At 66.5% G+C, this 46,308-nt stretch carries 29 protein-coding genes, 2 tRNA genes and 1 pseudogene; 18 read left to right on the forward strand and 14 right to left on the reverse strand.

The genetic code is table 11. From position 1 onward, the window contains the following. Positions 1-110 precede the first annotated feature (110 nt). The 3 genes from NDW01_RS41055 (at position 111) to NDW01_RS41065 (ending at position 2,227) form a co-directional block, all read left to right on the forward strand. Complete coding sequence (locus tag NDW01_RS41055; RefSeq protein WP_252829947.1) at positions 111-986, forward strand: HEAT repeat domain-containing protein; 876 nt, start codon at positions 111-113, stop codon at positions 984-986. Positions 987-1,076: 90 nt separating this feature from the next. Next, the gene (locus NDW01_RS41060; RefSeq protein WP_252829948.1) at positions 1,077-1,409 is read left to right on the forward strand and encodes a hypothetical protein; all 333 of its coding nucleotides are present in this window, start codon (positions 1,077-1,079) and stop codon (positions 1,407-1,409) included. Between the two features lie 206 nt (positions 1,410-1,615). After that, complete coding sequence (locus tag NDW01_RS41065) at positions 1,616-2,227, forward strand: integrase core domain-containing protein (RefSeq protein ID WP_252829949.1); 612 nt, start codon at positions 1,616-1,618, stop codon at positions 2,225-2,227. A 171-nt stretch (positions 2,228-2,398) separates the two neighbouring features. Here NDW01_RS41065 and NDW01_RS41070 read toward each other — a convergent pair whose 3' ends face one another. Next, positions 2,399-3,775 (reverse strand): ricin-type beta-trefoil lectin domain protein, encoded by a 1,377-nt coding sequence (locus NDW01_RS41070; protein WP_252829950.1) that lies wholly within the window; start codon positions 3,773-3,775, stop codon positions 2,399-2,401. Between the two features lie 1,332 nt (positions 3,776-5,107). Between NDW01_RS41070 and NDW01_RS41075 the strand changes: the two genes are divergently transcribed. Together NDW01_RS41075 and NDW01_RS41080 are read left to right on the forward strand one after the other, a co-directional pair. Beyond that, a complete protein-coding gene (locus tag NDW01_RS41075) occupies positions 5,108-5,665 on the forward strand; it encodes a hypothetical protein (protein WP_252829951.1) in 558 nt (185 codons plus the stop codon). Between the two features lie 322 nt (positions 5,666-5,987). After that, the gene (locus NDW01_RS41080; protein ID WP_252829952.1) at positions 5,988-9,602 is read left to right on the forward strand and encodes an ATP-binding protein; all 3,615 of its coding nucleotides are present in this window, start codon (positions 5,988-5,990) and stop codon (positions 9,600-9,602) included. Positions 9,603-10,074: 472 nt separating this feature from the next. On the opposite strand, the gene NDW01_RS41085 is transcribed toward NDW01_RS41080, so the two are convergent. The 3 genes from NDW01_RS41085 to NDW01_RS41095 all read right to left on the reverse strand — a co-directional run bounded on the left by NDW01_RS41085 (position 10,075) and on the right by NDW01_RS41095 (position 15,143). Continuing rightward, positions 10,075-11,376 carry an IS256 family transposase gene (locus NDW01_RS41085; protein WP_252829953.1) on the reverse strand — a complete coding sequence of 434 codons (1,302 nt, stop codon included), beginning with the start codon at positions 11,374-11,376 and terminating at the stop codon, positions 10,075-10,077. A 453-nt stretch (positions 11,377-11,829) separates the two neighbouring features. Further along, a complete protein-coding gene (locus NDW01_RS41090; protein WP_252829954.1) occupies positions 11,830-12,756 on the reverse strand; it encodes a hypothetical protein in 927 nt (308 codons plus the stop codon). After that, positions 12,753-15,143, reverse strand: coding sequence for a tetratricopeptide repeat protein (locus tag NDW01_RS41095; protein WP_252829955.1), 2,391 nt, complete (start codon positions 15,141-15,143; stop codon positions 12,753-12,755). The genes NDW01_RS41090 and NDW01_RS41095 overlap by 4 nt, the downstream gene beginning before the upstream one ends. A gap of 313 nt (positions 15,144-15,456) precedes the next feature. On the opposite strand from NDW01_RS41095, the gene NDW01_RS41100 reads away from it, so the two are divergent. Further along, a complete protein-coding gene (locus NDW01_RS41100) occupies positions 15,457-15,588 on the forward strand; it encodes a P-loop NTPase fold protein (RefSeq protein ID WP_252829956.1) in 132 nt (43 codons plus the stop codon). A 90-nt stretch (positions 15,589-15,678) separates the two neighbouring features. Here NDW01_RS41100 and NDW01_RS41105 read toward each other — a convergent pair whose 3' ends face one another. Continuing rightward, complete coding sequence (locus NDW01_RS41105; protein WP_252829957.1) at positions 15,679-16,566, reverse strand: LysR family transcriptional regulator; 888 nt, start codon at positions 16,564-16,566, stop codon at positions 15,679-15,681. A gap of 119 nt (positions 16,567-16,685) precedes the next feature. Between NDW01_RS41105 and NDW01_RS41110 the strand changes: the two genes are divergently transcribed. The 6 genes from NDW01_RS41110 (at position 16,686) to NDW01_RS44590 (ending at position 22,621) form a co-directional block, all read left to right on the forward strand. Further along, positions 16,686-17,222 carry a MaoC family dehydratase gene (locus NDW01_RS41110; RefSeq protein ID WP_252829958.1) on the forward strand — a complete coding sequence of 179 codons (537 nt, stop codon included), beginning with the start codon at positions 16,686-16,688 and terminating at the stop codon, positions 17,220-17,222. Next, positions 17,219-18,025, forward strand: a complete 807-nt coding sequence (locus tag NDW01_RS41115; RefSeq protein ID WP_252829960.1) for an HpcH/HpaI aldolase/citrate lyase family protein — start codon at positions 17,219-17,221, stop codon at positions 18,023-18,025. Before NDW01_RS41110 ends, NDW01_RS41115 begins: the two co-directional genes overlap by 4 nt. Positions 18,026-18,027: 2 nt before the next feature. Further along, positions 18,028-19,320: an acetyl-CoA hydrolase/transferase family protein gene (locus NDW01_RS41120; RefSeq protein WP_252829965.1), complete on the forward strand. Its 1,293-nt coding sequence runs from the start codon at positions 18,028-18,030 to the stop codon at positions 19,318-19,320. 14 nt (positions 19,321-19,334) lie between these two features. After that, on the forward strand, positions 19,335-21,071 hold the full coding sequence (locus NDW01_RS41125) for a pyruvate dehydrogenase (protein ID WP_252829967.1): 1,737 nt from the start codon (positions 19,335-19,337) through the stop codon (positions 21,069-21,071). A 462-nt stretch (positions 21,072-21,533) separates the two neighbouring features. Then, positions 21,534-21,677: a hypothetical protein gene (locus NDW01_RS41130; protein WP_252829968.1), complete on the forward strand. Its 144-nt coding sequence runs from the start codon at positions 21,534-21,536 to the stop codon at positions 21,675-21,677. A gap of 719 nt (positions 21,678-22,396) precedes the next feature. Then, entirely contained in the window at positions 22,397-22,621 is a 225-nt protein-coding gene (locus tag NDW01_RS44590; RefSeq protein ID WP_406567809.1) for a hypothetical protein, read from the forward strand. 71 nt (positions 22,622-22,692) lie between these two features. Here NDW01_RS44590 and NDW01_RS41140 read toward each other — a convergent pair whose 3' ends face one another. Further along, a complete protein-coding gene (locus tag NDW01_RS41140) occupies positions 22,693-23,577 on the reverse strand; it encodes a TetR/AcrR family transcriptional regulator (RefSeq protein ID WP_252829975.1) in 885 nt (294 codons plus the stop codon). 124 nt (positions 23,578-23,701) lie between these two features. Here NDW01_RS41140 and NDW01_RS41145 point away from each other — a divergent pair, with 124 nt between their 5' ends. Further along, positions 23,702-25,186 (forward strand): aldehyde dehydrogenase family protein, encoded by a 1,485-nt coding sequence (locus tag NDW01_RS41145; RefSeq protein ID WP_406567810.1) that lies wholly within the window; start codon positions 23,702-23,704, stop codon positions 25,184-25,186. 101 nt (positions 25,187-25,287) lie between these two features. Here NDW01_RS41145 and NDW01_RS41150 read toward each other — a convergent pair. The 5 genes and pseudogenes from NDW01_RS41150 to NDW01_RS41170 all read right to left on the reverse strand — a co-directional run. Next, a pseudogene (locus tag NDW01_RS41150) lies at positions 25,288-25,821 on the reverse strand (Tn3 family transposase); the annotation flags it as partial. A gap of 283 nt (positions 25,822-26,104) precedes the next feature. Next, entirely contained in the window at positions 26,105-27,301 is a 1,197-nt protein-coding gene (locus tag NDW01_RS41155) for an SGNH/GDSL hydrolase family protein (RefSeq protein ID WP_252829978.1), read from the reverse strand. A 1,052-nt stretch (positions 27,302-28,353) separates the two neighbouring features. Continuing rightward, on the reverse strand, positions 28,354-28,806 hold the full coding sequence (locus NDW01_RS41160; RefSeq protein ID WP_252829980.1) for a DUF6527 family protein: 453 nt from the start codon (positions 28,804-28,806) through the stop codon (positions 28,354-28,356). Further along, the gene (locus NDW01_RS41165; protein WP_252829981.1) at positions 28,803-29,972 is read right to left on the reverse strand and encodes a ThiF family adenylyltransferase; all 1,170 of its coding nucleotides are present in this window, start codon (positions 29,970-29,972) and stop codon (positions 28,803-28,805) included. Before NDW01_RS41165 ends, NDW01_RS41160 begins: the two co-directional genes overlap by 4 nt. Then, complete coding sequence (locus NDW01_RS41170) at positions 29,947-30,207, reverse strand: multiubiquitin domain-containing protein (protein WP_252829983.1); 261 nt, start codon at positions 30,205-30,207, stop codon at positions 29,947-29,949. Before NDW01_RS41170 ends, NDW01_RS41165 begins: the two co-directional genes overlap by 26 nt. Before the next feature lie 137 nt (positions 30,208-30,344). Between NDW01_RS41170 and NDW01_RS41175 the strand changes: the two genes are divergently transcribed. Continuing rightward, the gene (locus tag NDW01_RS41175) at positions 30,345-30,722 is read left to right on the forward strand and encodes a helix-turn-helix domain-containing protein (RefSeq protein ID WP_252829984.1); all 378 of its coding nucleotides are present in this window, start codon (positions 30,345-30,347) and stop codon (positions 30,720-30,722) included. A 22-nt stretch (positions 30,723-30,744) separates the two neighbouring features. Further along, positions 30,745-31,314 carry an ImmA/IrrE family metallo-endopeptidase gene (locus tag NDW01_RS41180; RefSeq protein ID WP_252829985.1) on the forward strand — a complete coding sequence of 190 codons (570 nt, stop codon included), beginning with the start codon at positions 30,745-30,747 and terminating at the stop codon, positions 31,312-31,314. A 586-nt stretch (positions 31,315-31,900) separates the two neighbouring features. Here NDW01_RS41180 and NDW01_RS41185 read toward each other — a convergent pair. Beyond that, positions 31,901-31,969, reverse strand: a tRNA-Lys gene (locus tag NDW01_RS41185). A 786-nt stretch (positions 31,970-32,755) separates the two neighbouring features. Further along, a complete protein-coding gene (locus NDW01_RS43410) occupies positions 32,756-37,033 on the reverse strand; it encodes a ricin-type beta-trefoil lectin domain protein (protein WP_256514422.1) in 4,278 nt (1,425 codons plus the stop codon). Positions 37,034-37,420: 387 nt separating this feature from the next. Between NDW01_RS43410 and NDW01_RS44165 the strand changes: the two genes are divergently transcribed. After that, positions 37,421-44,092: an RHS repeat domain-containing protein gene (locus NDW01_RS44165; RefSeq protein WP_252829986.1), complete on the forward strand. Its 6,672-nt coding sequence runs from the start codon at positions 37,421-37,423 to the stop codon at positions 44,090-44,092. Positions 44,093-44,312: 220 nt separating this feature from the next. Then, positions 44,313-44,675 carry a hypothetical protein gene (locus NDW01_RS41210; RefSeq protein ID WP_252829987.1) on the forward strand — a complete coding sequence of 121 codons (363 nt, stop codon included), beginning with the start codon at positions 44,313-44,315 and terminating at the stop codon, positions 44,673-44,675. A 561-nt stretch (positions 44,676-45,236) separates the two neighbouring features. Here NDW01_RS41210 and NDW01_RS41215 read toward each other — a convergent pair. After that, positions 45,237-45,309, reverse strand: a tRNA-Leu gene (locus tag NDW01_RS41215). 391 nt (positions 45,310-45,700) lie between these two features. Here NDW01_RS41215 and NDW01_RS44170 point away from each other — a divergent pair. Further along, the gene (locus tag NDW01_RS44170; protein ID WP_252829988.1) at positions 45,701-45,916 is read left to right on the forward strand and encodes a helix-turn-helix domain-containing protein; all 216 of its coding nucleotides are present in this window, start codon (positions 45,701-45,703) and stop codon (positions 45,914-45,916) included. Positions 45,917-46,308 lie beyond the last annotated feature (392 nt).

The raw sequence follows: 46,308 nt of genomic DNA on the forward strand, positions 1-46,308 counted from the left end.
GGCTCACCTTCATCGGAAGGTGAGCCACCGCAGCCGATGCGTTAGCATAATCTGGCCCAGTAACATGGATAGTTTTGTTGATATTTTCAGTGCCCTATCGAGGGGATTTCATGGCGAATGGCGAAGAATATTTGGGGCAGGTCGACTGGAATTCTCTACTAGATGCCCATGATGATTCTGCGAGTCTTCCGAACGTGCTTCTCAAGCTAGCATCGAACAATTACGAGGAACGTAAGGATGCATTTAATGAAGTAATTAGTCGCCTGGTACATCAAGGCTCGCGTTTTAGTGCGAGCTCACATGCCGTTCCTTTTCTGCTTTTTCTGGCGGAGGCCGGTATGGAAACCGTAAGCATTCTTGAGCTGTTGTCGCTAATTGCACTCGGGGATGATTATGAATATCTGAGCGGCACAATCAACCCCTATTTGATGCGCCGAAACGCTGCGCGCCTGCTGCGTTCGTCTGTTGGGGCGCTAGGATCCGAGATAATGCCAGATTCATATGAACTGGATCCAGATGAAGTGGCGGCTTATGATGCGGTAAAGGAAGGTGTCCCGCTCTTTATTGATCTGCTGAAGGGTAATGATCGCCAAGCCCGAATCTGGGCGGCATATATATTGGGATTCTTTCCGGAGAGGCGTGAGGAGATAGTCCCTATTCTCGCGGACGTACTGGCGAGCGAGACCGACTCGCAAGTGGCGGCGACTGTCGCAATTAGTAGCGGCCTGGTTGCCCTACCAAATGATCCTCGTCTCTCAATTGCTCTTGAACGACGTTTGCATGGACGTCATCGGGCGGAAAGATGGGGGGCGGCCATTGGGCTTGAGTGGTGGTCTCACCGCAGCGATCCACTCGTAAGAGAAATTCTTCAAGACTGTATTTCATCAGGGGGCCGACCTGCTACAGAGGTCCCCTTCTGTTGTCGGAACATAGATACTGTGGCGAGTTTGGCCAATGAGGCCTACCGGCGTCGGAAATGGGACTGATCCTGGGGCCCTGTACCGCTCCAGAACTAGTCGCAGCGGTGCTGGCCTGCGGTTTGGGTGAACGGCCGGGTTGGGGCAAGATCCCGGTCTGTGGCACTTCGTCTCCTGTATCTGATCATGGTTCGGGTCTTCGGATGGCTGGTGCTGCTGGCGCGTAGCCAGGCGTCCAAGGACGCGGAGATCATGATTTTCCGTCATGAGGCCGCCGTGCTGCGGCGTCAGGTCGCCCGCCCGAAGGTGGACTGGGCCGACCGGGCCGTCCCGCAGGGCTGGCCCGGTTGCTGCCTGCGGTGCTGCGTTCGCATCGGCTGGTCACGCCGGGCACGCCGCTGGACTGGCACCGCCGCCTGGTCAAACGCACGTGGACATACCCGAATCGGCCTGGCCGTCGTGGGATCGGCCGAAAGATTCAGAACTTGGTGACTCCGGCTGGCACGGGAGAACCCGAGTTGGGAGTACCGAAGAGTCCACGGCGAGTTGGTCAGACTCGGGTACCAAGTCGGTGAATCAACCATACGGCGGATCTTGCGGGCCCGAGGGCATGGTCCGGCGCCGCGTAACCTCGACACCTCCTGGCGGGCGTTCCTCCGCACCCAGGCCGAGGAGATGCTAACCTGCGACTTTTTCACGTGGACACGATCGTGCTGAAACGGTTGTACGTCTTGTTCGTCATGGAGGTGAGAAACCGGCGCGTGCACATCCTGGGGGTGACCGCCAACCCGACCGGAGGTCGGACCGTCCAGCAGGCCCGGAACCTTGCCACGGATCTTGGGCACCGGATCGGCTCATTCTGTTTCCTCATCCGGGACCGAGACAGCAAGTTCACCGGCGCGTTCGATGAGGTCTTCGCCGTTGAGGGTGTGACGGTTGTGAAGACGCCGCCGCGGACGCCACGGGCGAACTGCTTTGCCGAGCGGTGGGTACGCGCCGTACGGGCCGAGTGCACCGATCGGATGCTGATCTACAACGATCGGCACCTACGGTCCGTGCTCGGCGAGTGCACCGACCATTACAACCGCCACAGGCCCCGCCAGTCCCGCCGGCAGCAACCGCCCGACTCCGACGAGCCAGTGGTCGCGCTGTCGGACACACCGATCCGCCGACGGAAAATCCTCGGCGGTGTGACCAACGAGTATCACAAGGACCGTGACGAGTTTTGGAGCAGTACAAGCCTGACAGCCCTGCGAACGCCCGGCTCGGCCACGGTGTTCGTCATTTTGGCACAGCACAGGTGCGGGTGACGGGGCTCCGTGCCGGGCAGCGCCGGACGGGTCTATCGCCTTCCGCCGGGGCGTGTTCGACAATCCCGGAGCAATGTTCGGGGGCCGGTGGGACGCCCTGACCCGGAATTAGGCCCGGGCCAGGGCGTTCGACCAAGCCCCTCTGGTGACAGTGGCCACCGGACGGGACCGTCAGGAGGGCAGGTGCCACTGCTGGTTGGAGCCTCCGGTGCAGTCCCAGATCTCCACCTGGGTGCCGGGGGTCGCGGACCAGCCGGTGTCGTCGAGGCACTTGTTGGACTGCGGGTTGTACAGCGACCCGTTGGACTGCGGGATCCATACCTGGGCGGCGGTGTTGTTGCAGTCGTACAGGTCGACCTTGGTGCCGTTGGCGGTACCGCCGCCGTTGATGTCCAGGCACTTACCCAGGACGTGCAGTGTGCTGCCGGCCTCGACCACGGTCCACTGCTGGGCCGGGGTGCCGTTGCACGTGTACACCTGGACGGGGTTGAAGTTCGTGGTGTCCGCGGCGCGGTCGTCCAGGCACAGCCCGGCGTACCCGGTGATCGCCCCTCCGCCCGACGGGGGCGGCGGGTTGCCGCCACCCCCACCACTGGTCAGCACCCGCACGTAGTCCACCAGCATCGGTACGCCCGACTGGGTCGAGCCGGTCGGGCCGCCGCCGAACGCGGCCGGGAACCCGCCGCCCATCGCCACGTTGAGGATGATGAAGAAGCCGTGCTGGACGGCGTTGCTCCAGGTGTTGGCGTCGACCTGGTTGGCGTTGATGGTGAAGAAGTTGTTGCCGTCGAGGTAGTAGCGCAGATGCTCCGGCGAGACGCTGCGGTCGTACTCCACGGCGTACTGGTGGAAGCCGGTCTGGCAGCCCCCGCAGGCGCGTTCGCCACTGCCGATGCCGGTGGTCTCGTTGCACGGGCCGCCCGGGTTCGATCCACAGTGCAGGGTGGCGAACTCCGAGCTGCGCCCGTTGATGTCCTCCATCATGTCGATCTCACCGATGCTCGGCCAGTTCGTGGCGCCGACCGGCCGGGCCCCCGCGCCGAGCGCCCAGAACGCTGGCCAGTAGCCGGCCGCGGCCGCTCCGGAGACGTTCGGTTGCTGGAGCGATGCCTCCATGCGCAGCTTCCCGCCGGCGGGAGCAGCGAAATCGGTGCGCTGGGTCTCCACCCGGCCGGAGGTCCAGTTGCCGTTGCCGTCGCGGAGCGGCTTGATCACCAGGTTGCCGTTGCCGTCCTGGTAGACGTTCTGCGTGCTGCTGGTCATGGTCTCGACCTCGCCGGTACCCCAGTTCGCGGCACCGCCGGGGTAACCCGTACCGGTGTCGTACCGCCAGTCACCGGTGTTGAGACCCGAGCCGGCAGGACCGGTGAAGTCGTCGCTGAAGACGGTGTTCCAGCCCGACGGGGCGGGCGGGATGGACGCTCCGGCGCTCGGGACCGCGACTGCGGTGGCGGCCACTGTGGCCGACACCGCGACAGCGGCCATGATCAGGCGGCCGAAGGGCCGGCGACGTCTCCGCGCGGACGCGGCGGGGGAATCCGCGATCATCACACGTACCTCTTCCAGGGTTCGGTTGCGAGGCGCAACCGGAGTCGGCCCCAGGCCGACAGGCGGGGGAGTGACACAACGAGCGCCCGGTCGATGGGAGGGTGCGGGTCAGGGGCGGAGAGCGCTCTCACGGAATGGTCTTCCACTGTTAACAATCCTGTCAATACCGCCGAGTAGCCGTCGCACAATCGGAGACCGCGTGCTCCCCACGCACGTGGGGGTGATCCGTCGAGCGCGGGCTTGACCTCGCGGCAGCGGCGCACCAGATCCGGCTCACACGCCCCGATCTCCTCGGCGATCCAGCCTGCGGGGTCCACACTGTCACTGACGGCCATCGCGATGTCTCCCTTTCGATCTCGAACTGGCTAATCGAAAGGATCACGCGATGGCCGTCTCAGTTCACGACGCTATGCCCCTGATCAGCGGAAACTCGTACACCACCTGCGTGGACGCAACCTCCGGCCTCGTCGACGACCGCGAGTCCTTGGTCGACCGTACGGAGGAACGCCGAGGCCTCATCCGGGTGCAGACCGCGGCGTGGTGGCACGACTGCGGAGGGGATTACTCCGGGTGCAAGCTGCGTGAACCTTGTAGCACATCGGTCGAGCAGCGCGCGAAGGCGACCGACAGACGCGTCCTGTTGCGCCGATGGCGGCACGGCAGCTTCGCCGACGCGGGCTGCGACCCACTCTTTATCGATCAACGCCATGTTCACTCCCTGCCGTCGGCTTACGGTCACATGATGAACGACGCCATCGACAGCGTCCTGCGAATCGGGGCCTCTCCCGGCGGGATTCGCGCATCGCAGCGCCAGCAACCCACATCGAGTCCGAGTGATCCTCGACTGGAGGGAATGGCCGTTCTCGCAAGAGCACCGGTGCACGGGAGGCGGTCACTGACCGCGCCACCTGCGGGGACCCCCATTCTCTAAGTCACTCCGGCCGCCGCTTCTTACCGGGATTGGACGCGCGCATGGCGACGTTTGGCCTGGTCGTCAGATAGATCATCCGCGCCCCCATCCGGGGAGGAGCGTGCAATGGCAGGCAGGCGCCCGCTGACCGATCCCAGGGATCCACTCATGGCCAGGCTCTAAGCCCGGCCGAGGTCGGCGACGACCGCCCCCACCCTCGGCAAGATCCCACAGCTCAGGGCTGGATCGGCCGCGGGCTGGTGGAGATCCTGAGGGACACCGTGTCCGAGCGCCCGCTGGCCACAGCGTCGAGACGAGGCTCACCGAGCTGTCCCGTCAGCCCACCGGCTTCACGAGCGATCAGCGTCGACAATCCAGCTGAACTGACAACTTCAGCTGTCGATGACAACTAGGATTGTCCTATGACTGCTGAGAGGGTTCGGCCTGCCGGTCCCCCGTACACCGAACCGAGCGAGGAACTGATCGAGGAATTCACCGACGCCATCGGGACCCTGGTGTGGGAGTTCGCTAACGACCTGGTTACCCCGATCGAGGGACTGCCGGAGCCTGGACGTGTCCGTACCGCCGAGCAAGTCGCGATGGCAGGGCGGCCGACCAACCTGGCGAGACTGCGGCTACTACGGGAGGTCGGCCCGGCCGCCGAGCGGATCGCCAGCCTGGCGGCGAAGAATGCCGGGCAGCATGGCGCCACATACCCGCAACTGGGCCAGGCATGGGGGATCACCCGCCAGGCCGCCCGCAGCCGGTGGCCCGGAGTCGTCAACGCCAGCGACCAACGGCCCCCGGTCTCGGTGGAGCTGGCCGGCGGTACTGCGAACATCTACTGGGATCCGGAGGACGACGGTTGGTGCTGGAGCGCCAACGCGGCGAACGGCGAGCACCAGACAGAGGGGGAGTGCGCAAGCTCGGAGGAGGCGGCCGCCCACGCTGGCGCCTTCTTGGTCGCCAACTCGCTGTAGCGTGACCGAGCGCGACAGCCGACTGGTACTGGTCGGCTGTCGCTTCGTTGACCAGAACGAGTCCTTCGACCGGAGCCCCGCTGCCTACGACCTCGACGCCGCGCTATCGGAGGGCATCGCCCGGCACGGCGCGGACTACGCGCCTCATGCCCAGTCTGCAACGCCGCCTTGGACGTCCCGATCCTGAGTACCGAGTCCGCCCGGCATTCCCGCGCCGTCGCCCCTGCCGAGACGCCCGAGGAGTAGCGCGAGAGATTGATTCGGTTGTTGTCGGTCGGCCGTCGTAGAGTGCTGTTCGAAGCGGAGCGGTGAAGACTGCGAGATGCGCCTGCTGAAAGATGCGATGAACAGTTCGAGCGAGACTCCCAGCGCCACCAACACGGTGGCGACGGCATCGAGCGGGTCGAACGCGTACTCGACTGGCGGAGGCGGGGTCACCTTTGCCCACCGCGTCGCTGTCATCTACCTCGCGAGCATGCTCACCGGCAGCCGTCGCACCGAAACGAACGAGCTTGCGGTCCGGTCGCTCGCGTTCCAAACCGGGCCTGCGCACCCAGTTGATGACCTCCTCGTCGTGGCGGGGGACCGCGAAGTTGAGCTCGCCATCGCATGCCGAGCAACACCACACTTTGTTCCGAGTCACACGACGACGGTCAAATTGGTGAAGTCACTGCTTGACGAAGTAGCCGCACACCCCAACGGACAGGTTGCCGTAGCGGTCGCAGGATGGAAGACGGAATGGGAACAGGTTGCCAAGCTGTGCGATATCGCTCGAACGAACGCTAACGCCAACGCTTTCCATACCGCCCTGGAGACCGAAGGCCGCTGGTCGCAAGGCGTCCGCGGCCGCTACACGCAGCTGCGGCAGATGGTTTCGGACGCACTGGATGGAACAGCCACTCACGCCGAGGTGTTAGAGGTGACCTGGGCGCTCCTTACCCGGCTTCGCATACTCGGGTTCAAACTGCAAAGTCCAGACGAAACCGACTGGACAGGCGTCGCCACATCCCTGGATGGCATCGCAGCCGCCCCCACAGACGGCGTGGGACTTCGTGACCGTCTTGCAGTGAACGCTGGCCGCTACGACGCGATGGGGGCCGTAGTCGACCTGAACCTGTTGCGGAAGGACACCCACCCGCTTCTCAACGCCTCCTCGACCCGGGCCAAGCAGGCATGGGACATCCTTAACCTGAAGCCGCGGCAAAGGTCAGTGCTGACGCATGAGGAGATACTCCAAGGGCTGCGCAGTAGGCACACGTTTCTGCTCGACAACGAACTGCCGTTCGCGGGGCCGGGGGCGGATCACGAGGCCGACCCTGCGCGACTACTCGCCCGTCTGTCGGCCGCGGATCCTCCCGGTGTGCTCATCATCGGCCCCGCGGGGGCGGGGAAGACTCGTACCTGCTTGGAAGTCGCGGCAATAGCTCATGCCCAGGGGTGGCGGGTGCTGCACGTGCTGGCGAGCCCGGAGGTGACCGTCGAGCATCTCAGCGCCGACCTGCTTGAATCTGGCCATGGCCGCATCCTGCTGATCTTCGATCACCTCGACGGGTACTCGCAGCTTGACCTGCGGGCGTTGGCCGACGAGTTCCTGGCGGACGCCAAGCGGTCGGAGATCGACGTTGCGTTGCTGGCCTCAACGCGTCCCGGCTCGGAGAATGAGCTCATGCACCGGGGAGGAGCTGAGTTCCTCTTCGAACCGGTGCACCTCCGCAACGATCAGGCGTACCGCTCGCAGGTCGCCGGGCACATCATCCACACGGTCGCACCTGCCTCCGTCCAGAACCTGGGCGAGACCGCCATGGCGGAGGCATGCGGTCAACGCCCGATCATCGCGTTGCTCATCGCGCAGGCGATTGAGAGGTGCCTTACGGACGGGCATCCGGTGCCGGAAGTAGTGAACTCACATGCCGGCAAGCTGCGCCCATGGCTACGGGACGCGCTCCAACACGATCAGCTCACCGGTACCGTCAGGACACCCCCGGGGCCTCTGAGCATGGCAGCGCCCTCCGCGCAGGAATTGGCATGTGCGGTGGCGGTAGCCGCCTGCCCGCAACCGCGCGAAGACATAGAAGCCGTCGTCGATAATCTTCCGGGGGACAACTTCGGCGTGCTGGCGGTTGAGCATCTCCTGCGGCTGGGCTGGCTGGAGGAGGTCAACGGTCAGCTCGTCACCGTCCACGACATCGTTACCGACGAGCTCGTCCTGCACTCGATGCTTCCGCCACCGAGCTATGGCATCCACGAACCTTCGGCGGAGGCGGTCTTTGCGGCCTTGAGCCGGGACATAAGATCACTCGCGCTGCTGGCCGCGCATCTTCGCCGAATCATGGCGGATCTCTCGGCGCAGACAAAGCGACATCAGGCTGCCGTCCTAAAACGCTTCTGCGAGCAGTGGCTCGTTCAGCACCGGGCGCGGCTGGGGGAGCTACTGGCCACCGCGGGCAAGGATGGCGAGCACGTGCTGTTGACCATGCTGCTCGACCGCCCGTGGTGCTGGACCGTCGCCGAGTGGTGGGAGGAACTTGGTGCTCGGTGGCTAGCCTGGGCGGAGTCAAGAAAAGAAGCCACCTCATTCCTGGCGGCCGTTATTCGGGCCAAGCATGCTCCAGCTGTGATCGTCAACGCAGCCCTGTCCTGGCTGTCACGAAATTACCTTCAGACAGATGCCCACCGAGTGATCTTGGCTCTGCTCGGTCGAACAAAACTCACCGCGGTGCAGCGTCGCTTCGTCCTGAATCGCGCGATGGCCTGGGTCGAAAAGCAACCTCGTTGGGCCGCAACACCTGAGGTCCTCTACCGGTTGCTCGCTGACGCGGCTACTCGTACCGAACGGATAGAGGCAGCCCGTTGTGCCTTGACCTGGCTTCGGCGGGACCTGCACCCCCAGGCCCAGATTTTTAGGGTGGTACGCCTCCTTCTGACGCTCGAGGATGTTCCTGGCGAGTTCCGTAACTCGACTGTGATCACGGCCTTGTCCTGGGTGGAAACCCACGAACAAGATGGCGCACCTGTTCTGAGTGCCTTGCTTCGGGCCAGAACGCTCACCGAATCGCAACGACACCAGGTCGGTGAAATCAGCCTGCGCTGGCTGCGGGAGCATCCGCCCGAGCCCAGCCGGCGTCCACTCATCCACGCGCTGCTCGACAGTGATCAGGACCGAGAGAAGTGTTTGTCGATTCTATGGTCGCAGATACGCGAGAACGAGGCGGATCCGGTAGTAATCTATAGGATGCTCGAGGACGGTCGGATCAATGCCGAACAGGCCCGGTTTGTCATCGATCAGGCCTTCGGCTGGCTTCAAAGCGCGAATCATCTTGCCGATATACGCTTGGTCATCACCGCGCTCATGCGCAGGGATGACCTTACTGCCGAAGAATCCGCCCGGCTCACGAATGCTGCCATGGTCCTGGTCGATACAGGCTCCGACCCGAAATTCCTCACAGTGATGCTACGTCGGTGTTCGTCCCTGAACGCTGAGCAGGTCCGCCGCCTCGTCACCGCTGCGGTTGAGCAATGCCGATCCCGCAGGGGTTTGAAGCGGAAGCGGCCGCTCATCAACGCGCTGCTCCTGCGGCGCGATCTGGCTCCCGATGAGGTCCGCGAAGCGATCGGGCTTGCCTTCAGGCACTTGGACGCCGACTCGGCCTTGGACAGAGGCGCCATCCTTATCTCTCTCCTGGAACGCCTCGACCTGCTACCGGACGAGTCTGAGCGGGCAATTTCTCACGCGCTCCGCTGGTTGGATCAGGATCAAGCATCGTCGAGCATTCATTTCCCTCACCTGCTGACCCGGCTACTGCGCCGTACGGACCTGCCTCCGCCAGCGGTGGCAAGCTGTGAACGCCACGCTCGGGAGTGGCTTGCCACGGTGCCCCCCGAGGACGAGCGCGCCGAAGACACACGTCGAAACTTCCCTTACCAGGCCGACAACTGATCACGTCCCGGCGCGCAGCCCTCTACCAGCCAGTTCCGTGGCCTGAAGGCGGCCGTGCGCTTGCCGCAACGCCCTCTTCTGCCGCTGATCACCCTGGTCCTCGTCTCAGCCGCCCTGCCCGTGAACCGATGAAGGATAACCAGGTCTCGGCCTAGGAGCCTTTGCGCTTACAACCGGGCCCATGCCAGTTTTCCAGCGAATGTTACGTCCACACACGTATCTGAGCGGCGAACCTGGAAGCGAGCGCTTCGGTCAACACTGCGCCGTCGCCACCGGAATTGTGCGGTCACATAGAACCCTCGACCGCGGTGATGGGTTCGCTCTTGTGCGCCTTGACCGTGATCTGGCGCCGTCCACCCTTGCTGGCCACAGGTCCGCTAGAGGAACCTGGGGCCATCGCGGAGCCCCTGCGAATAAGCCCTGCCCCGGGTGGGGTCTGTCCAGTTAACGGTGTAACTCGATCTTGCGGGGTCTAGTTGCGGGCGGCGGCCAGGCGGCCTTCGAAGGTGATCTCGAAGGCGTTCAGGGCTGCTTTCCAGCGGGTGATCCAGCGTTTGCGGCCCTTGCCGGTGGGGTCCAGGCTCATCACCGCCAGGTAGACGCATTTCAACGCGGCTTGTTCGTTGGGGAAGTGGCCGCGGGCCTTGACCGCCCGGCGGATCCGGGCGTTCACAGACTCGATGGCGTTGGTGGAGCACACGACCTTGCGGATCTCGGGGTCGAACTGCAGGAACGGGACGAACTCGGCCCAGGCGTTCTCCCATAGCCGCACGATCGCCGGGTACTTGGTGCCCCAGGTCTCGGCGAACTCCAGCCACCGTTGCATCGCGGCTGATTCGGTCGGGGCGGTGTAGACGGGTTTGAGGGCCTTGGCGATTTTGTCCCAGTCCTGCCGGGCGGCATACCGGAAGCTGTTGCGCAGCAGGTGAACGATGCAGGTCTGCACCAGCGCTTGGGGCCAGACGTGGGCGACCGCGTCGGGCAGGCCACTCAGGCCGTCGCAGACGACCATGCACACGTCCGCGATGCCGCGGTTTTTCAGTTCGGTGAGGACCTGCAGCCAGTACTTGGCGCCCTCGCCGCCCTCACCGGCCCACAGGCCGAGGATGTCGCGGGTGCCATCGACGGTGACCGCCAGCGCGACGTAGATGGGGCGGTTGGCGACCTGCCCGTCGCGGATCTTCACGTGGATGGCGTCCAGGAAGATGACCGGGTAGACGGCGTCCAGCGGCCGGTTCTGCCATTCGGTCATGCCGTCGATTATCTTGTCGGTGATGGTGGAGATGGTCTGCTTGGAGACATTCGCGCCATAGACCTCGGCCAGGTGAGCGGAGATCTCGCCGTGGGTGAGGCCCTTGGCGCTCAGTGACAGGACCATTTCATCCACGCCGGTCAGTCGGCGCTGCCGCTTGCGGACGATCTGCGGTTCGAAGCTGCCGTCCCGGTCGCGGGGCACGTCGATCTGGACCGGCCCGATGTCGGTGGTCACGGTCTTGGACCGGCGTCCGTTGCGGGAGTTGGCGCTGTCCTTGCCGGCCGGATCGTGCTTGTCATAGCCGAGGTGATCGGTGATCTCACCTTCCAGCGCCGATTCCAGCACCCGCTTGGTCAGCTGCTGCAACAACCCGCCCTCGCCGGTCAGGTCCAGGCCCTGGGCACGGGCCTGGGCGACAAGCTGGTCGATCAGATCACCGCCCTGCCCGGCGTCCTTGCCCTTCGCCGGCTTACCAGGCTCAGCCACCGCGGCGTCCGCCTTCACTTCAGTTGTCGTCATCGGGTGTAACTCCTTGATCAGGAGTTACACCGAAAACCGTACAGTCCCCCCGGGTGCCGCAGGGGCTCCTCGTCGCTAAGACCAACCGATCTGGCCGATGGATCATAGAAGCGCCCCAGACAACCTGTGAACGAGAGGCCGTTTGAAGCCGACCAAAGGCGGCGTATCGGGGTGTCGTATCTACGGTGAGCCGGCGCGATGTCCTGTCGATCGCGTGCGTGAAAAGCAGTCAGTAACCTCAGAGAACGCACATTCTCGCAAGGTTGGTGCACTCCGCGGTGGTTCGGGGCAAATTTCGGGTTGCCGAATGGGCGCGCGGGGCCCTGGCGACCGAGCCCGTAGCAGTGTGGTCCGGCGTAAGGTGCGGCTGCGGTCAGACAAGGCGAGCGAGCACGGCGCCGAGGACTCCTGCGCTGTTCGTACTTCTCGGGGAGCGATCAAAACTCGCTGTTTTTACGGGCAGGATTCCGGAGCCAGTATGTCGGTCGTCCAGCGTGCCCGTTTGAGCTGCGGGCGTTCTTTCTGGACGAGGAGCAGCGTGTTGGCGAGCGTCGTGCGCAGTTGCTCGGTGTCGGCGTGGGTGCCGGCGAGTGCGCCGAGGCGATCGAGCAGTGCGAGGTAGAGATGTCCGCGGTGGGCTGTGGGCACGGCGTCATTGCAGCCCAGGAACGCTACGGGTCGGTCCAAACTGCGTCGTAGGGCCGCGGTGTGTTCCTGTCCGGCGGCGTCGTGACAGGCCAGGATGATGGCTAGGGCGCCCAGTTGGTCGCCATTGGGACCGCTTAGTGCGGCCAGGTTGAGGCCTCGTATGTGGGGCGTTGTTCCGTCGTCGAGCATGTCGCAACGGTCGTCGATGACGACGACGTCGGCGGTGCGGAGCGTGGCCTGGCGTTTGGTGGCCCGGTTGTCGAGGCACAGGCGGACGTCGAGCTCGCCGGATCCGGCATATCGTCGTTCAAGCTTCCCCATCTGGCGGGCGATCCCGGTTTTGCGGCGGCTCGTCACGAGCGCTACCACCAGTGGTTTGGGCAGCGCCCTCGACGATAGGAGGGGTGTGATCGTTCCGAGCGCCTCGTTAACGTGGCCGACCGCGTTGGGCCCTTCGGCGTTGGCCTTGATCGTCGTGCGGCCACTTGGGTCGATCGCGATCTCGATGATCACGCGGTCACGGAGAATCTCCGGAGCGGGAGGTGGCTCCGTGACACAAGTGCGTTCGACCACGCCGGTTGCAATGCCTGTGAGGAAGGTGGCGACAGCCACGGCCGTCCAGGCCAGGACGCTGTGAAAGTGATCAGTGGCGAAGTTGATGGACAGTCCGACCCCCGAGGTGGTCACCGCGACGGCCAGCCCATGCACTAGGGGCCGGGGCCTGCCGTTCACGTGCCGGCTCCCTGGGCCATCGAAAGACCGGTATTCGCCCGCTCGATGATCGTCGGCAGGCCGGTATAGCCAGTGGCGTCCTCGGCGTCTTCGAGCACGGCCGCGAAGTCACGCTCGGCCCCGTCGGTGTCTCCGGCCGACAGGCGGGCGAACGCGAGGCTGCTCCGTGCCTCCAACGTTGCAGGGTGCTTATTGCCCAGTTGGCGGGAGCGCTGGATGACCACTTCGTCCAGGAGGTTGATCGCTTCGGCATGTTGGCCGCGGTCGTGCAGCAGGGCGGCTAGCCCTGCACGGATGGTCAAGCTTTGCGCGTGGCTTGAGCTCAGGGGGTGGTGGGTGTCCTCAAGGAGGGACCGCAGCAGCGTCTCGGCCTCCCCGGAGGCGTTGCGATCGCGCAGGATTGCCGCGTGATTGTTCTTAATCCGAAGAATCTCCTCGGCATCGGCTGTGGGAAGGCGCTCGGCGCTCTCCAACACCGCACGGCTCTGCGCCTCCGCCTCGTCGAGTCGTCCGAGCGCCCGCAGCGCCGCGGCAAGGTCGCCGCGGGCGGAGATCACCTCGGGATGCTCGGGCCCGAGTTCACGTTCCGCGTCGTCCAGAGCCTCGCGAAGTAGCCTGGCGGCACTTGGAGCGTCGCCGAGATCCAGCCGGATGGCGGCGTGGTTGGCGCGCAGCCGAAGGTCCCGCGTGGGGTCGGTGACTCTGAGGCGGCGTGCAGCGGCGAGAGCCTTATCGAGGATCAGCTCGGCCTCGGCGGGGCAACCTCCGGCCCGCAAAGTGGCGGCGAGATTCGCTGCTGCAGCGATCATCCGCGGGTCCCGACGGAACCGCAAGCGCACGAATCTCCGCAGGATCGGCTCAGCCTCTATGACCCACCGGACATCGAGCCCTCGTTGGGTGGTTCGCGACACCGCATCGACTGCCTCCAACACACGTCTGCGTTGGGTGTTCTGCCTCCGTGCCGCTCTGACCAGGGGAATCATCAAGCCAAGGATCACAAGGCAGATCTCCGTCGCTGCCCAGACCGGCCGTAGCCCAACATCATCGACCGCTGCCACGAAGCCTGCGATGATTCCAACCAGCAGGATGATGTCGGCCGCGAGTGCGAGCAGCCGCGACAGCCAAGCCCACCACGGCCGGGTCCGTGGTTTCAGCGGCGGAGGCGCCGCGCGGCGCGGGTTCTTGACCGGGATCGGCAGCCGTAGCACCCACGGGAGGGCGACCTGGGCGCTGGGCCCCTGGGTGCGGGCCAGGGAGGCGATCCAGTTCTGGTGACGGCCCTGCGGAGACAGTCCCTCTTCGGGGGGGAGGGCGCCGGGCAGGTCGTCGATGTCGGCGTGGTGGGCGTGGTCGACCGAGGCCACGACCAGCAGGGGATGCAGTTCGCTGCGGCGGCTGCGCACGTCGCTGATGGCCAGGAGCAGTCCGACACCGCCGTTCTGGCGGGTGATGCCCCTGAGGAAGACCACGGACGGGACGGGCCGCTTAAATCCCCGGAGCGTGAAGGAGAGCTTGCGGTGCCGGGCACGCAGGTCCTCCAGGAACGCGAACGCCTTGACCTGCAGCCAGAAATCGGCCGCCTTGGCCGCGTCGGCCGACGCGGCCGTGAGGGCCTTGTGGATCTGGTCGAGTTGGAGGTGCAGCCGACCTCCGAAGCCCCGGTTGCCCTGGACCGCGAAGAACGACGAGGCGGCCAGCCAGCGGTACCGCGTACCGAACCCGACGCGGGACAGGATGGGCAGCCAGATCCTGCGGTTCGACAGGCCCACGACGAGCGCGGCGACCGCCAGCACGGCGAAGCATCCGGCCAGGAGCGTGCCGATGCGTGTCTTGTCGGCGATGCCCTGGGCGATGCCGCCGAAGATGGCGGCGATGAGCACGATGACGGTGGACCACCAGACCGGCGCGGTCAGCGGCCGCCGGGTCCATGGCAGTAAGACGGCGGCGTCGTACCACTCCTCGGCGGGCGTGGTCGAGGACGGCTGCGCCCGGTTCTTCTCGGCGGCGCTGCGGACGGCCTCCTCGAAGGACCGTACGAGGTCCGACCGGGGGAACCGGTAGCGGCCGGCGGGACGGTCGCCTGGCCAGGCGCCCGGCTTGGCCAGCGAGTCGAGCAGGGCGATCTCCGGCGGGGTCCGGCCGGTCGCCGTGCCGCTCCGGTCACGGCCCCCCACCGGCGAAATGCCCCTGCCTCCAGGCGAGGCGTCGCCCGTGCCGGGCGCGGTGCCGGTCGTCTCAGGGGCGGTCTCGGCTGGAGCGTCGGTGTCTTCGGGAACGTGCGGAGGCGTGAGGACGACATACGGGATGTCCGCCGCGGTGGCCTTCTGCGCGAGCGCGTCGATGTACGCGTCGGCGTCCATCCCCGGGGCCGTCGCCTCCAGCACCATCAGCGGGAACGCCAGGCCACCGAGCCGCCATGGATGCGCGCGGGTCCGGTCGTCGAGGAGTTCCAGCAGCCCGCACCCGAACTCGGTGCTGAGGACGTCCTCGGCCGGTTCCGTAACGCTCATGCCCACCCCGCGAAGAAATCGAACCGTACGGCGGTTGGCGGACCACCGTGGAATGCAGCGTAGGAGGCGGATCGGGCCCTTATACGTCACATAGGGATCTGTCCCGACCACAACCCGGTTTAGGGCAGAACCAGACTGCTCTCATGGTGCCGAGCCCGGGCACCCAACGTCCTCCAGTGCCACGCTGCTGGTGTCGCTGCGCGCCATCCAGGCCGCCCTGCCGGTTCTGGTGGTCATGGACGATCTAGACCGGCTCGCCCCCGAGGAACTGCTGGTCGTCTTCAAGCTCATCCGCCTAGTCGGCCACCTGTCGAACGTGTGATCGTGTGCTCGGCTGGTCCGCTCCGCTGATCGTCCGTCAGCCGTGCGGCTCTGCAGGTGGCCGGTTGCCCCAACAGGGACGCCGAAGGGGTCACCTCTCGCAGAGGACCTCGCGGCCGGACTGGGTGAGGAACTCGGTGAACCGCCGTGCAGGAGGCGGGAGCCGCCGTGTGGCGGGCCAGACCCCGCCCAGCAGGCGGTGTGCCGGAGGATGCCCGATGGACATGTAGGTGACGCCTTCGTCAGGTGCCGGGCTGCCCGGGAGCACAGCGACTCCGAGACCGGTGCTGACGAGGCCGCGGAGGGTGGCCACGTCCTCGCCCTCAAAGGCGAGATCCGCCTCGAATCCCGCAGCCGCGCACATCTCGTCGAACACCTGCCGCAGCCCGTGCCCCAAGGTCAGGGCAATGAACCGCTCGCCCGCGGCCTGGCGGAGTTCGACCGTCTCCCGCTGAGCCAGCCTGTGCCAGGCGGGGACCGCAAGGAACAGTTGCTCGTCGCGCAGGACGACCGAGTGCAGGGTCTTGTCCTCGGGGATGGGCGCGGTGATGACGACGTCGATCTCCCCGGCACGCATCCGGTCGAGAAGGGCCAGCGCCGGGCCTTGGGTGAGGGCGAAGCGCACGTCCGGGTGGGCGGCGAGGAAGGCGTCGAGCAGCCGGGGGACGTCGCGCACGCCGAGGGTGTGCAGGAAGCCGAGGCAGACCTGCCCCCGCTCTGGGTCGATGACATCTGCCAGCTCCTGGCGCGCCGCGCGCAGGGTGGCGAGCGCCTCGCGTGCGGCTGGCAGGAAGGCCCGGCCGGCTGCGGTCGGCACGACCCCGCGGCCGACCCGCTGAACCAGCGGCGCCCCGATGGTGTCGTTCATTCGGCGCAGGGCGTGGCTCACCGTCGGCTGGGGCACCCCGAGCCGGTTGGCGGCACGCGTCACGTGCTCTTCCTCGAGCACCGCCACGGCAATCGCCAGATTGGGGGCCATCAGCGCCAACCAATCCTTATCTGAATCAATCACAGTCAAAACATTATTGGATGTATCGAATGAAGGCGACCAGTGTGGAGTCGTCGAAGGAACCCGAGTCGAAAGCGAGAAACCCCGCGATGACCGAGATGACCGAACAGGGCGGGCGTCTGGTGCCCGGTTGGGACGGCCGGTATTTCGAGGACTTCACCGTCGGCGATGTCTACCGCCACCCGTTGGGCCGGACCATCACCCAGACCGACAACTCCTGGCTGACGCTGCTCACACAGAACACCGCGCCCCTGCACTTCGACGCGCACTACGCGGCGCAGACGGCCTGGAAACGGCCGCTGGTCGACTCGACGTTCACCCTCGCGCTCGTTACCGGGCAGTCGGTGACGGACGTGAGTCAGCACGTGTTCGCGAACCTCGGGTGGGACGAGGTGCGGTTGCCCGCCCCCGTCTTCGAGGGCGACACGATCTACTCGCAGTCCACGGTGCTCATGGCGCGGGAGAGCAAATCCCATCCCGAGGCCGGCATCGTCCGGGTGAAGACCGTGGGCTACAACCAGGACGGCACCGTCGTCATCAGCTTCCTGCGCACGTTGATGGTCTTCCGGCGCGGAAACGGTCCCGCCGGCGTGCCCGCGCCGAAGGAAGCCGGGGTGGACGCATGAACGTGGATGCCCGCAGCTGGCTGTTCACACCCGGCCACCGGCCGGAACGGTTTCCCAAGGCCGTCGCCTCCGGGGCTGACGCGGTGATCCTCGATCTCGAGGACGCGGTCGCGCCCGACGCCAAGCCCCAGGCGCGCAAGAGCGTGCTGGCGTGGCTGGCGCAGGGCCACCGGGCGTGGATCCGGATCAACGACCGCCGGTCAGGATACTGGGCGGACGACGTCGGCGCCCTGGCGAGCAGCCACGGCCTGCTCGGTGTGGTCCTGCCCAAGACCGAGAGCGCCGCGGACGTCGAGGAGACCGCCGCACTGGCCGGAGTCGGCGTCGTCGCACTCATCGAGACTGCGTGCGGTGTGGAGAACGCCTGGCACATCGCGCGGGCAGCCGGGGTGGTGGCCCTTGCCCTCGGCTCGGCGGACCTGCGGCTTGATGCGGGACTCGGCGATGACCCCTTGGCATGGGCGTATCCGCGCAGCCGGCTGGTCTTCGCCGCCCGGGCGGCTGGGCTGAAAGGCCCGCTGGACGGGCCGGACATGCAGCTCGACGATGCCCTGATCACGCGTGTCCAGGCCGAGCAGGCCCGGGCGGCCGGGTTCGGCGGGAAGCTGTGCATCCATCCCCGTCAGGTCTCCGCCGTCAACGAGGCGTTCGGCTACACCCGTGAGCAGGCGGCCTGGGCCCGTGCCGTCGTGTCCGCCGCCGAGCACAGCCACGGCGCCGCCGTCCGGGTCGGCGGCGAAATGATCGACCGCCCTCGCCTCGAACTCGCCAAGCGCATCGTCACCGCCGAACAGGAGAAGTGATCATGACAATCGTGCCGGAACGCGTCGGCGGGCTGATCCCCGGCGACCCCGCCGACGTACTGCGATGGATCCGCAGGGACGCAAGGGTCGTCGTGCCGATCGGCTTCGGCGAACCCCCCACCCTCCTCGACACCATCGAAGCCCATGCCGAAGAACTCGACGGCGTCCAGATACACCGCATGGACCCCTACGCGACCCGGTCCTACATCCAGGGCACCTACGGCAAGCATCTGCATCACGTCGACTACTTCCTCGGTCCCGGCTCGCGCCAGGCCTTCTGGGACGGTCAGTGCGACCTCGTGCCCAATCATTTCTCCGAGATGCCCCTGCTGCTGCGCCGGATCCGGCCCGACCTGGTTATCGCCCGTGCCAGCGGGCCCGACGAGCACGGCTACTTCAGTCTGGGCACCAACGCCGACTACGCCGCGGCCTTCATCGGCGAAGTCCCCTTCTTCCTTGAGGTCACCGAGCAGCAGCCGTTCACCTATGGACAGAACCAGCTCCACGGCAGCCAGATCGCGGGCTGGATCAAGACCGACGCCGGGTTCCCGAAGGTCTCCCACCGCGCGCCCGCACCGCAGGACGGGGCCATCGCGGGCCACATCGCGGAGCTGATCCCCAACGGCGCCTGCCTCCAGGTCGGGGTCGGCTCCATCCCCGACGCTCTCCTGAACGCTCTGAGCGGCCATAAGGACCTGGGCATCCACACCGAGTGCCTCTCGGACGGGCTGATGCACCTCGTCGAAAGCGGAGCGGCCACGGGCATGCGCAAGCGCAACTTCCCGGGCAAGCACGTCACGACATTCTGCGTGGGCACCCCGGAGTTGATGCGCTGGCTCGACCACAACACTGCGGTGCAGATGATGCCGGTGAACTGGACCAACGATCCGCGTGTCGTGGCGACCGAGCCGAAATTCGTGTCGATCAACGCGACCACCGAGGTCGATCTGATGGGTCAGGCCGCCAGCGAGACCATCGCCGGACGCTACTGGTCCTCCTCCGGCGGGCAGGCCGACTTCGCCCGCGGCGCCATGTACTCCGAGGGCGGCAAGGCGTTCCTGGTCCTGCGGTCCACCACGAGTTCGGGGCGCGGCCGGATCCGCTCCACGCTGACTCCGGGCAGCGTGGTCACCACCCTGAAGAACACCGTCGACCACGTCGTCACCGAGTACGGGGTCGCGAACCTGCGCGGCGCCAGCCTCCACGAACGAGCCCGCCGCCTCATTGCCATCGCGCACCCCGACCACCGGGACGAACTGCGCTTCAACGCCCGCAAGACCGGGCTTCTCCACTGAGGAGGGACCCTCACATGTCCACCACCGTCGCAGAGCAGCTCATCGACGTGCTCCACGCCGTCGGCGTGCGCCGGATCTACGGCCTGGTAGGCGACAGCCTCAACCCGGTTGCGGACGCCATCCGCCGACACCCGGACTTCGAGTGGGTGCACACCCACAACGAGGAGGCCGCTGCCTTCGCCGCCTCCGCCGAGGCGCAGATCACCGGGAGACTCGCGGTCTGTGCCGGAAGCTGCGGCCCCGGCAACACCCACCTCATCCAGGGCCTGTACGACGCGCACCGCAGCGGTGCCCCCGTGCTGGCGATCGCCTCCCACATCCCCTCGGGCCAGATCGGCACCAGCTACTTCCAGGAGACCCACCCGGAGCGGGTGTTCGCCGACTGCAGCCACTTCTCCGAAATGGTCAACAGCGCCGAGCAGATGCCGCGGCTGCTGCGCATCGCCATGCAGACCGCAGTCGGCAGAAGCGGAGTCTCTGTCATTACGATCCCCGGCGACATCGGGACTCGGCCCGCGGCACACCCGACCGGTACAAGCCCCCTCGTGTACGGCACGCCGGCCGGACTCCCGGCGGCAGAGGACATCCGCGAGCTGGCCGAACGCATTAACAAGGCCAGAACCGTGACCCTCTTCGCCGGAGCGGGGATCCGCGACGCCCGCAAGGAGGTGCTCCAACTCGCCGAAACGCTCAACGCTCCGATCGGCCACTCGCTCGGCGGCAAGGAGTGGATCCAGTACGACAACCCCTACGACGTCGGCATGAGCGGCCTGCTCGGCTACGGCGCCTGCTACGACGCCATGCACGAAGCGGACCTGCTCCTCCTGCTGGGCACGGACTTCCCCTACGACACCTTCCTGCCGGGCAGCCACACCGTCCAGATCGACCGGGACGCCTCCCGCCTGGGTCGGCGCACCCCACTCGACCTCGGCGTGACCGGTGACACCGGCGCGACGATCCGGGCGGTCCTGCCTCTGCTGAAGGCCAAGACCGACCGGCGTTTCCTGGACCGAATGCTGAGCCGCCACGCCAAGGCCCTGGAGCACGTCGTAGCCGCGTACACCCGCGGCATCGACACGATGCGCCCCATCCACCCGGAGTTCGTCGCCGCCCAGATCGACGATCTCGCCGCCGCCGACGCGATCTTCACCGTCGACACCGGCATGTGCAATGTGTGGGCTGCGCGCTACCTCACACCGTCCCTGCACCGCCGGGTGATCGGCTCGTTCCGGCACGGCTCGATGGCCAACGCCCTGCCGCAGGCGATCGGCGCCCAGACCGCCGCTCCCGCCCGGCAGGTGGTCTCCCTGTCCGGCGACGGCGGCCTGTCCATGCTCCTGGGCGAACTGCTGACCACCCGCGAACGGAACCTGCCGCTCACCGCGGTGGTGTTCAACAACGGCTCGCTCGGCATGATCCGCCTGGAGATGATGGTCTCCGGCTACCCGTACTTCGCCACCGACCACGGCGCGGTGGACTACGCCGCCATCGCGGCCGCCTGCGGGCTCGACTCGATCGCCGTCGACGATCCGACCGAGGTCCGCCCCGCCCTGGCCAAGGCATTCTCCTCACCCCGGCCCTTCCTGGTGGACGTCCGCACCGACCCCAACGCCCTCTCCCTCCCCCCGCACATCACCGCCCAACAGGTGCGCGGCTTCGCGCTCGCCTCCACACGCACAGTCCTCGACGGCGGGGTCGGCCGCATGCTCGATCTGGCCCGCAGCAACATCCGCAACATCCCACGGCCCTGAACGCCGCGTCGTCCTGTTCCTGGAACGTGGAGACGCTCATGTCTGCCAGTGCGGCGATGTCGATGCCTTCCCGGGGCCTGTCACCCACCTGACCGGTCTGAGGGGTGCTTCCTTCTGGTCGGCCTTGCGAGGCGTGGCCACCGATGCGCTGCGTACTCGGCCCGGCGATTGCTGAATGCCGATCGCCCGGTGCCACGCCGGGGCTGCCGTTGTCCGTGCTGCTGCCCAGAATGCGATACCGCTCGGTCGCTTCTTAGGGCGTGGTCCGGAGACCTCCGGAAAGCCCACGGGTTCGGGGAAGGCACTGGCGAGCACGTTGAAACCCCGCGGCGCCAGCCAGTGCGGCAGGTGTAGGCCGCGGCGCTGGGGTGACAGCGCCGCAACGGCCGGTGAGCGGCGTGCGAGCAAGCGGCCGGACAACCGGCGGGGACACAGACGCGGGGGTCACCGAAGGATGGATCGATGAACAGTTCGACGCTCCCTGCAACCCAGCCGGCTTTCCAGGAAGTCGGCGGGGCGATAGTCCTGCTGGATACGAAGGGGACGGTGGTTGCGTCCACGGAGGTGGTGTACGAGTTTCCGCTGGTGATAGGCGTGGCGTCGTGAAGTGAGGACGGCCATCGCGTAGATCCCTTCGAAGTCGACCAAGACACGAAGGAGAGTGGTTACGCGATGGCCGCGGACAACAGTGTGGGAGGTGAGATCCCTCCCGGCTACTCGCCAACGGCCTGGCGGTGGGGAGTGTAGCGGGGGGTTGGGCAAGCGTGGGACGGTCTTGAGCCGGCTGTCCCACCAACGGGTGCCCGCGCCAATGTGATGACAGCGTCGGGCTCGTGCCTGGTGGCGACGCCGCCATCGGGACCAGTTCATCGCGTGGTCGCGGCGGGCAGGATGGCGGCGGAGTTGAGTTGCCAGCAGACGACGGATTTCGGCTGGCGTGAGATCTACGAGGTCGGGTGTGTCGGCCTGGTCACCCCCTTTTCACGCTCCTGCACGGCCATTACCGCAAGGAAGGCGTGGACGAGCATGGGGAGCGTGATCTGCCGGTATCAGCCCACGTAACGACGGGCCGTACTGGTCCAGGCGGAACTCGTTCTTCGCACTCTGGGTAGGGCCGGCCGCGCGCCGAGGTGCCGGGTACGCTGATCCTTTTCCGTGCTGCCTCCATCCAAACCGGACGGGCCCGCTTTCCGGGCATCCGTGGCACGGTTCTGAGGGGCCCCGGTGCAGCAATGCACCGGGGCTACCCGACAACACCACCGGCGACCACCTGCGGATCCTCACCGCGTGCCTGCAGCCGCCGTCGCCAAGGACACGCCACCGCGATGCTGGCCGCCGTCCTTCCGGCCGCCTTCGACCTCGGCGTCGATCCGGTCGTCCTGGTCTGCGCCGAGACGAACATCGGCTCCCGCCGGGTCATCGAACGCAACGGCGGCCGCCTGACCGTAAGCCGCGGGCGATGCTGCTACCAGATCAGCCACCACATCGGTAGACGATGCGCGAGGCGGCGTGCGCGCTGGCCACCGAGCTGGGCCTGTTCATCGACCTGACGATCGTGTCGGCCCCTGCGGCGTTCTGCCTGATCAGGCGGGCGTTTGCTCACAGCGGTCCGCGAACGCGCTCAGGCCAGGGCCGGTGTCACGCCCCGCCGTGCAACCGTTCGGGCCGTCGAGAACCGATCGAAGATCAGCAGGCGTCCGGCGGTCCGCATTCGATCTTGCTCGGGCAAAGGACCGTTTGCGCGAACCGGGCCTCCCTGCCGACGAGTCGTGCGCCGATCCTCGCCATGGGGGCGGTCACGGACTACGGAGCATCGGGGCGGAGCGCGCGAGATCGAAGGACTGGTCGTAGAGAGCGACCACGTCGGCCTCTCCGCGTGTCGCGCTCCAGGTCCCGAAGCGTCGGCGCCGGCGAAAGCAACGGCGATGACGGTGCGGGCCTCGTGATCGACGCGGCTTGCCTCGCTGCCGTGGGCGAGCAGGCGTTCGCGGATCACCGGCATGAGGCTGACCGCCCAGCCCAGACGTTTTTGGGTGTAGCTGGAGTGCAGCGCGGGGGTGCGGAAGATGAGCGTGCTGATGCGCAGCGTCTGCTCCAGCGAGTGGTTGGCGGTCAGGACCGTGACGAAGCCGTCGCGCAACACCTGCCAGACGGATGCATTATCGGACTGCTCGGCCGCCAGTTGCACGAACAGCTCACCCAGCTCGTCCTGCTCTCCGCAGACCAACTCCTCCTTGGTGCCGAAGTAGCGGAAGAGCGTGCGCTGGGAGAGGCCCGCCTCCTCGGCGAGCGCGATGGTCGTCCGTTCGAACCCTTGCGAGATGAACAGCTGAGTGCAGCGGCCTTGATCTCCTCGCGCGCCATCTGACGCGACCGCTCCCAGACCGACGGCAGCCTCGTGCTGTTCATCGCCCCATTTAGCGGAGACCGCCAATTGGGCAGCCTGTATCGGATTGGCAGTGACTGCCAACCTGGTATAGGCTGCCTGTAAGAGCGAAACGGACACCGCTGGTGGGTGGTCACAACAGCGGCCACAGCCTGAGGGTGGGAGACGCTCTGATCCAGCCCGTAACGGGTGCTCCGCGCACGACGCGGTGTCCAGTACGTCCACTGAAAGAGGTTCCCTCGCTATGAACACCCCCTCTGCCCCCGCTACGGCCCGGCCTTCCCCTACGTTTGCGACGCGGCCGCACGGCCTGTTCATCGACGGCCGTGAACGGCCCGCTGCCGACGGCGGGACCATGGCTACTGTCGACCCGATGACCGGTGCCGACCTCACCACAGTCGCCGTCGCTGGGCGCGACGATGTCGATGCGGCCGTGGTGGTGGCACGCCGCGCCTTCGAAGATCCGGCCTGGGGGGCAATCGGCCCCGAACAGCGCAGCCGCGTGCTGTACCAGATCGCCGACGTCATCGAGGCGAACGCCGATGAGCTGGCCACCCTGGACTCCCTGGAGATGGGCGGACCGGTGGCGCTGACGCGCTGGATGGTCGACCACACCGTCGAGGTCTACCGCCACTACGCGGGCTGGCCGACCCGGATCTATGGCGCCACCGCACCCTCTGCTCCCAGCCAACTGCAGTACACCAAACGCTCCCCGCTGGGCGTGGTCGTCGCGATCGCCGGCTGGAACGGCCCCCTCCTGCAGATGGGCTACAAGATCGCCCCCGCACTGGCCACCGGGAACACCGTCGTCGCCAAGCCCTCGGAGCAGACCTCGCTGAGCCTGCTGCGCATGGCAGGACTCGTCCGCGAGCACACTGACCTGCCCGACGGCGTCCTCAACGTCGTAACCGGCCCCGGCCAGAGCACCGGTGAGGCCCTGATCACCCACCCGGACGTCAACAAGATCAGCTTCACCGGGTCCACCGCCGTGGGCAAGCACGTCCTGGAATCCTCCGCCCGTGACCTCAAGCGCGTCACCCTTGAGCTGGGCGGCAAGTCGCCGTTCATCGTCTTCGAGGACGCCGATCTGGAGGCGGCCGCGATGTCCGCCGCGCTGGGCTTCTGTTTGGGCAGTGGCCAGGGGTGCGTGGCCGGCACGCGCGTCCTGGTGCAGGAATCCATACGCGAGGAGTTCACCCGCCTGCTCGCCGAGAACATGGCCAAGATCCCCATCGGCGATCCCTTCGACTCTCAGGTTCTCATGGGCCCCCTGGCCTCCCGCGGCCACTACGAAAAGGTCACCAGCTACATCGACCTCGCCCGCCAGGCTGGCGGGAACATCATCGGTGACACCCGCGAAGAGTCCGACGACCTCTTCGTGGGCCCCACCCTGGTCACCGGCCTGGACAACACCTCGCGCATCGCCCAGGAAGAGATCTTCGGTCCTGTCGCCGCACTGCTGCCGTTCCGTGACGTCGAAGAGGCGGTGCGCATCGCCAACGACACCGTCTACGGCCTGGCCGCCACCGTGTTTACCACGGACCTCAGCCGCGCCCACACCATGGCCGACCGCCTCCAGGCCGGAACCGTATGGATCAACACCGTCAACCAGATGAGCAGCGGGCCGCTGCCCTTCGGCGGGTTCAAGCAGTCCGGCATAGGCAGGGAGCACGGAACCGACGTCATCGACGCCTACACCGAGACCAAAGCCGTCGTCGTCAACCTCTGACCCCAGCACCGCATCCGGCCCCTGCAGCGCCCCGCCCGCAAGGCCGCGCTGCAGGGACCAGCGCCAAGCTGTCCCGCCGGGCGACGAGGATTGGACACCGTTCACCCCTCTTGGCTGTCGTCGTCCTCATCCAGCTCGGGCGCCTCCGGGTCGCGCAGCGGACGCAGGCCGCCGCCAACAGGGGTGGACGCAGTGAAGCTGTAGCGGCCCAGCACGTTGAGGTTGCGGTGCTTGAGCGGGGACAGCCGGGCGATGTCCTCGTCCCGGATCTTGTACCCCTCAGCGCGCATCTGGGCGACAGCAACGTCGACGTACCGCGTCGTCCACAGCACCACAGCGTTCAGCACCAGGCCGAGCGCGCCGAGCTGGTCCTCCATCCCCTCGCGGTACGCCTGGTGGATGGTGCCACGCTTGCCGTGGCACACGTCCCAGGCCAGTTTGTGCCGGGACTCCTGCACGGTGAGCTGCCGGTTCATCTGCCGGCGGTCGGTGTGGTCGACCGGGTCGACCACCCGCATTAGATGCTCGGTCTTCGCGATCCGCCCATACTCGGCGAACGCCTGCCCCAGCGGGGTGGGGCGGCCCTCGCGGCCGAACACGCGCAGCAGGTCGTGGGCGCGGACCTGGTTGGTGACCGGCCCGCGCCGCGCGCAGGCGGCGGGGGCCGGGTGAAGTCGGCGCGGTGCGCGGCCGTGCCGGGACGATCTCAGATGCAGATGGGGGGATGGGCAGGAGGCCCTGGACTCCTAACCGTGACCTGGGTCGCAAGGTAGAGGTTCCTTCGCTGGTCAGGTCTTTGGAGCGGGTGCCGCCGGAATAGGTCCTGCATTCGTGTTCGTGCGATTGGTGAGAAGTAGCTCTGCGTGACAACGGGAAGAGCCCGGATCTGCGAGGATTTTCTTCCTCGATGAGGCGGGGTCAGGTCGCAGTGCTGCAGGTTTGGGTAAGCGAAGGGTTTTGATAGGCAGCGGCCAGGCATCGGCCCTGGAACTGCTGGGCGAAGGCGTTGGGGTGCAGTGACTCCTGCTGGTAGCCCTGGCTGATCTTCATTCCGGCGGTGCCGTAGCGCACCCACTCCATCTGGCTGCCCAGTTTGCCGGCGTCTTCGCTAGGGCCTGCCTGGCGGGTGTCGTTCTCGCACAGGGCGTGGCCGTCCAGCGCGTGGAGCATGCTGAGGAAGGTCACGTTTCTGCTGGCGGCGACCTTGTGCAGCATCGTGTCGATTGCGGGTGTCAGAGTGTCGTGCATGAGGTCGAAGTCGGCGTTCCACAGTGGGCATCCGCCGACAAGGGTCCGCTTGGTCGTCTTGCCGCCTCCGGCTTCGGGGAAGATGTCTCGCACCTTGGCGCTGGTCGGTACCGGAGAGGGGTAGGACTGCAAGATCAGTTTGTAGCTGTCGGCGGGTGATCCGGCCGCGTTCATCACCTGGCGGATCTTGTCGATCGCTTTTCCGACGTTCGTGGCGACCTGCGGTAGTTGGTCGAGTAGGCGTTTCCCCTCGCCTGCGGCGGCGCATGATGGCTTGCTGTTCATGTACTGATCAGTGCAGTGGCGCAGGGCATCCGACACGTTCAGGTCGTTGCCGCCGATCGACACCACGATCAACTTAACCCGATGAGTGGCGGCCAGTGTTTGCAGTAGCCGCGTCTGCGATGCCTTGTTCTCCTTGTAGGGCTCGCTGAGGATGTGCTTGGTCTCGGCTCCCGAGCAGGCCAGATTGACCGGAGTGAGCGCGACCTGCCGGGTGCCGTTGATTTCGGCCACATCCGAGCGGTGGCATCCGGTGGTGGTGGGCTGTCGGGGATCGACGGCGGTGTCGTCATAGACCCGCTTGGGGTCATAGCGGCAGATGGCCGCGACGCGGTAGGCGGCGCGATCGGTCCCGCCACGGGTGCAGAACGCCGCCGCGGCGAGATCGCCGTTGCCCCACCAGCGGCCTGCCTCACCGGAGATGAAGCTGTCTCCCAGCGACACCGCCACCGGCCCGCCCTGTTGCGCGAGAGCCCCCTCGCCTACGGCTCTGGCCTGGGGTGCCCAGGCCGAGTAGGCGGCCGGCACCCCTGCGATGGCGGTGGCGAGGGCGGCGAGACCAGCGCGTTTCTTGCCTTTTGTCATGAACGGAACCTCCCAGGCGATATGAGGATGAGAGTCGTTCCTCCGCTGCCTGGTTCGGAACCATAGAGAGAGGAGGGTGACAGCGTTCAGCGAACGCCTCGTACCCAAATTATTCCGCACAGTGACAACGGCAAGATTGGCTGAGCGGAGAGTGTTTTCTGGCGGCCGGAATAGCGCATTGTTCATCACTCGCCAGGACATCACCGCCATTCCGGCAGAATCGGCGACACCATGCCGTGTCGGCGCTCCTACTCGTCCATTTCTCGTCTGTTTCGAGGCCACGGCAACGCACAAAGCTGGGCAGCAAGCCCCAGACGGTCCGCCGGATCCCGCCCGCGGCCCGTGCGACGGCCATCCGGTCGGACACCCCGTACAGGTGCGGTGAGGACCCGGGCAGAGGACCTTCAGGGGGCTGCCGGAGCGCCGTGATCATGATGGTCCTGCGCGCCGGCAAGCGCTGGTCGGCGTGAGCACTGCTCGATTAGGTCGGCTGACGGTTTCCCGGCAGAACCACAAATGGCATCGGGCGCGGGCGCTCAGAGGTGGATGCGATGCATAGCCATCCAAGCCCAACGACCGGCTTGGGTGCTCCGTGGGTGCTCGTATGTCGCGGTACCACCCGGCAGCACCCGGTACGCCGTCGCGATGATACAGGTGGAACGAATCGCGAACGCGGACCAAGTGGCACGTAGTAAAACTGTGGAATAGGACGCGGTAGCGCGTCGAGTAGGGGCTTCTTGTGGAGCTGTGGAATTTTAATCCGCAGCTTCGGAGCCACAGGCAGCAGGCCGGCCTCAATTCGGGCATTTCGGAAGCCGCAGGTCACGGCCCGGTTGGCCGTGGGCCGAAGGATTGTGCATGATGCGCTTCATGTGCGACGTCGGACTCATCCGGACACGCATTTATCGTTGCAGGAGGCGGGAGTTCCAGACGTCGACCGGCTCGCCATTCGCCTACGAAGTGCCAGGCAACCATCCTTCTGTACCGGTCGGTCTGTCAATCGGCGACCGAGGAGACGACCGACAGCATCGCCGCGTATCGGTCCGGCGAGCTCATTGACGCCGTACGCCCAGTCTCCGGAACCTGGTCACCAGGCCGGGCCGCGTCTTTCCGGAGGACCGTTCAGGCTGCTCACGCCACTCGGGCTCCTCGGGTCGGTCTCCGCGCAGGTGCCGGTCGAGCCGTGCGCGGTCGCGCTGCCGGTTGTCAGCGATCTCGCGGTCTGTGTAGCGGCGGCTCCACCGAACCCTGCCGTCACGGACCCAGTAGTGCGACTGGCAGGGCAGTCCCCAGTTGCCGACCGAGGGATCGAGGGATACGTTCTCGCCGTCGTAGATCAGCGTCCACCGCGCCGGCGACAGTGAGGTGAAGACCTCCTCTCCGCAGCCGCAGCAGCATAGATGCCCGCACGTGGAGTAGGGGATCGAGACGTACAGCACGCCGGGCTCCATCTCCGGCGGGACGTGGTCGACGAATTCGGGGCGGAGCGCGGCGATGAGGGTCATATCCGGTCCTCGTTGGCGATCTCGTTGGTAATCAGCGAGTAGGTGCTGAAGGTCTCGCGTGTGACGTCGGCGTAGACGCCGAGGTGACGTTTCCACCGGCCGATCGCCAGGACAGCGTTGAGAGCGTTCAGGTCGGCGACCTGAATGTTTCGGCCGTAGTCGTCGTGCTCGGGGGCCGATGCGGGGATCCGCCGCCGGACCTGTTCGCGGTGCCCCGGCAGGCTTGTGGAGGTCCGCAGCAGCCCCGTTAGGTGCCCGTCGACTTCCTCGATGCCCATACCAACGTCGACGAACGGCACGTCGCGGGCCTCCAGCCAGTCCATGACGGCGGGCTTGCCGGCCGCGTTGTCGGAGCATAGGAACACGAAGCTCGCCCCCTCCAGAACATCGAGGTTGTCCTCATCGAGGAATTCCTCGCACGCGGTGATGCCCCGGTGCATGTTGGAGTAGATCGTCTTGAAGTAGGCGGCCTTGTTGGGGCGTGCCCGCAGCGTCTCCAGGTCAGGGGCACCAGGGGCCCTGAAGGCGTTGTGGTTGTCGAAGTGGTCGCCGTCGATGAGCAGAATGGTGTCGACCTCGGTCTTGGCGACCTGGTCCAGGATGTAACCGCCGGTCCCGCCCAGCCCGACGATCGCGATACGGTGCCCGCGGTAGCGGCGGTTGACGGCTGCGAGCCCGGCCCGTGAGGTGGCGGTGTCACGGTAGGCGAACACCGAGTCGTCCCCGACCTCGTGCCAGGCGGCGCCCGGAGTGGCCGTGACGGCGGGGTCTAGCGCCTGAGCCGGGTGGGAGATCATCCGCACGTATGCGGTCACCTTGGAGTACTCATCGGGGTAGCCGTCCGGCGCCGGCTTGCTGGAGAGCATGAAGGATGCCCGCAGCCCGTCGGTGATGTCCCGAATCTCGTCGTTGACCATCCTGAGCCGCCGGCCCTGCTCGTCGCACGGCGCCGACCCGACCCACCAGATGCGGTGGTCGGTTCCGGACACGATGCGGTCGCCGCTGATGGTCACCGGATAGGCCAGAACTCCGTACTCGACGGTGCCGGTCTGTGTGCGGTAGGGGATGCGCTGGATGAGCAGGTGCCCCGCCTGCACGACGACGTCATACCCGTCGTCGAGCAGGCGGGACAGGTCCTGATCACGAGCGAGAGGTGCGCTCGACATCGAAGACCATGCCCTCCTTCACGTGCACGCTGTGGCCCGCCGTGAGGCTGCCAGCACCGTGGCCCTCGGGGCCGCGGGTGTAGCGGACGGTGAAGGTGTCCTGCTCTGTCGGCGGCCGGTCCGGGAAGGCGAGCACGACGAGCTGCTCGAAGGAGATGTCCTTGTCCTCCCACTGGTACGGCCGGCTGTTGATGATGATCGTGACGGGCTTGTGCCCGTGGTCGTCCTGTGCCATCAGATCATTCCTACGGCGCGTATAGAGGCCAGCCGAATCCGCGCCGAGTATCGACCAGTGCTCGAAATTTCGAGCACTGCTACCGTAGCAGAGGTGAGCGACACTTTGAGCGGTGCGAGAAGTCAGGAACGCGGGTAATGAGCGAGAACCTGAGCGTGAACGTCAAGGCGCTGCACGCCGCCCTGGACGCGGCGCGCACCGAGAAGGGCCTCTCGTGGCGGCAGCTGGCTAAGGAGATCGGCGTGAGCGCCTCGACGATCTCGCGGATGGCCAATAACCTCAAGCCCGACGTCACGGCCTTCGCCGCGATGACGACGTGGCTGCGGATGCCGGCCGAGACCTTCTATGTGACCTCGGAGCCGGCCAGCGACGAGGAGCCCGAGCTGGTGGCCTCCTTGGTCCCGCACCTGCGGGCACGCCGTGACCTCACCGAGCAGGATGTGGACTATCTCGAAGAGGTCATCGCCGCGGCCGCCCGCCGATTCCGCGCCGAAAGCGGCGGCCGGAGCCGGTGACGTGGCCTGGACACAAGCACTCATGCGCGAGGTCGCGCAGGAGGAGCGGGCCGAACTCGGCCTGAGTGCGACCGACCGGTTCGATCCTTATGCCCTAGCCGAGGCCCACGGCATCAAGGTCTACACGCTGAGCGATCTGCGCCAGTACGACCTCGGCGTTCAGGCGCTCCACCACTTCACCGAGCAGGACTCCTCCGCCTGGTCTGCCGCGCTCGTCCCGTTCGGGACCGCGCGGATCATCATCGAGAACGAGACGCACGCCCCGGCCCGCCGCCGCTCGAACATCGCCCATGAACTCGGCCACCACCTCCTTGAGCACCCCTTCGACGGCGTGATTTTCGGTGAGAACCACAAGCGGCAGTTCAACGACAAGCAGGAGAAGCAGGCGACCTTCATGGCCGGCGAGCTCCTGATCCCGCTCGCCGCCGCAGCGCGCATGGCTTACGCCGGCTGGGACAACCAGCGCGTCGCCGACGCCTACGGCGTGAGCCCCCAGTTCGCCCAGATGCAGATGAAGGGACAACGCGTGCGAGCCCAGCGAGCCGCCCGCAAGTACGGCTTCTCCAGCCCCGTCATCCGCCAGCAACGCTGACCACCAGTACAGCGTTCTGGCCGATGCTCTCGCCCTTTAAGCCTCGGGCAGGTCTTCGACTTCATCTTCCGGGCCACGAAGGACTCGGCGGCCTACTAGCAGCGCAGATGCGTGAACAAGGGTAGTTGAGTCGGCCTCGGGCGCGGTGTCGGGATAACTCTCGGTCCGTTTTCACAGGCCGTTCGCCGAAGCCGCCGTGCCGATCTCTCGGCAACCCGAACCCCGACAGCAGGGCCCAGGCTCACGCCAAGGTTTTGCGGGCGGTGGTGGCCGTCTGGGCTGGCTGAAGATCGTCCCTGGGTATGCGCCTCGCGGGAGCGGCTTGGCCGGGATGGGCTTGCGTGGTTACGCCGGTGATCGGTGAGGGGCTGGCCACCGGGGGTCTCGGGCGGCGTAGATGTGATCCGGTCCGGTTCGTCGGCGGTGGGCTGGCGGGTCGTACGCCCGGGCGGTTCGGTGGTGCCGGGGGCGGATTTACCAAGATCACGGCACGCGAGCACACATGGAGCACATGTGGTCGCCATACCGCCCCAAAACAGACACTGGGCGCTCCCGGTGGAACCGAGAACGCCCAGGTCAGGACGGGTGCGCCGCCAGGGACTTGAACCCCGAACCCGCGGATTAAGAGTCCGCTGCTCTCGTGCCAGATCGACGCTCTCACTGCCAGACTATGCCGGTCCGTCCGCGACTCCGCCGGTTCCGGTGCCGGGTAATGTCGCCGACTGATGCGCTGTCTCATGGCATCCGAGCACACAGCGAGCACATGCACGGATGACATTGGTGGTGGGCGAACCGTGATTGGTGCGCGAGGGGGCATTCCTTGCAGGGTGCCCAGGGTGTGCGAGTACCCTCCGGCTGCCTTCTGATCATTGAGGATCGCGTATCTCTGCCAGGCTCTCCGCAGGAGAGATCGCCGTGGCCGAGGCTTCAGCGCCGAGCAGGCGATTCGGTAGACGGTGATCGTTAGCGTCGTCGTACTCGTTGCCGTCGCGGCGGCAGTGTTGTACATGCAAACGTACCTGCTGGTACGGCGATATGGCGTTCACCGCAGGGCTACTCCCTGCGTCCCCGACTTCTGGAACGCCGGATCATCTCCCATGCGTGGGGAGGACCCGCCAAGGGGCAGCTTGAGGGCCTCAAGCTGCCCCTTGGCGCACCCTCACGTGCGTGAGGTTCGCATCGGCGCAGAAAGCGGAACACCCCCACGTGCGTGGGGAGGACCGACGAAACGGCCATGGTGGTGAGCGTCGGATGGGAACACCCCCACGTGGGGGTGACCCGAAGGTCACCCGGGCCTTGGCGGAGATGGATCCGGGCTCCCCACGCATGTGGGGGTGATCCGCACCTGACCGTCGCCGAGTACGCCGACGATCGTGTCGGGAGACCGGCATTTAGGCATTCCCCCGAGGTGGGGACACCTTGGGGGAATGTCCGTTCTCGGTCAGGGGGCGGTCCAGGATTGGGCGTTGGTCTGGTTGCAGCCGTAGATCTGTAGTTGGGTGCCGTTGGTGGTGCTGGCTCCGGGGTCGTCGAGGCATCGGTTGGAGTTGGGGTTCCACAGTTGTCCGTTGGAGTCCAGGTGCCAGTCTTCGCCGGGGCTGCCGTTGCAGTCGTAGAGCTGGATGAGGGTGTGGTCGGTGGTTCCGTCGCCGGTGACGTCCATGCATTTGGTGACGCCGTTGATGGTCACGCTGATGGCGTTTCCGGGCCCGTCGGGGGTGATGGTCCAGTTCTGATTTGGATTGTTTGTGCAGCTGTAAATCTCGATTTTGTTGCCGTTGTTGGTTCGGCTCTGGGAGTCGTCGATGCACAGGCTGCTGGAGTGGCCGGAGATGATGGGGCCGGTGATGGGGACGGGGTTCCACCAGGCGTCGAGTTCGGCGGTGGTGACGTAGTAGCTGTAGTAGGCGACGTGGCTGATCTGGCCTTTGAAGTAGCTGGCGCGGTTCGTGCTGGTGACACCGGGGGCGTTGATCCAGGTTTTGGTGCTGGTGTTGTGGGAGAAAACGCCGGCGCCGATGAAGTTGAGGGGGTCTGCGTTGTTGACGGGGTCGTGGCCGGCCATGCCGATGCGGGGGTAGTTGTCGAGGTAGAGGCCTTGGTGGTAGGCGCCGCCGCCGGCGTCGTAGGCGTTGAGGGTGGCGGTGTGCCATTGGCCGTCGTTGACCGGTTGTGGGGAGATCATCGGGGTGACGGCGCCGTTCCAGAATTGGGCGTACAGGCGTCCGTCGGTGCCGATGTACATGACGGGCATTGCCGCCGGGTTGGCCTTGTCGGGGGTGTCGTTGCCGGTGGAGAACAGGATTCCGTTGCTGCCGGGGTCGGCGCGGAAGGACAGGGTGAGAGTGAGCGTGTTGGAGGAGTGGATCATGTTCGCGGGAGCGGTGAGGTAGCCGGTCCCATCGAAATCGGCGACGGTGCCGTAGGTGGAGTCGGGGGGGAAGGTGACCCCGCCGGTCGCCGGGATGTCGGCGCCACCGCGGGTGTCGGGGGTGCAGACGGTCGCGGTGCAGCTGCTGGTCGGTCCGCTGCTGGTGGTGAGCGGCCATTCGTGGTCCGGGGCGATCAGGCTGACCGTGGTGCCCTTAGACAGGGTGGTGCCGGACAGGGTGTAGGGGGTGGCGTTGGTGCCGGACTGGGCCCACAGTTCGATGTTGCCGGTGGTGGTGACGTCGCCGGAGACCAGGGTCGGCGGGGTGGTCCAGGGGACGGTGATCTTGGTCCAGGTTCCACCTTGGGAGGTGGCGGTGCCGATCGGGGTGGCGGCGTTCTGGCTGGGGTTGGTGGCCTCCCACAGTTCGCCGGTGGTCTTCTTCAGCGCGAACAACACGGCGGTGCCGCCGGGCTGGGCGGTGGCCAGGGAGAAGTTGTTCCAGTCGCTGGCGCCGTCGGGGGAGTCTGAGGGGCCGGCGAGGGTCTGGTAGTAGCCGTAGCCGGTCGCGTCACAGCCGCCGCAGGTGGTGTACAGGTCGAGTTGGTAGCCGTTGGTGGCATCGCCGGTGATGCCGATCAGGTCGGCGATGCCGGTGCCGGTGAGGCTGGCGTTCCCGGCGGCGACCAGGTCGATGGGGTTGTCACCGTCGCCGTTCAGGGAGTAGTCGGCGAACTGGCCGGAAGGCAGGTTCTGCTGGCTGTCGGAGACGGGGGCGAGGGGGAGGGTGTCGCCGTTGCCGTACAGGATGCTGCTGGTTCCGGTGTGGGTGCCGGTGGGGTAGTAGGCGATGACGTCTTGGACGTGGTTGCCGGTGAAGTCGCCGTGCAGGACCTGGGCGCCGGTCCAGTCGGCGGGCGTGCCGGCAGTGTCGACCCCGGTTCCTGCGGCGCCGATATCGGTGGGGACGTTCAGGTTCCCGGCGCCGTCGCCGGTGGCCAGCCACAGGCCGGGGTTGCTTCCGGTGCCGGAGGCCAGCAGGTCGGGATGGGTATCGCCGTCGATGTCGCCGTCGGTGTAGGGAGCGGCCGGTCCGGTGACGGTGAAGTCGGTGGAGGCGGAGTCTCCGGGGTTGCCGCCGGAGGAGATCGAAAAGACGGTCAGGGTGTTGGGCCCGGCGTGGGTGAGGGGAACCTGGACGGTCTGGGCGCTACCGGTGGCGGTCACGCTCAGCGGCGGGCTGGAGTTGATCTGGTAGGTGTAGCGGTTCGGTGGCGTGCCGGTGCAGGTTCCCGGAGGGTCGGCCAGCGCGTCCGCGCAGGGGGCGAGGGTGAAGGTGCCGCTTTGGCCGAGTGCGCCGGCGTTGCCGTCGCTGTCGGTGGTGACGGCGACGCCGGGGGCGGCGGGCTGGGTGGGGTCGTAGGTGAAGGTACAGGGGCTGCCGGAGGAACCGGTGCCGGTGGTGGGGCTGTACAGCTTGCCGTCGCTGGATCGGGTGTACCAGGAGTAGGCGTAGGCATTGGTGGCCCCGTCCGAATGCCAGCCTTGGATCACGGTGCGTTTGATGGTGAGACTGACCACCTTGCCGGAGGTCGAGGTCAGCGCGGTCGAGGCCGTCTTGGCGTCGCCGGAGTCATAAACGGTGGAGCCGCCGTAGTTCTTGACGACGAACTGGGTGCCGAGCTGGCCGCCGTCGGGGTCGGAGGCGACGGTCTGGAAGGTGACGTCGTCGTTGCCGATGATGGTCGCGGACGGCGCGCCGGTCTGGCACGGCCCGCCGGGCGAGGCCGCCGGGTGGGTGGGCAGCGTGGGCGCGCGGTCGTAGGTGGTCGACATCGTCAGCGTCGAGGCGTGGAACTGTTTCCAGGCGTCCTTGTCCGACTCGGAGGCGGCAGCGATGCCGAAGGTCAGGCTGGAGGCGCCTTGGGCGTGGGACTGCATGAAGGAGGTGATGGGGAAGCCGACGTTCTGGCCCGAGCAGGCGGGCGGGTACTGGGTGTTGATCTTCTGCTTCCAGGACGGGGCGTTGTTCCAGGTGGTGGAGGAGGAGATGCCTCCGGTCCACCACAGTTCCAGGCCGGGGGTGGGTGCGCTGGAGCAGGAGGAGTACGGACCGTAGGCGACGGTCAGGTCGAGTTCGGAGGAGTAGATCTGCGCGCCCTGCAGCTGGGACGGGACACTCATCCGGACGTAGGACTCGGCGGTGAAGGTGGGGTAGCAGGTGTCCCAGCCGCAGTATCCGTTCTGCAGTTCACTGGGTTTCCAGTGCGCGGCGGATTTGTTGATGGTGTCGGTCTGGGCCCACGCCTGACGAGAGGATCCGGCGTTCTGGCTCACCCAGGTTGGGTCGATGTAGACCGGGAACACGGTGGATGCGCCGGTGAGCAGTCCGGAGTCGGGCCGCAGGTTGATCGAACCGCTGTGTGCCGTGCTCGGATTCGCCGTATGCGGGGTGGCGGCCTGCTGAGCGGTGGTCTTGATCGGTGCCACGTGCGCACCCTGCCCCGGTCCGGTGACGGTCGATGCCGCGGGTGCCTGCGCACCGGATCGGCCGGCGGTGGTCGCCGAGTCCCACATCATCGGGGCGATGGCGGTGAAGATCGGCTCGCCGTCGCCGGCCGCGGTGGCTTTCAGGTCACCTGCGGCATTGGCGGTGACCGTCAGGTCATTGCTCGCCGTGGCCATCGTTAAGCCGGCGAGCCGGGGATTGGCGGCGGCGGCCGGAGTCTTGACGACGAGAGTGTCGTTGAATCCGCCCTGAGGGGAGACGGTGACCACGAGATCGACCCCGTCGAGGACCGACGGGTAGGTCGCGGTTGCGCCCGAGATGGTCGGGGTGGGCAGCGGCGTGGGCCAGGACAGCGACAGCGTGTGGCCGGTTGCGGTCATGGTCGCCAGCGGCCCGGTGCCTCCGCCGGACAGGACCAGGCCGCTGGTGGTCACGTTCGGGGACACGGTGTGGTCGGCATTGACGTGCAGGGTCGCGTCCAGGTTCTTCCATGTCCCGTCACGCCAGGCCCGGACCGGCTCGGCGGTTTGCGTCAGGGTGAAGGTGCCCGCGGAGTCGGCGACCGTGGTGGACGTCGGCGTGGTCAGCGATGTGACCGGGACACTCTGCCCGGTGGCTTCGGCCCGCCGGAGCGCTTGGGTGGATTCGCGCGCTACCTTCGCCGACCCGGTCAGCGGCGGCGATCCGGTCGTCTTTGTATGGTCCTGGCGGGAGACGGCCGCAACGGCCGTGCTGCCGGAGAAACCGACCGCGCACGCGGTGAAGACGGCGACCAGCGAACTCAGCGTGCCGCAGTGACGCAGGATCGGTCTGCGGTGACGGGTCGATGCATTTGCCACGGTAGCGGGCCCCTTCCACGGCGGAACGACGTACGTGCACGTGAGGCCGGCGGCCTAAGGCGCCGGCGGCCGGGACACGACGCAAGCCGCATCTCACGTCCTGGCAAATGCAGTCGTCAATGTGACCAAGGTGACATAAATGTGACGGGTGGTCGTCCTCGCTGGTTAACGAGTTCTTAACTGGTAGTAAAATTTTCTTTGCATTTGCGGGGCTTCGTGGCGGACAGTGGCTATGGGAGTTTTTGCACTGATTAATCCTCGTTCGCCGGGTTGTGCTCCGGCTGTAGCCGTCTACCGGCGGAGGGCGCGCGGACCTGCGTACAGAGGCGCTGTGCTGGTGTTGGCGTCGTGCTGGTCACGGCGCCGAGGCGAGGGAGCGGGTGCGCGGTGCGCGATTTAGGCATCCCGGGCTGGATCGGCCGGGGCTGGGCGGCGTGGATGGCTCGGTCCATCTGGCTGCGGGCGTCGGTCGCGATGGTCATGATGGTCGCGTTGCTGTCGGGTGCGTACTTCTCCCTGGGCGGACCGGTGGCACCGCCCGTCCCTGGTGTTCACGGGGCCCATGGCGTACGCAAGGCGCGCTTCGCCTCGCCGCCGAAACCCCACGATGACGCTGCCAAGAGCGCGGGCGCGGGCCCCCGGAAACTGCCGTCCGGTGGAATCGGCGTGGCGAGCTTCGACCTTCAGCGTCTGGGATCGGCCGGCCGCGTCAGTGCGCACGGCACACCGGTGTGGGCCAAGCCGGTGCTGCCGACCTACGGCGGCGCCTACCATGGGCCGTCGCAGGTGGCCGTCACGGTCGCGAGCCGGAAGGTGGCCGCGGCGGCGGGGGTGAACGGGGTGCTGTTCACCGCCACCGAAAAGGGCGGTACGGGGCCGGTGACCATCGGTGTCGACTACCGGAAATTCGCCGATGCCTACGGCGGTAACTACGGGTCCCGGCTGCACCTGGTGGCGATGCCGGCGTGCGCGCTGACCACCCCGCAGGCATCGTCCTGCCGCGTGCAGACGCCGCTGTCGCAAGGCGGCAACGATGTGCGGGCGCGGTCCGCCTACGCCCAGATCGATCCCGGCAGCATTCACCCGGCGGCACTGCACACCTCAGGCTCTGGGACGGCGACCATCCGTCCCGCGTCGTTCACCACCACGACCGCGCAGGCGGCCGCCTCCTCGGACACGGTGGTGCTGGCGGCCACCACGGGCGGCTCGGCCGACGGCGGCAACGACGGCGGTAGCCCGGCCGGCACCTACAGCGCGACCACGCTGAAGCCGTCGGCGTCCTGGTCGGCGGGAGGTTCGGCCGGATCGTTCACCTACTCCTACCCCATTCAGGTGCCATCGGCGGCCTCGGACCTGGTCCCCAAGATCGATCTTTCCTACGACTCGGGGGGCGTGGACGGCCAGACCGCGGCCACCCAGGCGCAGGCCGGCTGGCTCGGGGACGGCTGGTCGACCCCGCAGTCCTACATCGAGCAGTCCTTCAAAGCGTGCTCGGATTCACCGGAAGGCTCAGCGGCCCCGAAGTCGACGGCGGACGAATGCTATGACGGGCCACTCTTGACCATGTCGCTGAACGGGTCGACGACCTCGCTGGTCTGGGACTCTGACAAGAAGACCTACACACCGGCCGATGACAACGGTGAGGTGGTCAAGCGCATCACCGATTCGGGCAACGGCTCCGGTACCCATGACACCGACTACTGGCAGGTCACCGACCGATCCGGCACGGTGTTCATGTTCGGGCGGAACCAGCTGCCCGGCTGGGGTTCCGGCGATGCGGCCACCAACTCGGTGGATTCCGAACCGGTGTTCTCCGCCCATTCCGGCGATCCGTGTTACAACGCCACCTGGTCGGATTCGTGGTGCACGATGGCGTACCGGTGGAACCTGGACTACGTCAAAGACCTGCACGGCAACGCGATGGCGTACTACTACAAGCAGGACACCAACGCTTATGCCCGCGACGCCGACACCAGCGGCACGACCACCCCGAAGGCGAACTCGACCTATGTGCGGGATTCGCACCTGGACCACATCGACTACGGCTTCACCGACGGCAACGCCTACACGGTCAACGGCGGCCACGCCCCCGACCAGGTGCTGTTCACCACCGGGAACCGCTGCCTGTCGGGCACCTGCGACCCGCTAAACAAGACCAACGCGGCCAACTGGCCCGACGTGCCGTACGACCTAAACTGCACCAACGGGGCGGACTGCCTGGTGACCGGTCCGTCGTTCTGGTCGACGGTCCGGCTCACCGGAATCAAGACCCAGCAGTGGAACGGCACCGCCTACGCGCCCGTCGACTCCTGGGACTTCACGCAGACCCTTCCGGCGACCGGGGACGGCACCTCACCGACCCTGTGGCTGTCGAAGATCGTTCACACCGGCTCAGACACCACCGCGGGCGGGTCGGCGGTCACGCTGCCGGCGGTGACGTTCACCGCCAAGGAGATGGCCAACCGGCTGGACACCGTCACCGACGGACTGCCGGCGCTGACCCGGATGCGGATCTCCTCGATCACCACCGAGACCGGGGCGGTGATCGGCGTCGACTACACCCTCACCAATCCGTGCAGCGTCAGCGCCAAACCGACCCCGGCGTCCAACACCTCTTCCTGCTACCCGGTCTACTGGACGCCGCAGGATGACACCCAGCCGCTGCGGGACTGGTTCAACAAGTACCAGGTCGACTCCGTCACTCAGGCGGATCGGGCTGGCGGAGCCCCGACCATGTACACCGGCTACAAGTACCTGGGCGGCGGGGCCTGGCACTACGACGACAACGAAGTCGTCAAGGCTAAATACCGCACCTACGGCCAGTGGCGCGGGTTCGGACGCGTGCAGACCTTCACCGGCCAGGGCGCCGACCCGCAGACCGAGTCCGAAGACACCTACTACCGGGGGATGTCGAAAAACAACAACGACACGACCGTCACGCTGACCGACTCCCAGGGCGGCACCCACGAGGACCTCGACCAGCTCGCCGGCGACACGCTGGAATCCACCGACTACAACTACGCGGGCGGGTCGGTCACCGGCTCGACGATCAACTCCTACTGGGTCTCGCCCGCAACCGCCACCCGGGCCCGCAGCGGCCTGCCCGCGCTGACCGCGACCGCCACCGGGCAGGTGGAGACCTGGACCCGCCAGGCGCTTGTCTCTGGTACGACCACGAGGTGGGGACAGACCGAGACCGACACCAGCTATGACACCGATGTCTCCTCGGCCACGTTCGGTCTGCCGCTGATCGTCTACACCCACGGCGATCTGTCCAGAATCGATCAGCGGCAGTGCGCGGTCACCACGTACGCGCCAGCCAACACCAGCCTCAATTTAGCCGGGCTGCCCGCCGAGGTCGAGACCGACGCGGTCGCCTGCGGGGGATCCAACCCCGATGGTGCCAGCGCCCCCACTCCTGCGCAGATGAACGCGTTGACCGCGCCCACCGGCGTGACCCGGCCCGACGACGTGGTCTCCGACATCCGCACCTTCTACGACACCCCCACCCTGGCCGCCACCTGGCCCCAGCCCGCCAGCCCGGCCTGGCCGCAGGCCGCACCGACCAAGGGCGATGCGTCCGTCGTCGAGGTCGCCGACGGCTACTCCGGCGGCGCGTTCACCTACCGGACCAAAACAGCGACCGTTTGCGACACCTACGGACGCCCCGTCGACGCCTACGATCCGCTGGGCCACAAAACCCACACCGACTACACGATGGCCAACGGCCTCATCACCGGGTCGAAGGTCACCAACCCGCTCGGCCAGGCCGCCAGCACCACCCTCGACCCGCTGCGCGGTGTGACTACCTCGGCCACGGATGCGAACAACATCACCACCACCACGCACTATGACGGGCTGGGCCGCACGATTGCGGTGTGGGAGTACGGCCGGGCCACCAGCTCCCCGGCGGACCTGCTGTTCGGCTACCAGGTCAGCAACAGCGGCCCAACCGTGGTGACCACCCAGAAGATGAACGACGCGCAGGGGTATGCCACCTCCACGGTGCTCTACGACGCGCTGCTGCGGCCACGTCAGACCCAGGACCCCACCCCGCAGGGCGGCCGGCTGGTCACCGACACCTTCTATGACACCCACGGCTGGACGTGGAAGACGAACAACAAGTGGTGGGATTCCGGCTCGACGCCGGGCTCCGCAGCGGTCACCGTCCCCGACGCCCAGGTCCCCGACCAGACCGTGACCGCCTTCGACGGCGCCGGCCGTGCCGTGCTGGCTACCTCCTACGACGACTCCCAGGTCAAGGAGCAGACCGCGACCGCCTACGACCAGGCCGACACCGGCAGCAACGATGCGACCATAACGGTACCGTTGGACGCCGCCGGCAAGCCCTACACCGGAGCCCCGGCCAAGGCGACCATCAAGGACGCGCTCGGCCGCACCGTCGAACTGAAGGACTACACCACCGCCCCGGAGGTCACCGTCACCACCGGCGATGGCCCGGCCCCGATCACCACGGTCGCGATCAGCGGCGGGTCCACCACCGCCTCCACCGGCAACCCCCAGGCCACCCAGTACGTCTTCGACAAGACCGGCCACCAGACCGATGTAAAGAACCTGGCCACCGGCGATGACTGGCACACCGGCTATGACCTGCTCGGCCAGGCCACCTCCAAGACCGATCCGGACGCCGGCACCTCCACCATCACCTACGACGCGGCCGGGAACATCGCCCAGAGCACCGATGCGCGCGGCAAGACCCTTTCCTTCACTTACGACGCGCTCGGCCGTAAGACCGGCGAATACGCCGCCGCCGTGGCGAACCAGGCGTCATCGAACCAGCTGGCGTCGTGGGTGTATGACAACGCCGATAACGCGGTCTCCGGGATGGCCAACCCGATCGGGCATCTGACCGCCTCTACCTCCTACATCGGGGGCAGCGGCTCGGGCGGGCACGCCTACACCGACCAGATGCGCGGGTTCAATGTCTGGGGCGAACCGACCGGCGAGACCGTCACCATCCCCGCCAGCGAGGGTGCGCTCGCCGGCCCCTACACCCTCACCCATGTCTACACCAGCGGCACCGGACTGCCGTGGCGCGACATCTACCCCGCCAGCGGCACCCTGCCGTCCGAGACCGTGACCCATGGGTACTCCACCGCCCTGGACGTCCCGTCCGGCCTCACCGGCCTGGCGTCCTATGAGCTGGACACCACCTGGGACGCCTTCGGCCGGGCCGCGCAGAACAAAATCGGCTCGACCAGCGCGAACGCCTACATCACCAACACCCACGACCTGCACACCGGCGCGCTGACCGACACCAGACTCGCAAACACCGCCGTCTCGAACACCCCGATCGACGAGACGACCTACACCTACGACCCGGCCGGCAACCCCACCAGCCAGACCGAGACCCGGCAGGGATCGGCGAGTGAGACCCAGTGCTTCGGCTACGACACCCTCGACCGGCTCGCCCAGGCCTGGACCGCCACCGAGAACTGCGCCACAGATCCCACCACCAACGGGACCACCGTCGGTGACGGCATCACCGGCGCTGCCTACTGGACCAGCTGGACGTTCAACCCCCTCGGCCAGCGCACCAAACAGACCGACCACGGCCTGTCCGGCGCGAGCGACACCGTCACCACCTACACCTACGACGGCAATAGCGCCGGCCAGCCCCACACTCTGACCAAGACCACCACGACCGGCCCCGCCGGCACCTCGACATCGACGATGTCGTACGACAAGGCCGGCGACACCACCACCCGCAGCACCCCCGGCCAGGGCCAGCAGACCTTCACCTGGGACGACGCCGGGGACCTGACCGCGGTCACCGGCAGCTCCGGCGGGTCCAGCTACATCTACGACGCCGACGGCAGCCTGCTCCTGCAAAAAGACCCCGGCACCACCACGCTTTACCTGCCCGGCGAACAACTCGCCCTCAACACCAGCACCGGAGCGATCACCGGAACCCGCTTCTACGCCCTGCCCGGCGGAGGCGAAGCCGTCCGCACCGGATCTGGCAGCAACTACACCTTCGAAACCGGCGACCAGCACGGCACCGCCACCCTCACCCTCGATCCCGCCTTCACCACACCTACCTGGCGGCAGCAGACCCCCTACGGCGCACCCCGCGGCACCACCCCTGCCACCTGGCCGGACAACCACGGCTTCTTGAACAAGCCGCAGGACACCGTGACCGGGCTGACCGATGTGGGCGCCCGCTGGTACGACCCGACCACCGGCACCTTCGCCTCACTCGATCCGGTGTTCGAAGCCACCGACACCCAGCAACAGGCCGGCTACAACTACGCCGCCTCCAACCCCATCACCAACAGCGACCCCACCGGCCTGAACGGCTGCACAATCTCCGACGGCGCCGACTGCCGATGGTCCGACCCCACCGGAAAGATCCACAACGGCAGCCGTGTCGTCGGCGCCAGCCATAGCTACTGCTACTACCACAACTGCAACCCCGACGTCCTCCCCGAAGTAGGCTCACACGCCTACGAGACAAATCTCGCCGCAGACATCGCAGCCAGGCAAGCGGCTGACGAGGCGGCCGCCCGAGCCGCCGATCAAGCCGCCGCGCGACGACTCGAAATGCACAATAAGCTTCTTCAAGCCCATCACAGTGGCGGATTTGGAAGCTGGCTCAGAAAAGCGGCAAGCTTCGCTGGAAATATCAGCACGTATGCTGGGATGATCCCGTTCTGTGAGGTGTGTCAGACCGTCTCGCTTGGAGCAGGTCTTATCTCGGCAGGACTCTACGGCGCCACGGGCGATTGGGGCATGGCAGGACGAACGCTCGCCTCTACAGGAGTTAGTCTTGTAATGGGTGGCACAGGACTCGGGGCACTTAGGTCGTTTGGTAAGTACGGCAAGATGTATAAGTACTTCAGTTCTCCATCGCGCGTTGTTCGCAGATATGGGTATACGCGAACATGGCTGAATCACGGTGGTGCTATCGGCGCATTTCAAAAAGCTGCAACAAGGGCGGGCAGGGGAAGGGTATCACAAGCGTTCTGGTCAACCCATATGCAGTGGTCCACGAGTGGTTTGGGGATGGTTTTGACGGGCCCTCCTTCTGGGTTGTGACATGTTTAAATGGATGACACGGGACAGAGGCTGGTTAGGCGAACTGTCGGGATCCTGGTTATGGCTGATGCATTGGTGGCGGGATCCGCCTTCATCGCCGGGTCGAAAACGGATGCAATCTTTTGGGCTCAGTAGATCCATCTAGTGGCGCCTGTGAGGCGGCAGCTTTGGGCTGCACCTCAGAGTAGTTCGAGCCGGCTTATGGATATTGGGAGTAGCCTTGGCGCTGATCGCCGTAGTAGTAACACTCGCGCTAGTCATTGGCCTGACAGCTCGTGACTATAAGTTGCTGGGGCCTGACGGTGTCTTGCTTGCGACGCTGATGTGGCTTATCGCGCCAGTATTCGCGCTGCTTCGATTTAGGTGGATGGGTTGGTCTTACGAAAAAGCACTATGGTCCATTGCGGTGTTTTTCCTCTGGATTGCGATCTGTGGTCTAGGGAGGCCGGGCCTCCTATTGAATAAGCTCTTTAAAGATGACAGTAAGATTTCGCAGAGAATTCTGTTGAGATCGATTATCGGTCAAGCTTCCCTGGTGCTAGGTATAATCATTCTTTCAATCGTTGTTACTTTCTTCGTGTAGTTGCTTCGGGCATATCGGAAGTCGCAGGTCGCGGCCGGTGTCGAAGGTGTGCGCCGAGTGTCAGGGGATGATCCTCGACCGTTGATCAAGATCGGTGACCTGGGCGGATCGTAGCAGTCCATCAGCGGTGGGCGTGGTTCGCGTGTTCGTGCATCTGTGTCCCCCTCGCTGGGGCCGTCGGGAGGCTGTTGCCGCGCTACTGGGTCATCGGCTTCAGTGTGTGATCACCGGTTCCTGCAGGCGGGTAGTGACCGCCTGGGGCGGCTCAAGAGCGTCCCTGGGCCTGTGCCTTGCGGAAGCGGCTTGGCCGGGAGGGAGCGGGCGGCCGATGAGCGGTGATGGGGTCGGCCGCTGCTGGCGTCGGACGGCGTAGATGTAATCCGTATCCGGTTCCGGCGGTTGGCTGGCGGATCGAGCCCCAGGCGGTTCGGTGGTGCCCGTAGGTGGATTTAACAAGATCACGGCACGCGAGCACATATGGAGCACACGTGGTCGTCAGACCGCCCTAAAACAGACACTGGGCGCTCCCGGTGGAACCGAGAACGCCGAGGTCAGGACGGGTGCGCCGCCAGGGACTTGAACCCCGAACCCGCGGATTAAGAGTCCGCTAGCCCGGCGTGACAGCTTGAGGCGCGAGTGTGCTTATCAGCCGGTTGCTCACCTTGCCCAAGGGCGTGCCTACGCGTCAGGTGGCGGGCCCAACCCTGTGCCTGAGCGCGTGCCTAAGATCGTTTGTGCCTTGCCCGAGGTCTGCCGAAGGCGTGCCTAAGAAGTGCCTAAGGGGCCGGGTTGGCTTGGTTGGGTGCCGTTCGGGACAGATGGATGCGCAGAAGCAATCAGCTATGTCGAACACCCACGATCGCTCCCAGCAAGACCACCGAAGCGAGGCACCACGGCCTCTCTCCGACCGTCGGCCAGCCGACGCGCAAGGCCCGTTGGGCACGCCTTCGGAACACCGACAGGCTCCTGGAGAAGCGCGCCACTCCACAGCGTCCGCCGACGCCCGCCCCGAGATACCGGAGCCTGTGACCCCATCGTCTGATCTTCGGGACGGCCTGCTGGTGTACGCGCCGGACGAGGCTGCGCGGTTGCTCGGTGTGAAGGCGTCATGGCTGCGCCGCAAGGCCGCCGCCCGGGCGATTCCGTGCACGTTCTTGGGCAAGCACCTGCGGTTCTCCCGCGCCGACCTGGAGGCGATCGTCGCCGCTGGCCGGCAGGCCCCACGCTCCCGCCGCCGATAGTCGGATCCGCCCGGGGAGCGGGGCGTGACTTGAGCGCCCACCCCGAGTCGAGCGGTGATGACCCCGACCCGCGCCGCCCCCCACCCAGCGGCGCGACGCCAATCCACGCATGCGTGAAAGGAGCTCATGATGGCCTGGGCAGAAAAACGCGGACCCTGGTTCCGGGTCCGCTACCGCGACGCCGAAGGTGTCGTCCGCACCACACCGGACAAATACCGGACCAAGAGGTCCTAACAGAAAGATCAGCGGACGAGGCGTCGCCAGCAGATGATGGCTGCGGCCAGGGTCATGAACGCCTCATGGATGTCATCGCGGATCTCCCAGCGGATGCGCAGGCGGCGGAACCAGTGCAGCAGGCCGATCGTGCGTTCCACGACGTAGCGGTGGACGCC

This window comes from Actinoallomurus soli, assembly GCF_024055715.1.
Classification (GTDB): Bacteria; Actinomycetota; Actinomycetes; order Streptosporangiales; family Streptosporangiaceae; genus Actinoallomurus; species Actinoallomurus soli.

Excerpts from the sequence above, each read along its gene's own strand:
- NDW01_RS41055 (WP_252829947.1), top strand. The coding sequence starts at position 111 with ATGGCGAATGGCGAAGAATATTTGGGGCAGGTCGACTGGAATTCTCTA.
- NDW01_RS41070 (WP_252829950.1), bottom strand. The coding sequence starts at position 3,775 with ATGATCGCGGATTCCCCCGCCGCGTCCGCGCGGAGACGTCGCCGGCCC.
- NDW01_RS41075 (WP_252829951.1), top strand. The coding sequence starts at position 5,108 with ATGACTGCTGAGAGGGTTCGGCCTGCCGGTCCCCCGTACACCGAACCG.
- NDW01_RS41080 (WP_252829952.1), top strand. The coding sequence starts at position 5,988 with ATGCGCCTGCTGAAAGATGCGATGAACAGTTCGAGCGAGACTCCCAGC.
- NDW01_RS41085 (WP_252829953.1), bottom strand. The coding sequence starts at position 11,376 with ATGACGACAACTGAAGTGAAGGCGGACGCCGCGGTGGCTGAGCCTGGT.
- NDW01_RS41095 (WP_252829955.1), bottom strand. The coding sequence starts at position 15,143 with ATGGTGCTGGAGGCGACGGCCCCGGGGATGGACGCCGACGCGTACATC.
- NDW01_RS41105 (WP_252829957.1), bottom strand. The coding sequence starts at position 16,566 with ATGGCCCCCAATCTGGCGATTGCCGTGGCGGTGCTCGAGGAAGAGCAC.
- NDW01_RS41110 (WP_252829958.1), top strand. The coding sequence starts at position 16,686 with ATGACCGAGATGACCGAACAGGGCGGGCGTCTGGTGCCCGGTTGGGAC.
- NDW01_RS41115 (WP_252829960.1), top strand. The coding sequence starts at position 17,219 with ATGAACGTGGATGCCCGCAGCTGGCTGTTCACACCCGGCCACCGGCCG.
- NDW01_RS41120 (WP_252829965.1), top strand. The coding sequence starts at position 18,028 with ATGACAATCGTGCCGGAACGCGTCGGCGGGCTGATCCCCGGCGACCCC.
- NDW01_RS41125 (WP_252829967.1), top strand. The coding sequence starts at position 19,335 with ATGTCCACCACCGTCGCAGAGCAGCTCATCGACGTGCTCCACGCCGTC.
- NDW01_RS41130 (WP_252829968.1), top strand. The coding sequence starts at position 21,534 with ATGAACAGTTCGACGCTCCCTGCAACCCAGCCGGCTTTCCAGGAAGTC.
- NDW01_RS44590 (WP_406567809.1), top strand. The coding sequence starts at position 22,397 with ATGCTGGCCGCCGTCCTTCCGGCCGCCTTCGACCTCGGCGTCGATCCG.
- NDW01_RS41145 (WP_406567810.1), top strand. The coding sequence starts at position 23,702 with ATGAACACCCCCTCTGCCCCCGCTACGGCCCGGCCTTCCCCTACGTTT.
- NDW01_RS41155 (WP_252829978.1), bottom strand. The coding sequence starts at position 27,301 with ATGACAAAAGGCAAGAAACGCGCTGGTCTCGCCGCCCTCGCCACCGCC.
- NDW01_RS41160 (WP_252829980.1), bottom strand. The coding sequence starts at position 28,806 with ATGACCCTCATCGCCGCGCTCCGCCCCGAATTCGTCGACCACGTCCCG.
- NDW01_RS41165 (WP_252829981.1), bottom strand. The coding sequence starts at position 29,972 with ATGTCGAGCGCACCTCTCGCTCGTGATCAGGACCTGTCCCGCCTGCTC.
- NDW01_RS41170 (WP_252829983.1), bottom strand. The coding sequence starts at position 30,207 with ATGGCACAGGACGACCACGGGCACAAGCCCGTCACGATCATCATCAAC.
- NDW01_RS41175 (WP_252829984.1), top strand. The coding sequence starts at position 30,345 with ATGAGCGAGAACCTGAGCGTGAACGTCAAGGCGCTGCACGCCGCCCTG.
- NDW01_RS41180 (WP_252829985.1), top strand. The coding sequence starts at position 30,745 with ATGCGCGAGGTCGCGCAGGAGGAGCGGGCCGAACTCGGCCTGAGTGCG.